General features: G+C 66.1%; 49 protein-coding genes (1 of these 49 only partly in view). 35 read left to right on the plus strand and 14 right to left on the minus strand.

Annotated features, from left to right (window positions below):
• The 3 genes from kduD to J7360_RS01820 form a co-directional block, all read left to right on the plus strand.
• Window positions 1-662, plus strand: a 662-nt coding sequence (gene kduD / locus J7360_RS01810; protein WP_101097699.1) for a 2-dehydro-3-deoxy-D-gluconate 5-dehydrogenase KduD, incomplete at its 5' end; no start/stop codon positions are given.
• 163 nt (window positions 663-825) lie between these two features.
• Window positions 826-1,482, plus strand: coding sequence for an RpiB/LacA/LacB family sugar-phosphate isomerase (locus J7360_RS01815; protein ID WP_003490465.1), 657 nt, complete (start codon window positions 826-828; stop codon window positions 1,480-1,482).
• Window positions 1,483-2,030: 548 nt separating this feature from the next.
• Window positions 2,031-3,143, plus strand: coding sequence for a GDSL-type esterase/lipase family protein (locus J7360_RS01820; protein WP_057659362.1), 1,113 nt, complete (start codon window positions 2,031-2,033; stop codon window positions 3,141-3,143).
• 216 nt (window positions 3,144-3,359) lie between these two features.
• Here J7360_RS01820 and J7360_RS01825 read toward each other — a convergent pair whose 3' ends face one another.
• Together J7360_RS01825 and phhA are read right to left on the minus strand one after the other, a co-directional pair.
• The gene (locus J7360_RS01825) at window positions 3,360-4,004 is read right to left on the minus strand and encodes a DUF4375 domain-containing protein (protein ID WP_007968126.1); all 645 of its coding nucleotides are present in this window, start codon (window positions 4,002-4,004) and stop codon (window positions 3,360-3,362) included.
• A 140-nt stretch (window positions 4,005-4,144) separates the two neighbouring features.
• The gene (phhA, locus tag J7360_RS01830; protein ID WP_007968125.1) at window positions 4,145-5,035 is read right to left on the minus strand and encodes a phenylalanine 4-monooxygenase; all 891 of its coding nucleotides are present in this window, start codon (window positions 5,033-5,035) and stop codon (window positions 4,145-4,147) included.
• A gap of 127 nt (window positions 5,036-5,162) precedes the next feature.
• Here phhA and J7360_RS01835 point away from each other — a divergent pair, with 127 nt between their 5' ends.
• Together J7360_RS01835 and J7360_RS01840 are read left to right on the plus strand one after the other, a co-directional pair.
• On the plus strand, window positions 5,163-5,645 hold the full coding sequence (locus tag J7360_RS01835) for an Lrp/AsnC family transcriptional regulator (RefSeq protein ID WP_033481374.1): 483 nt from the start codon (window positions 5,163-5,165) through the stop codon (window positions 5,643-5,645).
• A gap of 290 nt (window positions 5,646-5,935) precedes the next feature.
• Entirely contained in the window at window positions 5,936-8,143 is a 2,208-nt protein-coding gene (locus tag J7360_RS01840; protein ID WP_209033140.1) for a TonB-dependent siderophore receptor, read from the plus strand.
• Between the two features lie 406 nt (window positions 8,144-8,549).
• Here the strand turns inward: J7360_RS01840 and J7360_RS01845 are convergent, their stop codons facing one another.
• The 3 genes from J7360_RS01845 to J7360_RS01855 all read right to left on the minus strand — a co-directional run bounded on the left by J7360_RS01845 (window position 8,550) and on the right by J7360_RS01855 (window position 12,063).
• Complete coding sequence (locus tag J7360_RS01845) at window positions 8,550-9,587, minus strand: patatin-like phospholipase family protein (protein ID WP_057659358.1); 1,038 nt, start codon at window positions 9,585-9,587, stop codon at window positions 8,550-8,552.
• A gap of 426 nt (window positions 9,588-10,013) precedes the next feature.
• Window positions 10,014-11,021: a TIGR00266 family protein gene (locus tag J7360_RS01850; protein WP_057659357.1), complete on the minus strand. Its 1,008-nt coding sequence runs from the start codon at window positions 11,019-11,021 to the stop codon at window positions 10,014-10,016.
• 196 nt (window positions 11,022-11,217) lie between these two features.
• Window positions 11,218-12,063 carry an ATP-binding cassette domain-containing protein gene (locus J7360_RS01855; RefSeq protein WP_007974777.1) on the minus strand — a complete coding sequence of 282 codons (846 nt, stop codon included), beginning with the start codon at window positions 12,061-12,063 and terminating at the stop codon, window positions 11,218-11,220.
• A gap of 119 nt (window positions 12,064-12,182) precedes the next feature.
• Here J7360_RS01855 and J7360_RS01860 point away from each other — a divergent pair, with 119 nt between their 5' ends.
• The 4 genes from J7360_RS01860 to J7360_RS01875 are packed head-to-tail and all read left to right on the plus strand — an operon-like array spanning window position 12,183 to window position 16,055.
• On the plus strand, window positions 12,183-13,415 hold the full coding sequence (locus tag J7360_RS01860; RefSeq protein ID WP_172955762.1) for a fatty acid desaturase: 1,233 nt from the start codon (window positions 12,183-12,185) through the stop codon (window positions 13,413-13,415).
• Between the two features lie 37 nt (window positions 13,416-13,452).
• The gene (locus tag J7360_RS01865) at window positions 13,453-13,800 is read left to right on the plus strand and encodes an EF-hand domain-containing protein (protein WP_033481377.1); all 348 of its coding nucleotides are present in this window, start codon (window positions 13,453-13,455) and stop codon (window positions 13,798-13,800) included.
• Window positions 13,801-13,848: 48 nt separating this feature from the next.
• Window positions 13,849-14,586 carry an ATP-binding cassette domain-containing protein gene (locus tag J7360_RS01870; RefSeq protein ID WP_057659354.1) on the plus strand — a complete coding sequence of 246 codons (738 nt, stop codon included), beginning with the start codon at window positions 13,849-13,851 and terminating at the stop codon, window positions 14,584-14,586.
• Window positions 14,583-16,055, plus strand: a complete 1,473-nt coding sequence (locus J7360_RS01875) for a glycine betaine ABC transporter substrate-binding protein (RefSeq protein WP_022557827.1) — start codon at window positions 14,583-14,585, stop codon at window positions 16,053-16,055. The genes J7360_RS01870 and J7360_RS01875 overlap by 4 nt, the downstream gene beginning before the upstream one ends.
• 261 nt (window positions 16,056-16,316) lie before the next feature.
• Here J7360_RS01875 and J7360_RS01880 read toward each other — a convergent pair whose 3' ends face one another.
• Complete coding sequence (locus J7360_RS01880) at window positions 16,317-17,498, minus strand: aminotransferase class V-fold PLP-dependent enzyme (protein ID WP_209033142.1); 1,182 nt, start codon at window positions 17,496-17,498, stop codon at window positions 16,317-16,319.
• Between the two features lie 65 nt (window positions 17,499-17,563).
• Between J7360_RS01880 and egtB the strand changes: the two genes are divergently transcribed.
• The 3 genes from egtB to J7360_RS01895 are packed head-to-tail and all read left to right on the plus strand — an operon-like array spanning window position 17,564 to window position 20,121.
• Window positions 17,564-18,853 (plus strand): ergothioneine biosynthesis protein EgtB, encoded by a 1,290-nt coding sequence (gene egtB, locus J7360_RS01885; protein ID WP_057659351.1) that lies wholly within the window; start codon window positions 17,564-17,566, stop codon window positions 18,851-18,853.
• On the plus strand, window positions 18,850-19,836 hold the full coding sequence (gene egtD, locus J7360_RS01890) for an L-histidine N(alpha)-methyltransferase (protein WP_057659349.1): 987 nt from the start codon (window positions 18,850-18,852) through the stop codon (window positions 19,834-19,836). The genes egtB and egtD overlap by 4 nt, the downstream gene beginning before the upstream one ends.
• Before the next feature lie 15 nt (window positions 19,837-19,851).
• Window positions 19,852-20,121, plus strand: coding sequence for a DUF3253 domain-containing protein (locus J7360_RS01895; protein ID WP_033481376.1), 270 nt, complete (start codon window positions 19,852-19,854; stop codon window positions 20,119-20,121).
• A 97-nt stretch (window positions 20,122-20,218) separates the two neighbouring features.
• Here J7360_RS01895 and J7360_RS01900 read toward each other — a convergent pair whose 3' ends face one another.
• Window positions 20,219-23,962, minus strand: coding sequence for an indolepyruvate ferredoxin oxidoreductase family protein (locus J7360_RS01900; RefSeq protein WP_209033144.1), 3,744 nt, complete (start codon window positions 23,960-23,962; stop codon window positions 20,219-20,221).
• Window positions 23,963-24,121: 159 nt separating this feature from the next.
• On the opposite strand from J7360_RS01900, the gene J7360_RS01905 reads away from it, so the two are divergent.
• The 13 genes from J7360_RS01905 (at window position 24,122) to J7360_RS01965 (ending at window position 37,444) form a co-directional block, all read left to right on the plus strand.
• On the plus strand, window positions 24,122-24,757 hold the full coding sequence (locus tag J7360_RS01905; protein ID WP_057659345.1) for a hypothetical protein: 636 nt from the start codon (window positions 24,122-24,124) through the stop codon (window positions 24,755-24,757).
• Between the two features lie 681 nt (window positions 24,758-25,438).
• Window positions 25,439-26,356, plus strand: a complete 918-nt coding sequence (locus tag J7360_RS01910) for an AEC family transporter (RefSeq protein WP_057659344.1) — start codon at window positions 25,439-25,441, stop codon at window positions 26,354-26,356.
• 324 nt (window positions 26,357-26,680) lie between these two features.
• Entirely contained in the window at window positions 26,681-27,313 is a 633-nt protein-coding gene (locus J7360_RS01915) for a ParA family protein (RefSeq protein WP_003488448.1), read from the plus strand.
• Window positions 27,314-27,328: 15 nt separating this feature from the next.
• Complete coding sequence (locus J7360_RS01920) at window positions 27,329-27,805, plus strand: histidine phosphatase family protein (protein ID WP_057659342.1); 477 nt, start codon at window positions 27,329-27,331, stop codon at window positions 27,803-27,805.
• 3 nt (window positions 27,806-27,808) lie between these two features.
• Entirely contained in the window at window positions 27,809-28,381 is a 573-nt protein-coding gene (locus J7360_RS01925) for a YceI family protein (RefSeq protein WP_033481702.1), read from the plus strand.
• A complete protein-coding gene (locus tag J7360_RS01930) occupies window positions 28,378-30,396 on the plus strand; it encodes a phospholipase D family protein (RefSeq protein ID WP_033481704.1) in 2,019 nt (672 codons plus the stop codon). Before J7360_RS01925 ends, J7360_RS01930 begins: the two co-directional genes overlap by 4 nt.
• A 263-nt stretch (window positions 30,397-30,659) precedes the next feature.
• On the plus strand, window positions 30,660-31,088 hold the full coding sequence (locus J7360_RS01935) for a hotdog fold thioesterase (RefSeq protein WP_007968096.1): 429 nt from the start codon (window positions 30,660-30,662) through the stop codon (window positions 31,086-31,088).
• Between the two features lie 21 nt (window positions 31,089-31,109).
• Window positions 31,110-32,009: a lysophospholipid acyltransferase family protein gene (locus tag J7360_RS01940; RefSeq protein ID WP_007968095.1), complete on the plus strand. Its 900-nt coding sequence runs from the start codon at window positions 31,110-31,112 to the stop codon at window positions 32,007-32,009.
• Between the two features lie 59 nt (window positions 32,010-32,068).
• On the plus strand, window positions 32,069-33,058 hold the full coding sequence (locus tag J7360_RS01945; RefSeq protein ID WP_007968094.1) for an alpha/beta fold hydrolase: 990 nt from the start codon (window positions 32,069-32,071) through the stop codon (window positions 33,056-33,058).
• 20 nt (window positions 33,059-33,078) lie between these two features.
• Window positions 33,079-33,360 (plus strand): hypothetical protein, encoded by a 282-nt coding sequence (locus J7360_RS01950; RefSeq protein ID WP_057659340.1) that lies wholly within the window; start codon window positions 33,079-33,081, stop codon window positions 33,358-33,360.
• Between the two features lie 113 nt (window positions 33,361-33,473).
• Window positions 33,474-35,546 (plus strand): tetratricopeptide repeat protein, encoded by a 2,073-nt coding sequence (locus tag J7360_RS01955; RefSeq protein ID WP_209033145.1) that lies wholly within the window; start codon window positions 33,474-33,476, stop codon window positions 35,544-35,546.
• 192 nt (window positions 35,547-35,738) lie between these two features.
• Window positions 35,739-36,350: a YbhB/YbcL family Raf kinase inhibitor-like protein gene (locus J7360_RS01960; protein ID WP_017157349.1), complete on the plus strand. Its 612-nt coding sequence runs from the start codon at window positions 35,739-35,741 to the stop codon at window positions 36,348-36,350.
• A gap of 83 nt (window positions 36,351-36,433) precedes the next feature.
• On the plus strand, window positions 36,434-37,444 hold the full coding sequence (locus tag J7360_RS01965) for an NAD(P)-dependent alcohol dehydrogenase (RefSeq protein ID WP_057659335.1): 1,011 nt from the start codon (window positions 36,434-36,436) through the stop codon (window positions 37,442-37,444).
• Window positions 37,445-37,491: 47 nt separating this feature from the next.
• Here J7360_RS01965 and J7360_RS01970 read toward each other — a convergent pair whose 3' ends face one another.
• Together J7360_RS01970 and J7360_RS01975 are read right to left on the minus strand one after the other, a co-directional pair.
• Complete coding sequence (locus tag J7360_RS01970) at window positions 37,492-38,307, minus strand: META domain-containing protein (protein WP_057659333.1); 816 nt, start codon at window positions 38,305-38,307, stop codon at window positions 37,492-37,494.
• Between the two features lie 276 nt (window positions 38,308-38,583).
• On the minus strand, window positions 38,584-39,381 hold the full coding sequence (locus J7360_RS01975; RefSeq protein WP_007968085.1) for an undecaprenyl-diphosphate phosphatase: 798 nt from the start codon (window positions 39,379-39,381) through the stop codon (window positions 38,584-38,586).
• A gap of 221 nt (window positions 39,382-39,602) precedes the next feature.
• Between J7360_RS01975 and glnA the strand changes: the two genes are divergently transcribed.
• The 7 genes from glnA (at window position 39,603) to J7360_RS02010 (ending at window position 47,574) form a co-directional block, all read left to right on the plus strand.
• Window positions 39,603-41,012 (plus strand): type I glutamate--ammonia ligase, encoded by a 1,410-nt coding sequence (glnA, locus tag J7360_RS01980; RefSeq protein WP_003488480.1) that lies wholly within the window; start codon window positions 39,603-39,605, stop codon window positions 41,010-41,012.
• A gap of 276 nt (window positions 41,013-41,288) precedes the next feature.
• The gene (locus tag J7360_RS01985; RefSeq protein ID WP_002808480.1) at window positions 41,289-41,627 is read left to right on the plus strand and encodes a P-II family nitrogen regulator; all 339 of its coding nucleotides are present in this window, start codon (window positions 41,289-41,291) and stop codon (window positions 41,625-41,627) included.
• Between the two features lie 22 nt (window positions 41,628-41,649).
• Window positions 41,650-43,092, plus strand: a complete 1,443-nt coding sequence (locus J7360_RS01990) for an ammonium transporter (RefSeq protein WP_057659331.1) — start codon at window positions 41,650-41,652, stop codon at window positions 43,090-43,092.
• A 264-nt stretch (window positions 43,093-43,356) separates the two neighbouring features.
• On the plus strand, window positions 43,357-44,412 hold the full coding sequence (locus tag J7360_RS01995; protein ID WP_016850649.1) for an ATP-binding protein: 1,056 nt from the start codon (window positions 43,357-43,359) through the stop codon (window positions 44,410-44,412).
• Window positions 44,405-45,832: a nitrogen regulation protein NR(I) gene (gene ntrC, locus J7360_RS02000; protein ID WP_057659329.1), complete on the plus strand. Its 1,428-nt coding sequence runs from the start codon at window positions 44,405-44,407 to the stop codon at window positions 45,830-45,832. The genes J7360_RS01995 and ntrC overlap by 8 nt, the downstream gene beginning before the upstream one ends.
• Before the next feature lie 443 nt (window positions 45,833-46,275).
• Window positions 46,276-46,878 carry a superoxide dismutase family protein gene (locus J7360_RS02005; RefSeq protein ID WP_057659326.1) on the plus strand — a complete coding sequence of 201 codons (603 nt, stop codon included), beginning with the start codon at window positions 46,276-46,278 and terminating at the stop codon, window positions 46,876-46,878.
• Between the two features lie 48 nt (window positions 46,879-46,926).
• Entirely contained in the window at window positions 46,927-47,574 is a 648-nt protein-coding gene (locus J7360_RS02010) for a superoxide dismutase family protein (RefSeq protein WP_209033146.1), read from the plus strand.
• Window positions 47,575-47,704: 130 nt separating this feature from the next.
• Here J7360_RS02010 and xopAG read toward each other — a convergent pair whose 3' ends face one another.
• Both xopAG and J7360_RS02020 read right to left on the minus strand, forming a co-directional pair.
• Complete coding sequence (xopAG, locus tag J7360_RS21590; RefSeq protein ID WP_342343486.1) at window positions 47,705-49,303, minus strand: XopAG/AvrGf1 family type III secretion system effector; 1,599 nt, start codon at window positions 49,301-49,303, stop codon at window positions 47,705-47,707.
• 1,123 nt (window positions 49,304-50,426) lie between these two features.
• On the minus strand, window positions 50,427-51,311 hold the full coding sequence (locus J7360_RS02020; RefSeq protein ID WP_209033148.1) for a hypothetical protein: 885 nt from the start codon (window positions 51,309-51,311) through the stop codon (window positions 50,427-50,429).
• Window positions 51,312-51,399: 88 nt separating this feature from the next.
• On the opposite strand from J7360_RS02020, the gene J7360_RS02025 reads away from it, so the two are divergent.
• The gene (locus J7360_RS02025; protein WP_209033150.1) at window positions 51,400-52,695 is read left to right on the plus strand and encodes an acetyl-CoA C-acetyltransferase; all 1,296 of its coding nucleotides are present in this window, start codon (window positions 51,400-51,402) and stop codon (window positions 52,693-52,695) included.
• Between the two features lie 215 nt (window positions 52,696-52,910).
• Here the strand turns inward: J7360_RS02025 and J7360_RS02030 are convergent, their stop codons facing one another.
• From J7360_RS02030 to J7360_RS02040, 3 genes are all read right to left on the minus strand, one after another.
• Entirely contained in the window at window positions 52,911-54,176 is a 1,266-nt protein-coding gene (locus J7360_RS02030) for a heme biosynthesis HemY N-terminal domain-containing protein (RefSeq protein ID WP_057659316.1), read from the minus strand.
• Window positions 54,173-55,150, minus strand: coding sequence for a uroporphyrinogen-III C-methyltransferase (locus tag J7360_RS02035; RefSeq protein ID WP_209033152.1), 978 nt, complete (start codon window positions 55,148-55,150; stop codon window positions 54,173-54,175). Before J7360_RS02035 ends, J7360_RS02030 begins: the two co-directional genes overlap by 4 nt.
• Before the next feature lie 103 nt (window positions 55,151-55,253).
• Complete coding sequence (locus J7360_RS02040) at window positions 55,254-56,039, minus strand: uroporphyrinogen-III synthase (RefSeq protein WP_022557901.1); 786 nt, start codon at window positions 56,037-56,039, stop codon at window positions 55,254-55,256.
• A gap of 203 nt (window positions 56,040-56,242) precedes the next feature.
• On the opposite strand from J7360_RS02040, the gene J7360_RS02045 reads away from it, so the two are divergent.
• Both J7360_RS02045 and J7360_RS02050 read left to right on the plus strand, forming a co-directional pair.
• Window positions 56,243-57,052 (plus strand): glycosyltransferase family 25 protein, encoded by an 810-nt coding sequence (locus J7360_RS02045; RefSeq protein WP_057659311.1) that lies wholly within the window; start codon window positions 56,243-56,245, stop codon window positions 57,050-57,052.
• Between the two features lie 323 nt (window positions 57,053-57,375).
• A protein-coding gene (locus J7360_RS02050; protein WP_017156408.1) for a YiiD C-terminal domain-containing protein crosses the window boundary here: on the plus strand, window positions 57,376-57,671 show its 5' portion. It continues 175 nt past the right edge of the window; the window shows 296 of its 471 coding nt (coding positions 1-296); it begins with the start codon at window positions 57,376-57,378; its stop codon lies beyond the right edge, outside the window.

Raw genomic sequence — 57,671 nt, forward strand, 5'->3', positions numbered from 1 at the left:
CCGGTGCCGACATCGCTGCCGCCGGCATCCAGGCGCCCACCGAGACCGAAGCGAAGGTCAAGGCGCTGGGCCGCCGGTTCATCGCCATCGAAGCCAACCTGATCAGCATCGAGCCAGTGCAGCGCATCGTCGACGAGACCATCGCCGGCCTCGGCGGGCTGGATATCCTGGTCAACAACGCCGGCCTGATCCGTCGCACCGATGCGGTGGATTTCAGCGAGCAGGATTGGGACGACGTGCTCAACGTCAACCTGAAGTCGGCCTTCTTCATGGCGCAGGCCGCAGGCCGTCACTTCATCGCGCAGGGCCGCGGCAAGATCATCAACATCGCCTCGATGCTGTCGTTCCAGGGCGGTATCCGCGTGCCGTCCTACACCGCCAGCAAGTCGGGCATCGCCGGCATCACCCGCCTGCTCGCCAACGAATGGGCCAGCAAGGGCGTGACCACCAATGCCATCGCACCGGGCTACATGGCCACCGACAACACTGCGCAGCTGCGTGCCGACGAAGACCGCAACAAGGCCATCCTGGACCGCATCCCGGCCGCGCGCTGGGGCGTGCCGGCCGACCTGGGCGGCACCGCGGTGTTCCTGGCCAGCAGCGCCTCGGACTACGTCAACGGCGCGATCATCCCGGTCGACGGCGGCTGGCTGGCACGCTGAGAAAAAACGCGCGCGGTTGCCTTCTCCCTCCGGGAGAAGGTGCCCGAAGGGCGGATGAGGGGCGGCATGCACGTGCACAACCCAGACACGCATGAAGTCCGCCACCCAAGCGCACCCATTCACCACATTCCAAACAACTTCCCCAACCCATCGGAGCATTCCCATGAAAATCGCACTCATGAATGAGTTTAGTCAGGCCGCCAAGAACCCGGTGATCCTGCAGCAACTCAACGACGTCGCCGGCGAGCAGGGCCATAGCGTCTTCAACGTCGGCATGGACGGCGACAACGACCACCGCCTGACCTACATCCACTTGGGCATCGTCGCCAGCCTGCTGCTGAACTCCAAGGCCGTGGACTTCGTCGTCGCCGGCTGCGGCACCGGCCAGGGCGCGATGATGTCGCTCAACGCGCACCCGGGCGTGTTCTGCGGCTATTGCATCGAGCCGACCGACGCCTACCTGTTCGCCCAGGTCAACAACGGCAATGCGCTGTCGCTGGCGTTTGCCAAGGGCTACGGCTGGGGTGCGGAAATCAACGTGCGTTACATCTTCGAAAAGGCCTTCAGCGGCGAGCGCGGCATGGGCTACCCGGCCGAGCGTCGCGAATCGCAACAGGCCAATGCCGGCATCCTGACCCAGCTCAAGCAGGCCACCGCCAAGTCGTACCTGGACGGCCTGCGCGCCATCGACCCGGAGCTGATCAAGCAGGCGATCGGCGGCGAGCGCTTCCAGCAGTGCTTCTTCGACAACGCGCAGGATGCAGAAATCCGCAACTTCGTCGCCGGCGTGCTGGGCAAGACCGAAGCCGCTGCTGCCTGAGTAAAGCCACAAGCGCATGCCTGATCCTGTCTAGGAGCAGGCATACGCCAGCATCGCGATGCAGTAGATCTTGTCTGAGCATCATGTATCGCGATGCCGCGGGCCCTTGATGGAAAAAGGCGTTTCATCAGGTGCATTACTTGATCTGGCGACGTTGACGTTTGACGCTCTGTTGCTGATGTGCGGGTTCGCTCACGCAGGCAACAAGCTCGCACCCATGTAGTCCCTCTCCTGCGGGGCGAAAAGGCGGCGCCTGCCTTCGGGCGCCCATGCCGCAAGGCGTGGGCCGCGGCGCGGAGCAGGGGGTGGGGTGAGGGTACGGCGGACGACAGCTCACCCAGGCAGCAAGGCGCACGCGCCGAACCATTGGACGAACCGCCACACCGTTGCATCGCTCACCAACCGCATCAACGCGTCACTCTGCCGAGCCCGATGAGCGCGCGAAGCGCAATTGCGTCGCCCAAGGCCACCCATGCGCTCCACGCGTCAGCACCGTATTGCAAACCGCAACAACGCCAGCAACAGCACGCTCACTCAGCGGAGCCCCCATGCATCGACTGCTCATCGCCATGCTGTTGCTCTGCACCGGCATCGCCCATGCCGCGCCACAGCGCATCTTCATCGCCGGAGATTCCACCGCCGCCGAATACGGTGCCGAGCGCGCCCCGCAGGCCGGTTGGGGCCAACTGCTGCAGGACTGGTTCGACCCGGCGCAGTGGCAGGTGCACAACCACGCCAAGGGCGGGCGCAGCACGCGCAGTTTCATCGCCGAAGGGCGCCTGGATGCCATCGCAAGAGAATTGCAACGCGGCGATGTGTTGCTGATCCAGTTCGGCCACAACGATGCCAAACGCGAAGACCCCACGCGCTACACCGATCCGACGACCGACTACGTGCAGTTCCTGCGCCGCTACATCGCCGCTGCGCGCGACAAGGGCGCCACACCGATCCTGATCACGCCGGCTGCGCGCCTGCTCTACGACTTCGGCGCGCTGCTCGACACCCATGGCCGCTACACCCTGGCCATGCAGCAACTTGCCGCGCAGGAACACGTGGGCCTGATCGATCTCAACGCCAGTTCCAGCGACTGGATCCGCGCGCTTGGCGAGCAGGCCGCCAAACCGTATTTCCTGTTCGTGCCCGAACAGGGCAAGGCCGACGGCACCCACTTCAGCCGCGCCGGCGCGACCGCCATCGCCTGCCTGGTGGTGCAGGGTTGGGTACAGCTGCAGCCGGCGCTCAAGTCGCAGCTGCAGCGCGATGCCGACTGCGGTGCTGCGCCCGACACCGCCACGCAACGTGCTGCACAACCACATCCGTCGTTGATCGCACACGAACGCGATCTCGCGCGTCGCCAGCCTGGCCCGCACGGTGGCGCTGGCCCGACCACGGCCTATCCGTTTTTCGCAGACGCGCCGGATCTGACGTTCGTGTTGCGCAAGCGGGTGCTGCACAAAGGCGCCGGCATCGGCCTGCATCTGCACGACAAGGACGAGATCTACTACATCGTCAGCGGGCGTGGCTTATACGCGCTGGACGGCAAGCAATACCAGGTCGCTGCCGGCGATGCGTTGTTGACGCGGCCGGGCAGCACGCACGCCTTGCAGCAAACCGGCGAAGAGCCGCTGGTGCTGTTGCTGGCGTACACCGCGTCCAAGTGACCCTCGCGCCCCAGACGGCGCAGCTGCAACGAGGCCCTGCGTTTTGCATACAGGCTGCGCTGTCACCAGGCATGGCCGGCGTGCGAGTCGCCTGCCTCCACGTGCAAATGGCCGCGGCAGCGAATCGGCGGCAGGAGACAGCCGATCCTGCCGGCACACGCGCCGTATCAGTGGTCTTCGCGGCGCGGATCCAACGATGCAGGCGTTCCAGCACCGTCAGGCCTTATCCACCCCGTAGTGTGTCAGCCCCAGGCGCGCCAGTTCGGCCGAGCGGCGGTAGTAGACCTCTTCCCAACCATCCACGCGCTGGCGGTCGGTGTCGTTCATGGCGTCGAGAATGTCTTCGATGCTGAGCAGATTCGGATCTTCTTCCAGGCGCTCGAATACCGCGCCCAGGCCCTCGATGGCTTGGCGCGCTTGCACCGCGCCCATGGCGGCCAGCCCCCGCACTGCATCGCTGCGGGTCGCCGCATCCCAACGGTCGAAATAGCGCGCGTAGCCGCTCTCGTTCATGTCCGCATCCAGCCGCGCCAGCGCGATGAGTTCGCGCTCGCCTGGCGACAGCGCATCCATGCGCCCACGCAACTGGGTGAGCTTGGCCTGCGCACGGGCAGCGCGGCGGCGCCACAGCAACTCAGGCATGTTGAGCAGGCCCTCCGGGGTGGGGGGCGCCACCGCGGGCCAGTTCACCCCGAAGCCGTCTTCGGTGATCTGCCATTGCGCGCGTTGCGGCGGCGATGCCTTGAGCAGGAGCCGGTGCGCCTGGATGGGCTCGTCGATGCGGATGCCGTTGGCCAGGGTGAACAGCAGGCGGGTGTCGTCCAGCTCCAAGCGCCGGATGCGCAGATGCGTCAGGTCCATTGAGCGAAGGCGATGTGAGGAGGTTTGACCTTAGTGCGCGTTGGCGGTGGTGTCGAGTCGGTGCAGGTCACATCGCGGCATCTTGACCGGGCCGCACTGCGGCGCGCCGCGGTCGGCGCCGGGTTAGCGCAGCAGTGACCTCACACGTCGCCGTCGCGGCTCCAACCCTCGCCGCTGCCGCGTTGGATCACCCGATCGCCCGGCAGCACATCACCCGCCGGCACCTGCGGCTGTTGTGCAAGCTCGGCATAAATCGGGGTGAAGTCCGGCGCAGTGGCCTGCATCAATTGCGCAAAGCTGTCGATGACGAAGTAGGTCTTCTGAAAGCTGTCGATGCGGTAGCGCGTGCGCATGATGCGTTGCAGGTCGAACCCAATGCGGTTGGGTGCCGGCGATTCCAGCGAATACAGCGATTCGCCCTTGGACGACACGATGCCGGCACCGTAGATGCGCAGGCCCTGCGGCGTGTCGATCAGGCCGAATTCCACCGTGTACCAATACAGCCGCGTGAGATTCTGCAGCGCGTCCGGGCCGATGCCGTGCGCCTTGACCCCGCCGCGGCCATAGGCCTGCATGAAGTCGGCAAACAGCGGGTTCATCAACAACGGCACATGCCCGAACAGGTCATGGAACAGATCGGGCTCGGCGATGTAATCGATTTGATCGGGCCGGCGGATCCACCAGGTCACCGGGAAGCGCTTGTTGGCCAGGTGATCGAAGAAATCCAGCTCCGGCAGCAGGCCCTGCACGCCGACCAAGGTCCAGCCGGTAGCTGCCTGCAGCACGCGATTGAGCGCATCGAAGCGCGGGATGTGCGTCTGGCCCATGCCCATCGCGTCCTGCGCCTGCAGGAACTCCTCGCAGGCGCGGCCGACCAGCAGCTCGCGCTGGCGCCGGTACAAGGTGCCCCAGGTGGCGTGATCGTCGGCGCTGTAGCCGTCCCACGGCTGCTCCACCACCGCAGTGGTGTAGACCGGCACATAGCCCTTGTCGGTGAGCTGGTTTTCGACGCGTTGCGGGGCGGTAGTCATGCAGCGGCACTTCCCGGTGATCAGCCTTCACCTTAGCTGGATGTTGGCGCAACGGGATTGCAAATATTGCGCAGCGCAGGCCGAATGGCGCAAGATTCGTGCGTCATGTTCTGCTGCTGCGCAACATATGGATCAGCCTGTCGCCCTGGACCGCACCGATTTGCGCTTGCTCGCGTTACTGCAGACCCAGGGGCGCAGCAGCAATGCCGAGCTGGCCGCGCAGGTCAATCTGTCGGCGTCTGCGTGCCTGCGCCGCACGCAGCGCCTGGAGGCCGCCGGCATCATCGCCGGCTACGGCGCGCGGCTGGATGCGCGCGCGCTGGGGCTGGGCTTGCAGGCGTTCGTGCGTGTGCAGCTGGAGCAGCACGGGCAAGCCGACATCGAGCATTTCGCCGAGGGCGTGCGCGGCTGGGATGAGGTGGTGGCGTGTTGGGCGCTGACCGGCGACATGGATTACCTGTTGCAGGTGCAAGTGCGCGACCTGGAACACTTCTCGCGGTTTCTGCTCGATCGCCTGCTCAATGCCACCGGCGTCTCAGATGTGAATTCCAGCTTCGTGCTGCGCACGGTGAAGGCGCCGGAAGGTCTGCCGCTGTCGCATCTGGCCTGACGTGCAGATCAGCAATATGCCTTAGGGCAGGGTGCCGCTCGCACGGTGCAGCCGGCAAGGCGCACTGGCGTGCCGTCGCTTCCCAGGCGACGCAGGAAACGTGCCGCTTGCCACATAAACGATAACGATTTACATTTACCTCACATCTTGGCCGCGTCCGGCCATGTCGTTCGTGTCGCATCGCCAGCCCACGCAGGGTCAGCCAGCCGGTTCGAGTGGACGCCCGCGTGTGCCTTGCCTTTCCCTGTTGCGTGACGCGCTGCGTCCGCAACGATCGACGAGAACGCCCCATGTCTGCTGCCATCGCTCCCCTTGGCCTGTTGTCTGCCGCGCTGCTGTGCGCACTGTCGACCTTGGCCCCCGCCGCGCATGCCGCCGAGGCCGCCGAGGCCGCCGATGCGACCAATGCCACGACGCTCGACCAGGTCAGCGTCAACGGCACGGTGAGTCGCGCGCAACCGGCCACCACCACGCGGCTGCCGCTGACCCTGCAGGAAACGCCGCAGTCGGTGAGCGTGATCGGGTTGCAGCGCCTGGAAGAGCAATCGCTGTTCAGCATCGACGATGTGATGCGTCATGTCACCGGCGTCAACGTATCGTTCTACGACACCCAGCGGCCGTTGTATTTCGCACGCGGTTTCCAGATCACCGACTTCCAGGTCGACGGCCTGCCCACCTACAGCGGCGCCACCAATCAGGAATACGACACGGTCTTCTACGACCGCATCGAAGTGATCCGCGGCGCCAATGGCCTGCTCACCGGCGCGGGCATTCCTTCGGCCACGGTGAACCTGTTGCGCAAGCGCCCTGGCAAGGATTTCGATGCCTCGTTCGGCGTGAGTGCGGGCACCTGGGATTTCCGCCGCATGCAGGCCGACGTCAATGCGCCGCTGACCGAAGACGGACGCTTTCGCAGCCGCGTGGTGGCCGCCTGGCAGGATCGCGATTACTACTACGACCGCTACCACGACAACAAGATGTCGGGCATGGCGGTGCTGGAAGGCGACCTGACCGAGAGCAGCACGCTGACCGTCGGCTACCAGCGCCAGGACAACACCCCGGTCGGTTCGACCTGGGGCACGGTGCCGTTCTTCGCGGCCGACGGCTCCTTCGCCAACCTGTCGCGCTCGACCAACATGGCGCCGGAATGGACGCGCTGGCAACGCGAAACCAGCACTGCGTTCGCCAACCTGGAACAACGCTTCGGGCAGGACTGGTTGCTGCGCGTCAACACCGCCCACACCAAGGGCGCCGTGCAGAGCCTGCGCGTCTACGGCACCGGTTACCCGGCCGCCGATGGCAGCGGCGTGTTTTTGCGCGCCAACGCTAGCGAAACGCAGGACACGCGCGATAGCGTGGACGTGTATCTGTCCGGCGGATTCGCCTTGTTCGGCCGCCAGCACGATGTGGTGATCGGCGGCAGCTGGCAGGACCTGCAATCGACCACCTATACCGTGGCGCAGACCTATCCCGCCGACTGGGCCACCTGCGGCGCCGAACGTTGCTATTTCATTCCCAACATCCGCAGCTGGAACGGCGACGCGTCCGAGGTGACCTATGCGCGTACCGGCGCGCGTCGCCAGGCACGCACCACCCAGCGCGGCGTGTATGCATCCACGCGCTTCCGCCTGGCCGACCCGCTGTCGTTGATTGCGGGCGCGCGGCTGAGCTCCTGGGAGACCCGCACCCAGGCGTTCGATGCCAGCGGCAGCTACACCGGCACCAGCGGCCGTTATGAAGTCAGCGACGAAGTCACCCCATACGTCGGCCTGGTGTACGACATCGTGCCGGATGTGTCGGTCTACGCCAGCTACACCGAAATCTTCAACCCGCAGAACTACCGCGACAAGGACAACAACCTGCTCGCACCGGTGGAAGGGTCCAACCTGGAAGCCGGCATCAAGGCGCAGTTGTTCGATGGCCATGCGATGGCCACCGCCGCCGTGTTCGAAGCCAAGCAGGACAACTATGCGGTGCGCGACATGACCCAGCCGGAAGCTTCGCTGCCCGATGGCAGTTCGGCCTACATCGGCGTGGACGGCACCAAGAGCCGTGGCTGGGAAGTGGACGTCAATGGCGAAGTGCGACCCGGTTGGACCGTCAACGCCGGCTATACCCACGTCAAGGTGACGCGCGCGCCCACCGATGCGATCTACGCCAACCTGCCCGAAGATTATCTGCAGCTCTCCACCCAGTGGCGCCTGCCGGGGACGTGGGACCGGTTGAGCATCGGCGGCGGCGTGAGCTGGCAGAGCGCGGTGCGCGGCTTCAATATCGCACGCCCCACCGGCGACGGCACTGGCGCTACCACGCCGGTCACCGTGGTGCAGAACCCGTACGCGCTGGTGCATTTCAACGCCAACTACCGCATCAGCGACCAATGGACCGCCACGCTGGCGGTCCGTAACGCATTCGACAAGACCTACTGGGCGAATCTGGATTATCAGAACTACGGCGAACCGCGCTTTGTCAGCGTGTCGCTACGTTGGCGGTATTGAGGCATTGCCGATGAAGTTCGGGCTTGAGACGTTGCCCATCAGGTCCAGGCGTTGCTACCGGTAAGGCCTCGCGGCCAGGGCCGCTCCTACAAGAGCGGTGCTGGCCGTGCCGACGTCGCCGAGACACCCAAAGACCCCCGTCCCGGTAGCAGCGGCCCCGGCCGCGACCCCATCCCGACACGTCTCAGCGCACCCGAAAGAACCGCCATGCCATCGTAGGAGCGGGCCAGGCCGCGACCTTGTCCGGCCACCCTCAGTGCTTCAACACAAGGCATCAACAACGCAGTCGCCCTACGCGTCTGGTTTGAATGCGCGCGTCTGGCAACGGGCGCCCACGCCCGCTCAGCTCCGCATGACCTCGCGCGGCACCCGCATCAACTGCGCATCGCCTCGCACCGCAGCCGCATCACGGTGCTACGCAGGCCTCGTCCTTGCCGCGCAATTTTTCCCAACGCGAGCGTTGTTCCAGGCAGCGCTCATACGCCTGTTGCCTGGCCGCTTTGGCCTGATCGGCGGCGGTGCGTGTCGCGCTGCTGCGCGCGGCCTGCAGTTGCGCAATCTTGGCGCGAATCTGCGGCATCACCGCCATTGCGGCGCGCTCGCCTTCGAGGATCGCCGCACCACGCTGGTTGAAATCGGCCGAGCCGATATCGTTGACCTTGGGGCGAACGACCACGTCGGCACGTTTGAGTTCGGCCTCGCCCAGGCGCTGGCCCATGATCGAGATCGACTGGTTCACCGTGCCCAGCAGGTCCCCCGGGTTCTGGCCGCTGGCCTTGCTGGAAATATCCACGGCCACCACGAATTCGGCACCCAGCTGGCGTGCCGCATCCACCGGCACCGGGCTGACCACGCCGCCATCGACGAAGTGGTACTTACCGATGGTCACCGGCTCGAACACGCCGGGAATGCTGCTGGACGCGCGCAATGCTTGGCCGGCATTGCCGCGCACGAACACGGTGCGTTCGCCATCTTCCAGACGCGTGGCGACTGCCGCGAACGGCTTGCGCAGTTTTTCGATCGGTTTGCCGCCCAGCTGTTCGTTGACGTAGTCCTGCAGTTTCTGGCCTTGCACCAGGCCACCGGAAAACAGCCGCACATCGCGGATGCTGGTCTGGTCGAGCGCAACGGCCTTTTCCTGCATTTGGAACGCATCCATGCCGCTGGCATACAGCGCGCCCACCACGCTGCCGGCGCTGGTACCGGAGACCACCACCGGTGCGAAGCCGTTGGCCTCGAGCATCTTGATCACCCCGATATGCGCAAAGCCCTTGGCCGCACCGCCACCGAGCGCGACGCCGATCTTGATGGGCTTGGGGGCTTCGGCCGAAGGTGCCTGCACCACCGGCGCCGGTGTCGCCGGGCGCGGCTCGCCCCCGCAGGCGCTGAGCAGACCGAGCATGGACAACAGGGCGAGCGAGCGGGGGCAGCGGAGCGCGATCATGGCGAAAACGTCGATGGGAAAGGCGAGGGAGAATACACGCGCCCTGCCACTGCTGCTGCGGTGGTAGTGGCGTGAGTGGAGCTCATTCAGGACAGCATCGTTTGCAGGCGTTGCACTGCCTTGTCCCGGCGGGAGAAGGGCGAGCCGGTTTATTCGTGCGATGACCGCAGCCACCTGCATGCAGCACAGAACCATCGCTCTCTCCCCGCGGGTCGAGAAGGCACTGCTTGCGCACCATGGCGCGCAAGCCTTGGAGCGCTCACGCCGCAAGCGCGGGCCGGGGCGCGGAGCGGGGGTAAGGGTACCGAGCGAAGTCACCTGAGAATGAGACCGCAGCAGGCTTCGCCCGTCCCCTCATCCGGCGCTACGCGCCGCTTTCTCCCGGTGGGCGAAGGCGGCCTGCACACCCGCCTGCCGCGTCACCACTCAGAACCGGTTATCGCCATCCAGCAAACGGCCCAGGCCGCCCAGCACCGAGCCCTCGCCGCGTTGTTGGCCACCGGCTTGCGGGGCGGCCTGCAGCATGCGGCCGGCCATGCGCGAGAACGGCAGCGATTGCAGCCAGACCTTGCCCGGGCCGGTGAGGGTGGCCAGGAACACGCCCTCGCCGCCGAAGAACATGCTCTTCAGGCCGGCGACGCGGCGCACGTCCATGTCCACGCCGGCGTGATAGGCGACCACGCAGCCGGTGTCCACATCGATGCGCTCGCCCGGCCCCAGCTCGTGCTCGACGACCGTGCCGCCGGCATGCACGAACACCCAGCCGTCGCCTTCGAGTTTCTGCATGATGAAGCCCTCGCCGCCGAACAGGCCGGTGAGGATCTTGCGCTGGAACGCGATGCCCAGCGACACCCCGCGCGCGCCGGCCAAGAAGCTGTCTTTCTGGCAGATCAACTGGCCGCCATGCTCGGACAGACGCAGCGCCAGCACCGTGCCCGGGTAGGGCGCGGCGAAGGCGACCTTGGCCTTGCCGCTGCCGGCGTGGGTGAACACGGTGGTGAATATGCTTTCGCCGGTGACCACGCGTTTGCCGGCCGACAGCAGCTTGCCCATCAGCCCGCCGCCACTTTGACCGGCATGCGAGCCGTCGCCGAACACGGTGTCCATCTGCACCGCCGCGTCCTTGTACATCAGCGCACCGGCCTCGGCGATGGCGCTTTCGCCTGGGTCCAGCTCGACTTCGACAAACTGCATGTCGTTGCCGACGATGCGGTAGTCGATCTCATCCGCGCGTCCGCTCATGCCGCTCAACGGCGGCGGTGCGCTAACGCCGCCCTGCAGTTCGGCCAGCTGACGGGCCGGCGTCCAGCCATCGAGCCCGTCGCGCCAGGCCAGCGCATCGGGATGACGCTGCGCATGCGCGCGTGCGCTGGCATCGTCGAGCGGGCCGAGACGGTCGGCCTGTCCGGGATTATGGAAATACCACTGGGCCATCGGGACGACTCCTGTCTGTGTGTGCGGCGAGTCTAAGCGCAACCGCCGCGGCGGCGTCCCGTGTCCAAGGTCATGTCTGCAGCGCGTGGTTGTGACGCGGTTGCGGCCGTCCGGAGCGCTTCGCCATCGCGATGTCGAGCATCGTCGGCAGCGCGTGCACGGACACGGCCTGCACGGGCTGCGGGTGGGGTGGCGGTTACTCGCCCACCGTCGCCCAACAGCGCTCGCCATCGCGCTGCACCCGCACCGGGCCGTCGAACACGGCCGACAGGCTGGCATCGGTGAGTAGCGCCTCGCGCGTGCCGTCGGCCACCACCTTGCCGGCGCGCAGCAGGATCACCCGTTCGATCTCCGGCACGATTTCTTCGATGTGATGGGTCACCAGCACCAGGGTGATGCCTTGCCGGGCGAGGTGCCGCATCGTCTCCAGCAGGTGCTGGCGCGCCACCAGATCCAACCCGGTGGACGGCTCGTCCAGCAGTAGCGCCTGCGGGCGATTGACCAGCGCACGCGCAATCAGCACCCGTCGGGTTTCGCCGGCCGACAACTCGGCAAATTGCCGGTCCACCAGCGGCAATGCGCGCGCCAGCGCCAGCGCTTCGCGCGCACGCGCACGCATGTCGTCGCTGATCTCGCGATGCGGCGGGACCACGTAGCTGGCGAAGAATCCGGATAGCACCGCGCTTTCCACATCCAGTCCAGGCATGTCGGCCAGATTGACGCTCAGATCGCCGGTGACGATGCCCAATTGCGAGCGCAGGCGATCCACCTGCCAGCGCGTGTGTCCCAGCACCTTCACTGCGGGCTGGCCGTCGGCGCGCGCCAGCGGGTACAGCTCGCGCGTGATCAATTTGATGAAGGACGATTTGCCGCAGCCGTTGGGGCCCAGGATCGCGGTGTGCTGCCCCAGCGCGATGCGCAGGCTCAGCGCATGCAGTACCCGGACCTGGCCGCGCATCACACTGGCCTGGTCGAGTTCGATCAGTGGGGCGGCGTTGGCAACAGCGGTGGAATCGGCAGCATTTTCGGTGGCAACAGTCATACGGGTGACAGCAGACGGAAGTGGGGAAGGGGGTCTGAACCGCTTTAGAAATGTAGGTGCAACCCTACGCATCCGAAGGGTGAAGTTTGCCGCGATCGCCCCCATCATGTCTGCATCAAATGGAGAGCGCTGCTGTGGAGATGCCGATGTTGTCCGATCCGATCATCGACGTTCTGACCTCCGGCGTGGCAGGGCTGGGCGTGTGGGGCATGCTGGCGGTGCTGCTGGTCTTCACCCAGCTCACCATCTTTGCGGTGACCTTGTACCTGCATCGCAGCCAGGCGCATCGCGGTGTGGATTTCCATCCGGTCATCGCGCATTTCTTTCGCTTCTGGACCTGGTTGACCACCTCGATGATCACCCGCGAATGGGTGGCGATCCATCGCAAGCATCACGCCAAGGTCGAGACCGAAGAAGACCCCCACAGTCCGCAGACCAGGGGCATCGCGCAGGTGTTCTGGCGCGGCGTGGAGTTGTACCGCGAGGCCCGGACGCAGCGCGCCGATATCGAGCAGTACGGCAAGGGAGCGCCTAGCGACTGGATCGAGCGGCATCTGTACACGCCGCATGCCAATGCCGGCCCGGTTGCGTTGCTGGTCATCAATTCCGTGTTGTTCGGATTGCCGGGGATTGCGTTGTGGGCGATCCAGATGGCGTGGATTCCGTTCTGGGCTGCCGGTGTGGTCAATGGCCTGGGCCACTGGTGGGGCTATCGCAATTTCGAGTCGGCCGACACCTCCACCAACCTCACGCCGTGGGCGCTGTGGATCGGTGGCGAAGAATTGCATAACAACCATCATGCCTTCCCGAGCTCTGCACGGTTTTCGATGCGGCGGTGGGAACTGGATATCGGTTGGGTCGCGATTCGCGGGTTGCAGGCGTTGGGCCTTGCCAAGGTATTGCGGGTGGCACCGTCGCTGGATATCCGCCCCAATATCGCCGTGCCCGATGCCGACACGCTCAAGGCGCTGCTCTCGCACCGGTTCCAGGCCATGACCGACTACCAGCGCAATGTGCTCAAGCCGGCATTGCGCGAAGAGGCAGCCGCCACCGGCGCCAAACTGCGCGAGTTGCTGCCGCGTCGCCTGCGCAAGGGTCTGGTCGACGACGGGCGCTGGCTCAAGCCGGACGCGCGTGCGCAGTTGCAGGCATGGGTGGCGCAGCGTCCGCGCATGCGCACGCTGGTGGAGTATCGTGCGCGGCTGACCGCGGTGCTGGAAGCGCGCAGCCACGATGCGTCCGAACGGCTCCGGCAATTGCAGCAGTGGTGCCATGAGGCCGAGGCCAGCGGCAACGCGGCCTTGCAGGCCTATGCGGCGCGGCTCAAGGGGTATGCGCTGAGTGGTGCGTAAAGCGGGCGCCAGGCGCGCTGTGGTGCGTGTGCACCGGGTGCGTGGTGTGATCGTGCGAACCTTAGTGATCGTGGGGTTGGCCGCTCTGCCGGCGGTCGCTGCGCAGGCCCAGGTCCAGGACAGCCAGCAATATCTGCAGCGCATGGATGCCGATGGCGATGGGCGGGTGAGCCTGGACGAATATCTGGCCTGGATGAGCTACGCCTTCGACCAACGCGATACCGACCACGATGGCGTGCTGCAAGGCGATGAACTGCCGGGCCGCCGCGGAAAGCCGATCACGCGCGCGGCGCATCGCGCCACCCTGATCGCGCGCTTCGCCCGGCAGGATGCCGATGGCGACGGCTACCTGAGCGCACGCGAATTGCTCGCGCCGCCGCGCTGATGCGCGCCTTCGCGCGCGTCTGACGCTGCGTTCGGCAAGCTCGGCCGCATGTTCACTCTCGACAAGGTCAGCCGCCGCTACGGCCAGGCCATCGCGCTCGATGCTGTCTCGCTGACGTTCGCCAGCGGCATCACGACCGCATTGATCGGCCCCAGCGGCGCCGGCAAATCCACCGTGCTGCGCATGCTGGTCGGGCTGGAGTGGCCGGACAGCGGCACGGTCGCCTTCGATGGCACGCCGTTGCAGCGCGCCAACCTGCAGGCGCAACGGCAACGCATCGGTTATGTCATCCAGGAGGGCGGCTTGTTTCCGCATCTGGATGCGCGCAGCAACGTGACCTTGCTGGCACAGACGCTGGGCTGGACGCGGGAGCGCATCGATGCGCGTCTGGATGCCTTGTGCGCTTTGTGCCAGTTGCCGACGGAGTTGCTGACGCGCTACCCGGCCGAACTCTCCGGCGGCCAGCGCCAGCGCGTCGGCCTGATTCGTGCACTGATGCTCGACCCGCCGGCCTTGTTGCTGGACGAACCGCTCGGCGCGCTCGATCCCATCGTGCGCTACGACCTGCAGGCGCAGATGCGCGAACTGTTCGCCCAGTTGGGCAAGACCGTGGTGCTGGTCACCCACGATGTGGCCGAAGCCGCCTATCTGGCCGACAACCTGGTGCTGATGCGTGCCGGCCGCATCGTGCAGCAAGGCCGTGCGCGCGATCTGCTGGAGCAGCCGGCCGATGCCTTCGTGCAGCGCTTTCTCACCGCCCAGCGCAGCATCGGCGACGCCGCATGATGGCGCGTGCGTTCATCGCCGTGGTGTTGCTGATCTGCGGTGTCGGCGCGCAGGCCGCGCAGGTCACCATTGGTTCGAAGAACTTTACCGAAGCGGTAATCCTGGGCGAAATCGCCACCGCTGCCGGCAAGCGCGATGGTGTAGACGTGCAGCACCGTGCACAACTCGGTGGCACGCGCATCCTGTGGCGCGCGCTGGAGACCGGGCAGATCGACGCGTATGCCGAATACACCGGTACGCTGGCGCAGGAGCTGCTGCAATTGCCCAACGCCAGCCAGGCCGAGCTGCGCGCCGCACTGGATGCACGCGGGCTGGCGATGACCGATTCGCTGGGTTTCCAGAACACCTATGCCTTCGGGATGAAGCGCGAACGTGCGCAGGCATTGGGCATCGTCTCGTTGTCGGATCTTGCACGACATCCCACCCTCAAGATCGGTCTGAGCAACGAGTTCATGCAGCGGGCCGATGGCTGGCCCGGCGTGCGCGCGGCGTACGCATTGCCGCAGGCTGCAACCGGGCTGGATCACGACCTGGCCTATCGCGCGCTGCAGAGCGGGGCGATCGAGGTCACCGATCTGTACAGCACCGATGCGGAGATTCCGTACTACCAGTTGCAGGTGCTGCGCGACGACCGCCGCTATTTCCCGGATTACCAGGCGATTTTTGTATATCGCAAGGATCTGGCGCAACGCTCGCCGGTGATGCTGCAGGCATTGCGGGGGCTGCAAGGACGCATCGACGAGACGACCATGCAGCGGCTCAATGCACAGGTCAAACTGGAGCGGCAGTCCGAAGCGGCGGTTGCCGCGCACTGGTTGGGCGTCACGCCGGCCTCTGAAACGGACTCGCGTTTGACGCGCCTGCTGCAGCATACGCGCGAGCATCTGGCGCTGGTTGGTATTTCGCTGGGGTTTGCGTTGCTGCTTGCATTGCCGCTGGGCGTGCTGGCGGCGCGGCGTCCGCGCCTGGGACAGGTGGTGCTGTCGTTGACCGGCGTGCTGCAGACGCTGCCGTCGCTGGCCGTGTTCGTCTTCATGATTCCGTTGTTCGGCATCGGCGCCAAGCCGGCGATTGCCGCGTTGTTTCTGTATAGCCTGCTGCCGATCGTGCGCAACACCCACGCAGGGCTGAGCTCGATCCCACGCGAACTGCGCCAGACTGCGCATGCCATCGGATTGCCCGCGTGGACACGCCTGTGGCGTGTGGAACTGCCGCTGGCACGCCGCACGATCGTGGCCGGCATCCAGACCGCGGCGGTGATCAATGTCGGCACCGCCACGCTGGGTGCGCTGATCGGTGCAGGCGGCTACGGCCAACCGATCCTCACCGGTATCCGCCTGGACGATCTCGGTCTGATTCTGGAGGGCGCCATTCCCGCCGCCGTGCTTGCGCTGCTGGTGCAGGCACTGTTCGAAGGAGTGGAGCGCTGGGCAACGCCGCGCGGGTTGCGGATCAGCCAGCGGCAGTGACATGCGGCCCGCCTCGGCAGCAGCGGCTTTTGCATTGCGGCGTGACCGGGAGTGTCCTGTCGTCGGCAAACCTGCCCCGACACCGACTGCGTCAGTTCAATCGCTGAAGACCGCGCGCCGCCGCTTTGCTGCCGCTGATCCTTGCGCCAATTGTCATGCGTAGAGCGCACTGGCCTGCGATGAGGCCTTACCGGTGCTACTGACCACGCGCAGGCCTGCATCGCTGCAGATGCCGGGCCTTGGATGCCGGCGTGCGCCGCCTCACCTATCGGGCAGCGCTGCAACGACCTGTGACAACGCGTGGTCGGCGACGCTCAAATGCGGTGCGATGCGCAGACGTCCATGCCGACGCGTGCAGATCACACCACTGGCGCTGGGCGCCGTTGCCACCGCGTCCAACGCTGCTGCCGGCGGCTGCAGTGCGGTGAGATGCGGCGCATGTCCAGGCGTGCACCAGCTGCCCAAGCCGCGCGCCTGCAGGGCGGCGTCCCACTGCGCGGTCAACTCGCCCAACGCGGCTGCGATACGCGCCGGCTGCCACGCATCGATCTGCTGCAATGCCGCCGTGGCCATTGCGATCCGCAGCGGATCGACAACCCCGCCCGCATCGAATCGCCGTGCACCGCCGCGATACCGCGGCGCGCTGGCCGCCGGAAATTCCCAACTGCTGCCCGCATCGCGGCCGATCCAGTGTTCTTCGATCGGCAGCCCGTCTGTGCGCCACTGCGGTGCCACCCACAGCCACGCCAATCCCATCGGCCCGAGCAACCATTTGTGCCCGACGCTGACCACGAAATCGGGTCGCCAGCGGGCCAGATCGGGGGGCAACACCCCCAGGCTCTGGCTCAGGTCCAGCACCAGGGCAGCCCCGCGTGCATGCACGGCGGCACTGATGCGGTCCAGGTCCAGCATTCGCCCGTCCAGCCAGTACGCATGCGGCAAGCTCGCAATCCGGAGCGCAGGCGTCTCGGCAATGGCCTGCAGCACTGCATCGGTCAAGCTGCCGCCAGCGGCCGTGGACACCGCTACAAGCCGCGCGCCGGCCTCTGCGCAGCGGCGCTGCCAGATCAACAGATTGGAAGGGAATTGCCCTTCCAGCACCAGCACTGCGTGGCCGGGTTGCACGGGCAGATTGCGTGCGGCCGTGGCCAGGCCGTGCGCGGCCGACGGCACCATGGCCACCGCATCGGCATCGCCGTCCAATAGCGCGGCCGCAAGCCCGCGCAATGCTTCGATCTGCTGCAACCACGCATCGAACGGCAACTGCCATGGTGCGGCCATTGCGTCGACCGCCTGGTGCGCCACCGTCTGCATGACGCGCAACAACGGCCCACGCGACGCCGCATCCAGATAGATGACCCCGGAAGGCAGCGCAAATGCCTGCTGACGCTGGGCCCAATCGAGGGGCGCAGCAAGCGTACTGGACAGAAACGGCGATGACATGCCCACAGCTTACCGCTGGCTGCCACGTTGCCGACACAGCACGTTCACGGGCGCTACCCAAGCATATGGCGATGTCTGCACCCTCTCCTCTGCTGGGCCACCTCCAGCAACAGCAGTTGACGCTGCTGGAACGCTACGCGCAGACCCGCGCGCTGAGCGATCATCTCGCGGCACCCTTGAGCGCCGAAGACGCGATGGTGCAGAGCATGCCGGATGCGAGCCCGAGCAAATGGCATCTGGCGCACACCACCTGGTTCTTCGAACGCTTCGTGCTGCAGGCCGATCCGGCGTACCGCGTGTTCGACCCGGCCTGGGATTTTCTGTTCAACAGCTACTATCAGAGCGTGGGGCCGATGCATGCGCGGGCGCGCCGCGGCGTGTTGTCGCGCCCTTCGTTGCAGCAGGTGCGCGACTACCGTGCTGCGGTCGATATGCAGATGCAGCAGCGCTTGCGCGACGGCCTGCTGGATGCGCAGGCTTGCACCATCGTGCAGCTCGGTATCCAGCACGAGCAGCAACACCAGGAGTTGCTGCTGACCGATATCAAGCATGCGCTGTGGAGCAACCCATTGCAGCCGGCCTACCGTGACCGGCCCACGCCGCCTGCGGCCGTCGCCAGCCCGCTGCGCTGGCATGCGCGCGATGAGCAGATCGTCCAGATCGGCGCCGCCGCCTGGCCACAGGCCGACAGCTTCGCCTACGACAACGAATCGCCACGCCATCGCGTGCTGGTCGGTGCGCATGCGCTGGCCAGCCGTGTGGTCACCAACGCCGAGTTCCAGCAATTCATCGATGCCGGCGGCTACCGCAGTGCTGGTGCCTGGCTCAGCGATGGCTGGGCAATGGTGCGGGCACAAGGCTGGCAACAGCCGCTGTACTGGGATGAAGAGGGCCGCGAGTTCACGCTGGACGGTTGGCACACGCGCGATCCACATGCGCCGGTCTGCCACCTGAGCCTGTTCGAAGCCGATGCGTTCGCACGCTGGGCTGGCGCGCGCCTTCCCACCGAAGCCGAGTGGGAGCAGGCTGCGACCGGCGTGCCGGTACAGGGCAATTTCGTCGACACCGATGCGTTGCATCCGCGAGGCGCCGAAGCAGTGGACACCGGTATGCAGCAGCTGTTCGGCGATGTCTGGGAGTGGACCGGCAGCGCGTACCTGCCGTATCCAGGCTTTATGCCGTGGCCCGGATCGCTGGGCGAATACAACGGTAAATTCATGAATGCACAATGGGTCTTGCGTGGTGGCAGCTGTGCCAGCCCGGCCAGCCATCTGCGTGCCAGTTACCGCAACTTTTTCCCCTCCGATGCGCGTTGGCAATTTGCCGGCGTGCGCCTTGCCAAGGATCTGCCTTGAACGTCGCCGCCCATGCCATGCAACGCGCGCACGCCGCGCTGACCGACCTGCGCCCGCAGCCGGATGACATCACCGCCGATGCACTGGCGGGGTTGTCGCAAACGCCCAAGACGCTGCCGTCGAAATATTTCTACGATGCGCGCGGCTCGCAACTTTTCGAAGCCATTACGCAGCAGCCGGAGTACTACCTCACCAGTACCGAACTGAGTTTGCTGGAAGCCAGCATGGGCTCGATCGCACAGGCGATCGGCGCTGGCGTACACGTGGTCGAATACGGCAGCGGCAGCGGGCGCAAGACCGAATTGCTGCTGCAGGGCCTGCGCGATGTGGTGGCCTACACGCCGCTGGAAATCTCGCGTACTGCGTTGCTGGAAAGCACCGCGCGGCTGTCTCAGCAATTCCCGCAGGTCCAGATGCTGCCGGTGTGCACCGACTTCACCAAGCCGCTGCGCCTGCCCGATGCGCAGCGCCCGGCGCGACGGCACGTGGTGTTCTTTCCCGGCTCGACGCTCGGCAATTTCGCCGATGCGGCCGCGATCGAACTGCTGGATGCGATGCGCCAGACCATGGGCAGCGACGGTTGCGCCCTGATCGGTCTCGATCTGGACAAGGACGCCGGACTGATCGAAGCGGCCTACAACGACGCAGCCGGCGTTACCGCCGAGTTCACTCTGAACCTGTTGGCGCGGCTCAATCGCGAGATCGGGAGCGATTTCGATCTGGACGGCTTTCGTCACCACGCGGTGTATGTCCGTGAGCGCGGCCGCATCGAAACCTTCCTGATCAGCCAGCGCGCGCAGCGCGTGCGGGTCGGCGGCAAGGACGTCGCGTTTGCCGAAGGCGAAGCGATGCAGGTCGAATACAGCTGCAAGTACACCGACGCGCGCTTTGCCGAACTGGCTGCCGCAGCCGGGCTCAAGGTCACCCACGGCTGGAACGATGCCAAGGATTGGTTCGGCCTGCGCCTGCTGCGCCCACTGTGATCGCGCGGGGCAGGCGTGCAATCGCCCGATGATGCGCAGGTTGCCGCGTTGATCCGGCGCTTGCTTGCGCAACGTCGGCCCGGGCAATCGATTTGTCCCTCGGAAGTGGCGCGCGCGTTGAGCGATGACGCGGCGGTGTGGCGCAACCTGATGCCCCAGGTGCGTGCGGTGGCCGCAGCTGCTGCAGGCAGAGGCCTGGTACGGATCACCCAGCAGGGTCGAACTGTGGACCCTGCCACTGCACGCGGACCGATTCGCCTGATGCGTGGTTCGCATTTCGACTGACGTCGCATTGATTGGATACGCCAGCTGCCGCATGTAACTGGATTAAACCGAATGTCGTCGAGCGACTACATCGAAAAGATGTCATCGTTCGGCGACGTCAAGCCGCCTGCACCACATGCAACGCCTTGGGATTGCGCCACTGCGACAGCAGCACAGCTTCGCGCGCCTTGGCTTCCTGCAGATGCGCATGCTTGACGTGGCCATAGCCGCGAATGTGCTCCGGAATGCTGGCGATCTGCGCGGCCAACCCCACGTTATCGGCGTCCAGCCGTTCCAGCAGCATGTCCACGGTTGCGCTGTAGTCGGCAATCAGCTGACGCTCGCCACGCCGTTCTTGGCTGTAGCCAAAGACGTCGAGCTTGCCGCCTCGCAGGAACTTCAACCGCGCCAGCAGCTTGAAGGCGGTGAACATCCACGGCCCGTACTCGCGTTTGATCAGGTTGCCGTGCGCGTCTTTCTTTGCCAGCAATGGCGGCGCCAGATGGAAGCGCAGCGTGTAGTCGCCTTCGAACTGTTGTTGCAACCGGCGCTGGAAATCGCCACGCGTATACAGCCGCGCCACCTCGTATTCGTCCTTGTAGGCCATCAACTTGAAGGCGTAACGGGCCACCGCCTCGGTCAACGCGTTGCTGCCGGGGGCGCGCTGCAGCTCGTGTGCGCGTACGCGCTCGACCAGGCTGCGATAACGTTGCGCGTAGGCGGTATCCTGGTAGTCGGCCAGGAATGCGACGCGACGCGCGATGGCCTCGTCCAGCGAGTGCGCCAACTGCTCGTCGTCCAGCGGCGCGGCCGGCGCAGCGACCTCGCCATGCAGCGTGCTGCCATCGGTCTGTGCCAGCGCACGCGGTGCGCTCTGGCCGCTGAGATCGTGCTCTTCCCAGCTGCCTGGTCCGCGTGCATGCGGTGTATCGCCATGCAGATGTGCAGGCGCGTCGGCACCGGCCAGACCCGCAGCGCGTTGCACCGCCGGCAGATCGATCGCCGCCAGGCGCCCCCAGGCGAACGCCTGCTGATTCATCGCAACGGCTGCACCATTGAGTTCGATCGCGCGCATCAGCGCCGCATGCGACAACGGTACCAACCCGTGCTGCCATGCGTAGCCGAGCACGAACAGATTGCTGGCGATGGCGTCGCCCAGCAATGCCGTTGCCAGCTGCGTGGCATCCAGCAATAACGGCTCCTGGCCACCGAGCGCGGTGCGCACACCGGCAATGATCTCGGCAGCGGGAAACTGCAGGTCCGGTTGCGTGGTGAACGTGCCCGGCATTGCTTCATAGGTGTTGAGTACCACCTGCGTACGCCCGTCGCGCACCTTGGACAACGCCCAGTAATCGTTGACCACCACCATGTCGCAGCCCAGTACCAGGTCTGCTTCGCCTGCCGCGATGCGCACGGCATGGATGACGGCGGGCTGGCGTGCGATGCGGATATGCGTGGTCACCGCGCCGCCCTTTTGCGCCAGGCCGGTCTGGTCCAGCACCGTGGCGCCCTTGCCTTCCAGATGCCCGGCCATGCCGAGCAGCGCGCCGATGGTCACCACACCGGTGCCGCCGACGCCGGTAATCAGGATATTCCAGGGCCGTTCCAGCGCGGTGCGCTTGGCCGGCTCGGGAAGCGCGTCCAGCAGCGCGCTGGCGTCGCGCCGCTTGCCCTTGCGCGGCGCACCGCCATGCACGGTGACAAAGCTCGGGCAGAAGCCGGAGACGCAGGAATAATCCTTGTTGCAGTTGGACTGGTCGATCTGGCGCTTGCGCCCGAATTCGGTTTCCTTCGGCAAGACCGACACGCAAAAACTTTTCTCGCCACAATCGCCGCAGCCTTCGCACACCAGCGAATTGATCATCACCCGCTTGGGCGGATCGATCAGTTTGCCGCGCTTGCGACGGCGACGCTTTTCGGTCGCGCAGGTCTGGTCGAAGATCAGGATCGATACGCCTTTGACGGTACGCAGATGCTGCTGCACTGCCTCCAGCTCGCCACGATCGTGAAACGCGACTTCGGCGGGGAACAGCTCGCGTCGCCGCGTCCACTTGCCGATGTCGTCGCTGACCACTGCAATCTCATGAATGCCTTCGGCGCGCAGCTGGTGGGCGATGTCCGGCACGGTGAGCGTGCCGTCCACCGGCTGCCCGCCGGTCATCGCCACCGCATCGTTGTAGAGAATCTTGTAGGTGATGTTGACGCCGGTGGCGACCGACTGCCGGATCGCCAGCGAGCCGCTATGGAAATACGTGCCATCGCCCAGGTTCTGGAACACGTGCGGGGTGTCGGTAAACGGTGCCTGCCCCGACCACGTCACCCCTTCGCCGCCCATGTGGGTGAAGGTGTCGGTGGCGCGGTTCATCCAGGTCACCATGTAGTGGCACCCGATGCCGCCCAGCGCGCGCGAGCCTTCCGGCACGGCGGTGGAGGTGTTGTGCGGGCAGCCGGAGCAGTAATGCGGCACGCGCGGGAATTGCGCACGCGGCAAGGCCATTTCCGCTTCCTTGGCATCCATCCAGCGCAGGCGCTGCTGGATCGAATCGGTATTGATCGTGCTCGATTGCAGCAGGCGCAGGATGCGCCTGCCGATCACCGCCGCGATGGTGGCCGGCGTCAGTTCGCCGGTGGATGGCAGGATCCACGCGCCCTGCTCATCGTACTTGCCGACGATGCTCGGCCGCGCACCGGCACTGGCCGGCCAGTTGTAGAACAGCTCCTTCATCTGGCGCTCGATGAAGGCTTTTTTCTCTTCCACCACCACGATGTCTTCCAGACCCTGCGCAAACGCGCTGATGCCCACCGGTTCCAGCGGCCAGGTCATGCCGACCTTGTAGACCCGGATGCCGATCTGCGCGCAGGCCTGCGCGTCCAGGCCCAGATATTCCAGCGCCTGCAACACATCCAGGTAGCTCTTGCCGGTGGTGACGATGCCCAAGCGTGCGTGCGGTGAATCCAGCACCACCTTGTCGATGTGGTTTGCGCGCGCAAAGGCCTGCGCGGCGGCAATCGCATAGCGATGCAGGCGCATCTCCTGATCCACCGGAGGGTCCGGCCAGCGGATGCTCAAACCGCCCGCCGGCAGCGCGAAATCCTCCGGCAGCACGATGGTGCGGGCGAACGGGTCCACGTTCACCGAGGCGGACGATTCCACCGTTTCGGCAATCGTCTTGAAGCCGATCCAGCGCCCGGTGTACCGGCTCATCGCCCAGCCCAGCAGGCCCATGTCCAGGATGTCCTGTACTCCGGCCGGGTTGAGGATAGGCATCATCGCGCTGACGAATTCGTCTTCGGACCCGTGCGGCAGGGTCGAACTGCGGCAGGCATGGTCGTCGGCGGCCAGCGCCAGCACGCCGCCAAACGGCGAGGTGCCGGCGGCGTTGCCGTGCTTGAACACGTCGCCGCTGCGGTCCACGCCCGGCCCTTTGCCGTACCACATGCCGTAGACGCCCTGCACTTTCGCGCCGGGGAACAGGTTGGTCTGCTGGGTGCCCCACACCATGGTGGCGGCAAGGTCCTCGTTCAGGCCCGGAGTGAAGGTGACCTTGGCCGCGTCCAGATGTTTGCGCGCCCGCCACAGTTCCAGGTCCAGACCGCCTAGCGGACTGCCGCGGTAGCCGCTGATGAAGCCGGCGGTCTCCAGCCCGGCGGCGTCATCGCGCAGGCGCTGCAGCAGCGGCAGCCGCACCAGCGCCTGCACACCGGACAGGTAGATGCGCCCATCGGTGCGCGTGTACTTGTGGTCCAGCGTGTAGTCCGTATCCACCCCGCCGAGCTCCGGCGTGTTGGCAGAGTCGGGGGAAGAAAGCGCAGCAGTACTGGTCATGGCGTGCCCGAAAAGGGTGGCTGGGCCCCGGTGCATGTCATCTGAAACTATTTGACGCACCCGACGGATTCCAAAACGGCGGTGCAAAGTGTAACAGTCAGCTTTCACGCACCTGTCCCTGTGCGGATGCGCAGCCGACGCGCTGCGGGTAGGATGGGGATGGGAAGGGGTCGTTTGCTGTCAGGGGAAAACACAGTGAAAAGGAAATACGCGTGGGCCGCTCTGGCCCTGCTCGGAGGGGTGTGGTCGTTGACGCAGGCGCAGAGCTTGCCCAAGCCCAAGGAGTTCTATTTCGACGAAGACCGCGGTACCACCAAGGCCGTGGTGGCCGTACAAGGCCAGGGCGATGCAGTCGTCGACCGGCTGGCGGCGATGGTGCAGCGTGACGCGCGCGCGGCCGATCCACGCGCGCAGTTGGCGGCGCTGGCCTACGCCGGTGGGCGCGCCCAGCTGGGCGATGAGTTGTATCAGGGCGCGCTGGCGCTGGTCTCCAACGGCAGCCAGCAGTACCGGGCCATCACCTGGAACTATGGGTGGGACCTGCTGCGTGCCGACCAGCCCGACAAGGCGCTGCAGCAATGGGCCACCCTGGCCAATGGCCGTCCGGCCACGCCGGAATGGCTGCCAACCACGGCTGCACTGGCGCTCTGGCGCGCCGGGCGCAAGCAGGAGGCAGTCGAGTGGTATGCAGCAGCCGTGCGCACCTGGCCGGACCGTTGGAGCAGCCCCGCCAACTACGCCAGCCTGTTGCCGGAATGGCGCGAAGCAGAGCGCGCCAGCCTGGCCGAGGTCTTTGCGGCCTGGCAGGCCAACCCGCCAGCGTTTCCGTAAGTGCCTCGCCGCGCTGCGGGGAGTTCCTGCGGCGCGGATGGTGCAGCGGGCTGATGCTGTGCTAGGCATTTTTTGCCGATCAACCTGGTCTCTATCTGGTGCGTCGGCGTGCCGCTTACTTGAAACAAGACGCATAGCGCCGATTCCGCCATCTCGGTGAAATCCGACCGGATCTGTGCGCCTGAGTGGAGCGATGGCTGGGCGCTTTGCTTTCCGACCTTGCGAGGTCGATGCGGGAGAAGCAAAGCGCTGGTCTGCGGCCTGGCAGCAGGGTCTTGCCCGCCCACCAATCGCAGTGCACACGCCGCAAGGACGTCCTTGCCGGCTCTTGCGCGCATCCGTGTCGCCCAAGAGCCGCGACGGTGGGCGGGCAAGGACCAGTTGAGATGGTCGATGCGCAGAGCTTAAAAATACGGCCAGTCCACTGGCTGGTGCGGCGTCCTTAGCTCTTCAATGAAGTCACCAACGAACTGTCCAGTGCGGTGTCCCGCAATCGGCGAGGGCGCCGCGTTTTCGATACGCTGGCTTCAGCTTTGGGAAACAGTGCGGTAGTTGGAGCTCCGCGGTGACCGGAGCTTGGCGGCGTGCACCGTGCACCCCAGCCAGGCTAACGCATCCAACGATGCGCGCACCGCGCGCTATGCGATCCTGTGCATCGCTTTCCAACGGACACGATCGCATATGGCGGTGGATGCATTTGCCTTGATTCTGGCCATGTTGGGGCTGGGCCTGCTGTTCGCCCGCCTGCGGGTGTTGCCGGACAACAGCGCCGATGTGCTCAACCGCATCGTGCTGTACATCTGCCTGCCGGCGTCGGTGCTGACCTATGTCCCGCGCCTGCATCTGGACGCTTCGCTCGGTGGGGTGATCGCCACGCCATGGCTGCTGACCGCCATCATCGTGCCGCTGCTGTGGGGCTGCAGCCGCCTGTTGCGCTTGGGCCGCGCCGAATACGCCGCGCTGCTGATGTGTGTGGTGTTTACCAATTCCAGCTTTATCGGCTTTCCGATGGTGCGCGCGCTGATCGGCGATCACGCGCTGCCGTATGCGGTGGTCTACGACCAGTTCGGCACCTTCGTGTTGCTGTCCACGTTCGGGCTGTATGTGCTGGCCCGGTACAGCGGCGATACCCCGCCGACCGCACGGCTGATCGTGATGCGCGTGCTGCAGTTCCCGCCATTGTGGGCGCTGCTGTTCGCCTTGACCCTGATGCCCGAGCAGCAGCCGGTCTGGATTGGCTCGGGCCTGAAGAACCTGGCCGATGCGATGTTGCCGCTGGTGATGCTGTCGGTGGGCTTTTCGCTGCAGCTGCGCCTGCCTGCCGACGAACTCAGGCCCTTGGCCGTCGGCCTGGTGTTCAAGCTGCTGCTGATGCCGGTCCTGGCCTTGCCGTTGTCCTGGGTGCTGGGCCTGCATGGGCAGATGCTGCAGACCAATGTGCTCGAATCGGCCATGCCCACCATGATCACCGCCGCCGCGCTGGCCATCTCGCACCGGCTGGCGCCACGCCTGGCTGCGGCGATGGTCGGCTACAGCATCCTGCTGTCGCTACTGACGCTGCCTGCGTGGGCCTGGCTGCTGGCGCAGCTGGTGGCGTAAGGCCGTAACGCTCCCAACAGCCAGAACGCGGTGGTGCCGTACGCACGTGCTTGTTCGAGCTGCGGTAAACCAGGACCTGCAACATCGGTGCCATGCTGCATTGCGACGCCGCGGCCGAGCGATGCGCGCGGAAGATCCTTGCGCCGTGCCAGGCTCCCATCGTTTCGTTGCCACGCACCGCTGCGGCGCAGGGCCTCGCGCTCATCGGCTGAAGGTCTGCGCTGTCGTTGCCTGCCCCCGCAGCAGTGCGTTTAACGCGTTTCGACTACTTCCTCACCTTGCCGCGGTGTACGCTGCCGGCTTGCTCCCGGAAGCGAGGCGTGCATGAAGACAGTCCTGGTGGCCGCCTCCAAAGGCGGCGTCGGCAAGACCACGATCGCCACCAATCTGGCCGCACATGCGGCGTTGCAAGGCCAGCGCACCGTGCTGGCAGATGCCGATCCGCAAGGCTCGTCCACCCGCTGGGCAGAGCGCCGCGCCAGCCTGGAAAGTGCCGTCTTGCCGATCGATGCCACCAAGCGCCGCAGCTGGCAGAGTGCGGTGCCGGACGGCACCGATACCCTGATCGTCGATGCGCCGGCCGGCGCCATGGCCGAGGACCTGAGCGGATTTCTCGACCACGTCGATGCCATCGTGGTACCGGTGCTGTCCTCGGCGCTGGATATCGAAGCGGTGGTCGGCTTTCTCAACACGCTGGCCAAGGTGCCGCGCGTGCATCAGCGCAAACTGCCGGTGGGCCTGGTGCTCAATCGTGCCCGCCCCTGGACCCAGACTTCGCAACAGGCCGCCGACATGATCGGCAGCTGGCCGTATCCGCTGGTGACCCAACTGCGCGACACCCAGGCCTATGTGGTGATGGCCGGGCTGGGACGTAGCTTGTTCGACTACCGCTCGGCGCAGGTGCGCGACCATCAACAGGACTGGGAGCCGCTGTTCAAGTGGCTCAGGAAGTCCTAGAACCGGAAAGTTCCTATGCGCGAATTGATCTTGTTGCGACACGCCCACGCCGAACCGGCCGATACCGGCCAAGCCGATTTCGATCGCCCGCTGTCGCCGCACGGCATCGCCGAGGCCGAAGCGGCCGGGCGTTGGTTGCGCGAGCAGCGGCTGGTGCCCGACCGGGTGCTGTGCTCACCGGCCCGCCGCGCCCGCGAAACCCTGGAGGCGGTGCTCGAGCTCACCGGCTACATCGAACAACGGCTGGACGAACGTATCTATGAGGCCACGCCCGGCACCCTGGCCAGCCTGGTGGACGAACATCGCGAGGCCGAGCGCCTGCTGCTGGTGGGCCACAACCCTGGCCTGGAACGGCTGGCCGCGCTGATGCACAGCGGCCAGACCGGCGATTACCGCGGCATGCCCACCGCCTCGATCGCGTTGCTGGCCTTGCCGCTGGACGCCACCACCGAGCCGGGCATCGCCCGCCTGACCGCCTTCTGGTGGCCTTGATCCGTGTCATCGTCGCTGCGCTGGTACGCCTGGCTGGCGCTCTGGGTCGTATTTCCCTGCATGGCGCAGCAGAAGGTGCAGTCCATCGACCCGGCGCAATCGCGCTTCGGGTTCGAGATCAAGACCCGCTTCGGGACGAAGATCGAGGGGTTTTTCCCGCGTTTTCGCGGTGACGTAGTGACGTTGGCCGATGGGCGTCAGCAGGTGCGTTTCCGGCTGGACGCCACTCAGGTGGAGATCCCCGGCAAGGACCGGTACACCAGCTGGATGCGCGGCGAGGATTTTTTCGACGTTGCGCAGTACCCGGTCGTCGAATTCGAGTCGCTGCCGTATGTCGACGCAGTCGTGAAGCAGGGTGGCGACATCGTCGGCAACCTGACCATCCGCGGAATCACGCATCTGGAAACGCTGCATGTGGTGCCGGCTGAATGCACGCGGCCGGGCTATGATTGCGACGTGATCAGTCGAGGGACGGTCCTGCGTGGACGTTACGGAATGAATGCGTGGCAGATGGCCCTGGGCGACAGGGTGACGTTCATTCTGCGTGGGCGCCTGCAGGAGGCACGGCGCCCGTGACGTATCTGTTGAGGGTTTGCGTGCTGGCAACGTTGTTGCTCGGCACCGGATGCGCCAGTCTGTCACAAACCGAACGCAACCGTGCCGCAGGTGTCGCCGCTGCGGCACGCAGCACGGCGGTCAATTGCACCCAGGCCAATCGCTGCGCGCAACCCTCGCCATTGCGCGCGCTGGGCGGCGAGGCGATCACCGCCTCCACACCAGTGGCGCCGCGGCATTACGCCACCATCGTCGACCATGGCGAAGAATCGCTGGTGGCCCGGCTCAACCTGATCCGCAGCGCCACCCGCAGCATCGATCTGCAGACCTACATTTTCGATAAGGACGACAGCGCGCGCATGGTGCTGGACGCACTGGTGGACGCCGCCCAGCGTGGGGTCAAGGTGCGCATCCTGATCGATCAATTGTCGGCGATCGCCGATCTGCAGATTCTCGGTGCGCTCGCCAGCAGCCATGAAAACCTGCAGCTGCGCATCTACAACCCCACCTTCGGCAAGGTCAAACTCAATTACTTCGATTATGCCGGCAGCGTGCTGTGTTGCTTCCGCCGCTTCAACCAGCGCATGCACAACAAGCTGCTGGTGGTGGACGACGTGCTGGGCGTGGTCGGTGGGCGCAATTACCAGGACGACTATTACGACTGGGACAGCGAGTACAACTTCCGCGACCGCGACGTGATTCTGGCCGGGCCGGAAGTGCGCGCCATGGCCGCCAATTTCGATGCGTTCTGGCGTGCCCGGCGCAGCGTACCGGCCGAGCGTCTGAACGATGTCGGGCGCCTGCTGCTGGAGCAGGGCGTGCCGACGATGCCGCCGGCCGAATTCCGCCGGCCCGACCGGGTGGCGCGGGTAGACCGCGAAGCGCGCGACCCGCAATTCGTGCGCGACGCCTTCGTGACCCCGGCCATGCCGGTGCAGCGTGTGCTGTACGTGGCCGATCTGCCGCAAAAACACCGCCGGGAACATGCGGCCAAGGCAGTGTCCACGGCGCCGGAACTGGATGGCCTGATTGCCGGCGCGCAGCAGGAAGTGCTGCTGCAGACCCCCTACTTGGTGTTGTCCGACCAGGCGCAGGCGATCTTCCGCACGTTGCGCAAACACCCGCAGCCGCCGCGCATCGTGGTGTCGACCAATAGCCTGGCCGCCACCGACAACCCCATCGTGTATGCGCTGTCGTACAAGTTCAAACGCCGCAACCTGCGCGAGCTGGGCTTCAATGTGTACGAGTTCAAGCCGTTTCCGCTCGATGCCCCGGTGGATTACGCCAACCTGGTGCCGGACCCGCTCAACCCCGCCTCCGACGTCAATCAGGACAGCCGCAACAATCGCCTGATCGGCGGCAGCGCAGCGGGCAATGCGATGCGCGGCAGCAGCGGCCCGGAGGGCAGCGCCAGCGCGAGCGCCGGCAACGTGCTGCGCGGCAGTGGTGGCGGCCGTGCGCCGGGTGGGAGCGAGGTCGATCGGCGCGTGCTGCGGACCGAAACGCGGCCCTCGTTCCTGGGCACGCGCGCGGTCAACAAGCCGCTGCCGGTGACCCGCGCCGGTGCGCGCATGGGCTTGCATGCCAAGTCGTTGGTGGTGGATCGCCGCATCGGCGTGATCGGTACGCACAACTTCGACCCGCGCAGCGAGAACTACAACACCGAAGCGGCCGTGGTGATCGACGATGCGCGCTTTGCGCAGGCGCTGGCTGCCAGCATCGAACGCGACATCGCTCCGGAAAATGCGTGGACGGTGGCGCCGCGCGAAAAGCCGCCGGTGCTGAGCGGGTTGAACTACAGCGTGGGCAAGGTCTCCGAAGCCTTGCCGGTGCTGGATTTCTGGCCATGGCGCTACGCCACCAACTACCAGTTCCAGCCCGGCCCGGATTGTCCGTTTCCGCTCAAGCGGCAGGACCCGCAGTTCCGCCAGTGCTATGTGGCGGTGGGCGATTTCCCGGAGGTCAATGTCGGCCCGAAGTGGCTGCTGGTGCGCATGCTGACCGCTTTCGGCGCCGGGCTGGTACCGATTCTCTGATCGGCTGGCGTGCCAGGCAGGTCGCAGCAGCGAGTGCCTGAGCGTGCAGCACGTTGTGGTTGGATGGACGCAGTTTGGCTGCGGATCGGCTCCTGGACACCGGAAATCGCCGAAGCAGCTGCAGTTGCCACCGGCAAGTGTCGCGCAACGCATCGGCGCCGCCAACGAATGCTGTCAGGCGCCGGCACCACTCCCCAGTTGCATCGCACCCCAGGCGCCTGGATGCTCTTGCTCTTGCGCTTCCCATTCTCCACTCCCAGCCCATGACCTTCCGCGAACCCGTCGATCTAGCCGCCCTCAATGCCGCCAGCCGCGATACCTTGATCGAGCATCTGGGCATCGTCTTCACCGAGGCCGGTGACGATTGGCTGCGCGCCACCATGCCGGTGGATGCGCGTACCAGGCAGCCCTATGGCCTGCTGCACGGTGGCGCCTCGGTGGTGCTGGCCGAAACGGTGGGCAGCAGCGCCGGCAACCTGTGCGTGGATATGGCGACCCAGATCTGCGTGGGCCTGGAGATCAATGCCAATCACCTGCGCGCTGCCACCCAGGGGCTGGTGACCGGCACTGCGCGGGCAGTACATGTGGGGCGTAGCACGCATGTCTGGGACATCACCATCGAAAACCCGGCCGGCAAACGCGTCTGTGTGTCGCGATTGACCCTGGCAGTGGTCCCACGCAGCAATGGCTGAGCTCGTCCGGCAGCGGCATGCATGGAACAGCGTCATCCGCTGCCGGCACTGCGCGGCGGCCACGCTGCTGTCACAATGGTTGCGCCTCCTTCCCCCGTTACCGGTTCCGTTCGTCGAATGAGCGAGTCATCCCTGGACGCCACGCGCGACGCTGGCGGCGCGTTGCGTTGGTTCCGGTATCTCTACCGGGTGCCACTGTTATTGCTGCATCTGTGTCTCGGCCTGCCGGTCACCATGCTGTGCGTGGTGGTACCGGCGCTGGCGCGGATCCGCATCGGGCACGACGACACCCTGGAGGAGCGGATGATCCGCTGGTGGCAGGGCACCCTCATGCGCGTGTTCGGCTTCCGGCTACGCCGTTTCGGGACGCCGCTACCGGGCGCGACCCTGTTCGTGGCCAACCACGTCAGCTGGGTGGATATCTCCATCCTGCACAGCCAGCGGGTGATGGGGTTCGTGGCCAAGCGCGAAATTGCCGGCTGGCCGCTGGTGGGCTGGCTGGCGACCAAGGGCCAGACCATCTTCCACCAGCGCGGCAATACCGAATCGCTGGGCGGGGTGCTGCAGGAAATGCTGCTGCGCCTGCAAAGCGGCAAGCCGGTGGGGGTCTTCCCGGAAGGACGTACCCGTGGCGGTACCGAAGTGGGCCCGTTCCATGCGCGCATCTTCCAGGCAGCGGTGGAAGCCGGCGTGCCGGTACAGCCGGTGGCGCTGCGGTACGGGTTGCGCGGCAACGCGCAGGCGGTGGTGGCCTTCGGTGAGCGCGAGAGTTTCTTCGCCAATATCGTGCGCCTGCTGGGCGAGCCGTCGCGGTTGGCCGAAGTGCATTTTCTCGAGCCGATTCGCGCGCTGGACATCGAAGGCCGTCGTCGCATGGCCGAGACCTCGCGCCAACGGATCGTCGCAGCGATGGAGTCCTAGCCGACGATGCGCGCGCGCCTCTCCCCTGCGGCCAGCCGCAACGCCGGTGCGATACGCGCATGAACGCCTCCGACTACTTGCCGCCGCGCTGGCTGCGCAATCCGCACGTGCAATCGGTGCTGGGCAGCAGCGCCCTGCGGCGCATCCGCAGCCGTCAGTTGCTGGCCGCCAGCGGCGCGGTCACCAGCGAACATATCCTCGATGGCGGCGACGGTGTGCGCCTGCAGGGCTGGATGAGCGTCCCGCCCGGCGATGCGCCGCCACGCGGCACCGTGCTGTTGCTGCATGGCTGGGAGGGCAGCGCCGATTCCAATTACATGCGCCTGACCGCCGCGCGCCTGCTCGGTCTGGGCTACCAGGTGTTCCGGCTGAACTTCCGCGACCACGGCGGTACCCACCATCTCAATGTGGACCTGTTCCACTCCGACCGCATCGAAGAAGTGGTCAATGCCGCAGGCGATCTGTGGCGGCGTTTTCCTGCGCCGCAATTGCTGGCTGCAGGGTATTCGCTGGGCGGCAATTTCGCGCTGCGGCTGGCGCTGCGTGCGCCCGCCGCCGGCCTGCCGCTGGCGCGCGTGGCGGCGGTGTGCCCGCTGCTGGACCCGGCCGCCACCATGACCCGGCTGGAAAAGGGCCCGCAGTTCTACGATTGGTACTTCCGCCGTAAATGGCGCGAATCGCTGCTGCGCAAGCGCAAGCTGTTCCCCGAGCAGCACGGGTACGACGACGCCACCCTGGCGCTGGACATGCGCGGGCTGATGGCCTGGCTGGCGGTGAAACACACCGGGCATGGCTCGCTGGAAGCATACTTCGACAGCTATTCGATTGCCGGCCAACGCCTGGCCGACCTGCAGGTGCCGGTCGACATCCTGATGGCCGAAGACGACCCGGTGATTCCGTTCGAAGATTTCGCCGCCTGGCAGTTGCCGGCGCATGCGCAGCTGGAAATCGCGCGCTGGGGCGGGCATTGCGGCTTTCTGGAAAACGCCCGCGGCGATGGCTTTGCCGAACGCTGGGTGGCCGAGCGGCTGACCACGGCGCGCGAATGACGCTGAGGCGACATCCGTCCATGGATGCAGTGATCGCCGTTTTGCCAGTGGGCGTCGGTTGCGTGATGGTCTACTTCAGCGCGATCAGCCTCTACACCTATCTGCAGACCGGGGAGATCCTGTTCCGCTCACGCGCAGGATCGGTTTCCGTGGGCGCCCATGCTGCGCTGTGGCATCTGGCCCAGTTGGTGTTTGGGGCGCTGTGCGTGGCCTATGGCGCGAGCGTGCTGCGTCGGAAGTTGGCACGCGTTTCAACCTCTGGCCGGGGGCGAACGAGCGATGTGGGTTCGCACCGCCGATAACGCCCAGCTTGCACACGGCGCCGGCACAGCGCCAGACGGCAGCGTCCGTTGCACATGCAAGCGCCCCAGCGCGCATCGTTACAATAGCGGTTTGTCCAGGACCCGCCGCCGCCATGCAAGACGCCATTCTTCAAGCCCTGCGCCGCAATGCGGCCGACGATGCGGTGGCGCTGGCCCGCGAGTGGGTCACCAACGCGCCCGACCACGCCGCCGCCCACCGCTGGCTGGCGCTTGCGCTGCAGCAGCAAGGGCAGCCGGCGCTGGCGCTGGACAGCATCGATACCGCGCTGACGCTGGCGCCCGAAGATGCCGACCTGCATCTGCTGCGCGCCGGCGCATTGCTGGCCACGCGCGATCTGTCCGCCGCCGATGCCGCGCTGTCGCGCAGTACCGCGCTGGATCCCAATCAGTTCAATGCCTACGTCATGCAGGCGCATCTGGCGGTGGCACGCGGCGATCTGGACGAGGCCGAGCGGCTGAGCCGCACTGCCGCGCGCCTGGCGCCAGAACATCCGCAATTGCTGGCGGTCGATGGCGTGGTGGAAATGCGCCGCGGCCAGGACGACCGCGCGCTGTCGCTGCTCACCCGCGCCGCCGAGCAGCTGCCGGACGATGCCCGCGTGCTGTTTTCGCTGGGCTTTGCGTATCTGCAGAAAGAGCATTTTGCGTTCGCCGAGCGTGCCTTCGAGCGCGTGATCGAGCTCAATCCCCCCGGCACCGCGCTGCGCGCCTTCATTGCCCAACTGGCGCAGCGCCAGGGCCGCCTGGACGACGCAGTGGCGGCGATGCAGGGCGTGCTCGACCAGCCCGGCGGCGATCTGCCGGCCATGCGCCGGCTCGCCGGCGAAATGGAGCTGCAGGCCGGTCGCCCCGATCAGGCCGCCGCGCACCTGCGCCTGGCACTGGCGCACTGGCCGGCCGACCGCCGCACGCTGCACGCGCTGCTCACCGCCTGGGAGCGGCTGGGCGCGGTGGACGATGCGCGCGACACCCTGGATGCGGCACTGGCCACCTCGGCCACTGCGCACGACCTGTGGCTGGCCCGCCTGGCGGTCGAGCCGGTCGGTGGGCCGCAGGCGCAGGCAGTGATCGAGCGCTGGCTGCTGGCCATGCCCGAACACCTGCCGGCCCTGGAAGCGCTGATGCGCGTGCACGACATGCAGGGCCAGGCCGACGCAGCGGAGATGGTGGCGCGTCAGATCGTGGCGGTGGAGCCGGGCCGCATCAGCGGCGAGCAGCGCATTGTCGAAGCCTTGCTGCAACGCGACCCACCGGCGGCGATCGCCTGCGTCGAATCGTTGATCGAATCGCTGCCTGCACCGCAGCAGACCGTGCTGCGGCCATGGTTGGGCAATGTGCAGGACCGCGCCGGCCAGCCCGATGCCGCCGTGGGTACCTGGATGCAGTTCCATCGCGAACAGGCCCAGCATCGGCTGCCGTTGCCGCCGCAGGCAGCCAAGCAGCCGACGCAGTGGCCTGCGCTGGGCAGCATTCCCGACAGCGTCACCGCGCGCCCGCTGTTCGTGTGGGGCACGCCCGGCTCGCATGTCGAACGCCTGGTCGCGGTGATGGGCGCGGCCACCCCACTGGTGCGTGGCGACCGCTATGGCACCACGCCGCCATCGGATGCGCTGCAGAGCTACCGCACCCTCGAACAGTTGGCTTCCGGCGAATTGGCACCGACGGCGCTGGTGGAAGGCTGGAAGGCGCAACTGCCGCGCCGCGGCATCGACGACGGCAATGTCATCGACTGGCTGCTGTGGTGGGACAACACTCTGCTGACCGCGCTGCGCCCGCATCTGCCCGAGGGCCGGCTGGCGATCGCGCTGCGCGACCCGCGCGACATGTTGCTGGACTGGCTTTCGGCCGGTGCGTCGGCGCCGCTGGCGCTGCAATCGCCGCAGCAGGCCACCGACTGGTTGTTGATCGCGCTGGAACAGCTGGCCACGCTGCACGAGCGCGACCTGTACCCCCACCGCATCATCCGGCTGGACGGGATCGAAAACGACCCGCAGGGAATTTCGACGGCCCTGGAGCAGGCGTTCGGACTGAGCTTCCCGCTGGTCGAACCGCGCGGCCCGGCGCGGTTGGCCTCCGGCCGCTGGCGCGATTACCGCGACGTGCTCGGCGCGCACTTCGATCTGCTCACCCTGATCGCGGTGCGCTTCGGCTACCCGCAGGACTGAGGCGCCATCAACGCGGTCGTGCCCACGGCAGGTGGGCGTGGCCGCCGCCTCGCGCTGCTGCAGTGCATGCAGGCGCGGTATGAGCGTGGCGGTAAACCCGGCCGAGCGCATCAGAAGGTTCCATGGCCACTTCTTCCGCTGCGGCGCAAAGCCAGGCACCCTGATCCGTATCGCTTCTCTCGGAGACCCGCCATGCGTCTGACCAGCAACAGCATCGAAAACGGCACGCCCATCGCGGTGGAATTTGCCGCCGGCACGCCGGAGGGCTTTGCGCCCAACCGCAATCCGCACCTGGCCTGGCGCGAGGTGCCGGCCGGCACACAGTCGTTTGCGCTGCTGTGCCTGGACCCGGACGTGCCGACCGTGCCCGAGACCGTCGGCCGCGACGACCTGCAGATTCCCGTCGAGCAGCCACGCACCGATTTTGTGCATTGGGCCATGGCCGATATCCCCGCCGATGTGCATGAGATCGCGGCGGGCAGCTGCAGCGACGGCTTCGTGGTCAAGGGCAAGCAGCAGCCCCCCGGCCCGGCCGGTGCCCGGCAGGGGCTGAATTCCTACACCCAGTGGTTCGCCGGCAATGCCGACATGGCCGGCGACTACCGCGGCTACGACGGCCCGTACCCGCCGTTCAACGACCTGCGCGTGCACCGGTATTTCTTCCGCGTGTTCGCGCTGGACGTGGCCAAACTCAGCCTGCCCGACAGCTTCTCCGCCGCCGATGTGCTGTCGGCGATGCAGGGTCATGTGCTGGCCGAAGCGGCGTTGCACGGTACCTACACCTTGAACCCGTCGCTGCGCTGAGCGATCGCGCCGATGGCGGCGGTCGCTCCATCCCCCATGACGCCAGCCACGTTCGGCCGGCGTCGCAGCACAGGCAATCCCCCTTGAACGCATTCCAGATTGGCAATCAAACCGGCCTCGAGAGCCTGGTTGCGGTCGAGATGCCCGAACCAGTTGCAGGGGCTGGTGAGGTCATCGTCGCTCCGCGACTGGTCGGGCTGATCAACCGCGACCTGCAGATCCTGAAGGGCACCTACGGCGGCAAGCTTGCGCCCGCGCGCGTTCCGGTTGCCGAGGGTGTGGGCATCGTGACCTGCGTCGGCGCAGGCGTCAGCCAGGTCGCGCCTGGCGACCGTGTCGTCAGTGGGCACTTTCCCACCTGGCTGGATGGCAGGTTCGATGCCGAGATGTTCGCCCACGACCTGGGCGTGACCCACGACGGCTGGCTGGCCGAAAAGGTGTCGCTGCCTGCCAGTGCCCTGATCAAGGTGCCTGCGTCGCTGGAGGACGAAGATGTCGCTGCGCTGGCATCGGCTGCGGTGACCGCCTGGCACGCGCTGGTGGAAGTGGCCAGGATCAAGGCCGGCGACCTGGTGCTGTGCCTGGGAACCGGTGGCGTCTCGATGGCTGCGCTCCAACTGGCCAAGCTCCACGGTGCCCGCGTCGCCATCACCTCGTCCAGCGACGACAAGCTCGAGCTCGCACGCCGCCTGGGCGCCGACATCACCGTCAACTACCGCACCCACCCCGACTGGGCCGAGGCGGTGATGCAGCTGTCCGGCGGCGGCGCGGACGTCGTCATCGAGACGGGCGGGCAGGACACCTTGGGCCAGTCGATCAAGGTGGCGGCCGCGAATGCGACCATCGTGGTGATCGGCGTGACCCCCGGCGCGGCCTCGCCGATTCCCGACTACGTGGCGTTGATCCGCAAGAACGTGACCATTCGCGGGATCGCCAACGGAAGCCGGGCGATGTTCGTGGACCTGCTGCAGGCGATCGAGCAGCACCGCATCAAAACCCTGCACAGCAAGACGTTCCGGTTCGACCAGGCGCCCCAGGCCTTGGACTATTTCGCCAAGGCGCAACACGTGGGCAAGGTCCTCATCCGGTTCTGATGCGGGTAGCGGCGTCGCAGGGTGCGCGGCCCAATGCTGCAGCCGCGCTAGCTGCCGGCCTCGATCATCTGGTCGAGCACGTACACCGGTTTGGTACCAGGCTCGCTGCCGGCCGGGTAGCGGGTCACGCGTAGCAGGGTGCGTATGCCGTCTTCATGGTCGAAACCCTCGATCGTGCCCTCGTAGGGCTGCCATGATGTTGCGGCCTGTACGGTGGCAGGTGCGTCCGGGTCGTGCTCGCGCACTTGCAGGCAGCGCCGCGCGGGGTCGGAAACGCAGGGCATGGTCTCTGCGGCGACTTCGATCAACAGCGTCTGCCCCGGCCCGCCATAACCGGTGTCCGCAGTGGGCGTGCCGCCGAAGATCAGCACGGTGCCGTCGCTGCGGGTCAGGGTCAGGCGGGGCGCGGCTGCTGCGTTGTCCATGATCACTGCGAAGCGCCCGGACAACAGGTCGCTGGCCGCGCGCTCCTGCGCCATCCGGCGTGCATCGGCGCACATTCGCTTGCTCGAGACCACCCGGCCAATCTGCACGTGCGCCTCGGCCACGCGGTAGGTGGCGCCCAGCGCGTTGCAGGTCTGGCTGACCTGGATGCGCTGATCGCTGAAATCCAGTTGCACTGGCGGCACGCCGTCGACGAACAGGCTGCGCAAGGCCGTGCCATGCGCATCGCTGGCCCGCTGCAGGTGCCAGTGCTGCGCGCGCAGGGCGGCGCGTAACGGGACATTGTCCGTGTCAGAGGGAGCGGCGACCGGCGCCCGCGCAGCAGCGTGGCTGGAGCCGGGCGGCTCCGGCGATGCACCCGACCCGCAGGCCGTCACGCCCGCCGCCAGCAATGCTGGGGCCAAGAACACGGCACGCATGCGCAGCTCCCGGTGATCGATGCGTCAGTGATACCGCCAGCGTGCGCCCGCGGCAATGACCGGCGTCACGACGTGGACGCCCCGGAGCGCCAACCAACGACCGCGCGCACTGCCAGGCGGGCGCGGGCGCTGCCCGGAATCGGCTGCTGTCGCCGGTCAGCTGCAGTGCCCAGCGTGCCGTCCACAATCTCTCGGGGGCGGCGCTTTGCGTTCCTGGCGCCTGGCCCGCATGGCGCAACCATCGCGACCTGCAGGCCAGGTAGGGGCGGTCGGGTGTCAGCCCGCAGCCGCCGGCAGCCACAGCAGCAGGGCGGCGCCCAGCAGCATGCGGTACACCGCAAACACCGTGAAACGGTGCTTTTTGATATAGCCCAGCAGCCACTTCACCACCACAAAGCCGGTGATGGTCGCCGCCACGAAGGCCACGGCCACATCGGTCCAGTTTTCGGTGCCGAAACCGCCTTCCTTGTACATCTCCAGCAGCGCGTAACCGCTGGCCGCGAACATGGTCGGAATGCCCACCATGAACACGAAATCCGCCGCTGCCGAGCGCTTGCTCAGGCCCAGCAGCATCGCGATGAAGATCGTCGAGGCCGAGCGCGACGTACCGGGAAAAACACCGGCCACGACCTGCGCCAGGCCCACTGCGATGGCCACCTTCCAGGTCACCACATCGCGCTCGGGCAGCTTGCCGGCGAAGTGTTCGGCCACCAGCATCCACACCCCGCCGATCAGCAACGCCCAGGCGACCGGTTGGAGCGTTTCGGGCAATTGCCAGCCGGCCTTGCGCACGATCAGCCCGACCACCGCGGTGACCAGGAAGGCCACGCCCACCTTGAGCACGTAGTCGCGGTTGGCGCGCTCGCCCAGGCCGGTGGCCAGGCTCCACAGGCGCTGCCGCAGCGCCAGGCAAATGGCCAGGATCGCGCCGGCCTGGATGACGATATTGAAGAAGTCAGAACGGCGTCCGAGCCATTGTTCGGCGATCAGCAGGTGGCCGGTGCTGGAGATCGGCAGAAATTCGGTGAGGCCTTCGAGAATGCCCAACAGCAGGGCGGAAATCAGATCGGACATCGGACTGGGCAGGGGTGAGGGAGGCGCCAGGATAGTGCATTGCGGCATGCACCACATCGGTGCTCCGCGTTTCCATCTTTGCACCTGAATAGTGCGATACGGCTTTTACGGTCGCGAGCGATGTAAGCAAAATCAAGGGCTTGTGAAGCACCAAGGCTTGGCACGGTCCCTGCTGTAGTACCGCCCACGAGCCACTTAACTCCTGCCTGAGGTTTCTTCCGATGTCCGTGGAAAATGTTGAAAAGCTGATCAAGGACAACAAGGTCGAGTTCGTCGACCTGCGCTTCGTCGATATGCGTGGTGTACAGCAGCACATCACCTTTCCGGTCAATATCATCGAGCCGGCGCTGTTTGAAGAAGGCAAGATGTTCGACGGCAGTTCGATCGCGGGCTGGAAGGGCATCAACGAGTCGGACATGGTGTTGCTGCCGGACGCCGGCACCGCGTATCTGGATCCGTTCTTCGCCGATCCGACCATCGTGCTGACCTGCGACATCCTCGACCCGGCCACCATGCAGAGCTATGAGCGCGATCCGCGCGGCATCGCCAAGCGCGCCGAGGCCTATCTGAAATCCTCCGGCACCGCCGACCAGGCGTTCTTCGGCCCGGAGCCGGAATTCTTCATCTTCGATTCGGTGCGCTTTGCCAACGACATGGGCCACACCTTCTTCCAGGTGGGTTCGGAAGAAGCGGCCTGGAACACCGGCGAAAAGTACGACGGCGGCAACAGCGGTTACCGCCCGGGCGTGAAGGGCGGCTACTTCCCGGTTCCGCCGACCGACAGCCTGCACGACCTGCGTGCGGAAATGATCAAGACGCTGGAACAGGTCGGCATCGAAACCGAAGTGCACCACCACGAAGTGGCCACCGCCGGCCAGTGCGAGATCGGCACCAAGTTCAGCTCGCTGGTGCAGAAGGCCGACGAACTGCTGACGATGAAATACATCATCAAGAACGTCGCCTACCGCAACGGCAAGACTGCCACCTTCATGCCCAAGCCCATCGTGGGCGACAACGGCTCGGGCATGCACGTGCACCAGTCGCTGGCCAAGGGCGGCGTCAACCTGTTCACCGGCGACGGCTACGGCGGCCTGTCGCAGCTGGCGCTGTGGTATATCGGCGGCATCTTCAAGCATGCCCGCGCGATCAACGCCTTCGCCAACTCCGGCACCAACAGCTACAAGCGTCTGGTCCCGGGCTTCGAGGCGCCGGTGATGCTGGCCTATTCGGCGCGTAACCGTTCGGCGTCGTGCCGCATTCCCTGGGTCACCAACCCCAAGGCGCGCCGCATCGAAATGCGCTTCCCCGATCCGTTGCAGTCCGGCTATCTGACCTTCACCGCGCTGATGATGGCCGGCCTGGACGGCATCAAGAACCAGATCGACCCGGGCGCACCGAGCGACAAGGACCTGTACGACCTGCCGCCGGAAGAAGAGAAGCTGATTCCGCAGGTCTGCTCCAGCCTGGACCAGGCCCTGGAAGCGCTGGACAAGGACCGCGAGTTCCTCAAGGCCGGCGGCGTGATGAGCGACGACTTCATCGACGGCTACATCGCGCTGAAGATGCAGGAAGTCACCAAGTTCCGTGCTGCGACCCACCCGCTGGAGTACCAGCTGTACTACGGCAACTGAGTTCCACCGCGGTGATGGCGGAGGCCCCCCTCCCACCTCCGCCATCGCCGCACACTTGTTCGAGCGATCCGTGGCCCCGGCCATGGATCGCAGGGGTAATGAGAGAGCACATCGTTCGCGGCGCGCGGGCCTGACCTCTCCCACGAGGCGGATGCATGACATCTGCCGGGGTCCGCGCAATCGCGAACGATCGGATGCCGGGGTAGGCATCCAGGTGAATGACACCGCCGGGCGGCGCAATGCCGGCCGGTTCTTTCCACCATTCGGGGTATGCGCATGAAATTGATCACCGCCATCATCCGGCCGTTCAAGCTCGACGAGGTCCGCGAGGCCTTGTCTGCAGCAGGCGTGTCGGGCATCACCGTGACCGAGGTCAAGGGCTTCGGGCGTCAGAAAGGCCACACCGAGCTGTACCGCGGCGCCGAGTACGTCGTCGACTTCCTGCCCAAGATCAAGATCGAAACGGTGGTCACCGACGACCGCCTGGACGCGGTGGTCGAAGCGATCCAGAACGCCGCCGGCACCGGCAAGATCGGCGACGGCAAGATCTTCGTGACCGCGATCGAGCAGGTGGTGCGCATCCGCACCGGCGAGATCGGCGCCGATGCGCTCTGACCCCACCAGCCCCGGAGTTCGTATGAAGACAGCTCTCTTTGCCGGGTGGAAAGCCCGGTTCTACAGCGTGTGCATGCTGATGCTGTTCAGCGCGCTGATGGTGGGCGGCATGGGCAGTGCGCATGCGCAGTCCACGCCGCAGGTCACCCCGCTGCCGACCGAGCCGGTCACCACCGAACCGCTGCCGTCGGCGCAGCCGGCCGCCCCGCCGGCCGCCGCCGCCGAAGCCGCACCGGTGGTGGAAAAGGGCGATGTCGCCTGGATGCTGACCTCCACCCTGCTGGTGCTGATGATGGTGGTGCCGGGCCTGGCGCTGTTCTACGGCGGCATGGTGCGCGCCAAGAACGTGTTGTCGGTGCTGATCCAGGTCGCCACAGTCTTTTCGCTGCTGACCATCCTGTGGGTGTTGTATGGCTATAGCCTGGCGTTCTCCGGCGAAGGCGCGTGGATCGGCAACCTGGACAAGGCGCTGCTCAAGGGCGTCACCATCGAAACCCTGGCGGCCACCTTCACCAAGGGCGTGAGCCTGCCGGAATACGTGTTCGTCGCGTTCCAGGCGACCTTCGCCGGCATCACCGGTGCGCTGATCGTGGGCGCCTTTGCCGAACGCGCCAAGTTCGCCGCGGTACTGCTGTTCTCGGTGATCTGGTTCACCTTCGGCTACCTGCCGCTGGCGCACATGGTCTGGGCCACCGGCGGGTACCTGTTCGGACTGGGCGCGCTGGATTTTGCCGGCGGCACCGTGGTGCATATCAATGCCGGTGTTGCCGGCCTGGTCGGCGCCTATTTCGTCGGCAAGCGCGCCGGGTTGGGGCGTGAGGCGATCAAGCCGCACAACGTGACCCTGACCTTCGTCGGCGCCTCGCTGCTGTGGGTGGGCTGGTTCGGCTTCAACGCCGGTTCCAACCTGGAAGCCAATGCCGGTGCGGCGCTGGCCTTCCTCAACACCTTGCTGGCCACCGCCGCCGCCATCCTGGGCTGGTCGCTGACCGAGAAGATCATCAAGGGCAAGTCGTCCGCGCTGGGCGTGGCCTCGGGCATGGTGGCCGGCCTGGTCGGTATCACCCCGGCCTGCGGCACCGTGGGTCCGTTCGGTGCGATCGTGATTGGCCTTGCCGCCGGCGTGCTGTGCGTGTGGGGCGTCACCGGTCTGAAGCGCCTGCTGGGCGCCGACGACAGTCTGGACGTGTTCGGCGTGCATGGCCTGGGCGGCATCATCGGCGCGATCCTCACCGGCGTGTTCTCGGCGGCCTCGTTGGGCGGCCAGAAGGGCGGCGATTACGACATCGTGCACCAGGTCGGCATCCAGGCGCTGGGCGTCGGGATCACGGTCGGCTGGATCGGCGTGGTGTCGGTGGTGGGCTTTCTCGTCGCCAAGCTGGTGTTCGGCCTGCGCGTCAGCGAAGAAGCCGAGCGCGAGGGCCTGGACATCACCTCGCACGGCGAAGCCGCGTACGAGTCCTGAGCATGCACACCCGCGGCCGCGCTGCCGCGGGTGGCGCCACGACCCGGCCGGGATCGCCCAGCCGGGTCCGTTTTTTCCCGCCGCCCGTTGGGCGCGGAACCACTGCCGAGGTGCCTGCATGACCAGCCCCACGCCCATGACTGCCGGCGCGGATGCACGCTGGATCGGTGCGACCCGCCGCCGTCCGGCCTACATGGTGTCTCCGTACGCTTCGCTTCGCGCGACATCGATGCATGGCGCTGCCGTTTGCACTAAATTGGTGCAATGGTGACGTCCTCTTCCATGCCATCGCTGGACAGCCTGGGCACACCGGTCGCCTGGGCCGACCGCGAGGGCCGCGTGCTGGGGGTTAACCCGGCGTTTGCCCGCTGGCTCGGGGTCAGCGCACGGCGGTTGGTCGAACAGCCCCTGGCCGCGCTGGAAGTGCAGGGCGACGCGCTGGCGCGCTTTCTGCTCAACGACGAGCGCGACGTCTTGCGTCTGCACCGGCTGGCGCTGGGCCTGCCCAACGACGCGCCGCGCTTTGCCGAGGGCTGGCTGTCGCGGCTGGACGATGGCGGCTGGCTGCTGGAAACCCACCCGGTCGACGAATTCCCCGCGCTCGATCCCACCCACGCCCTGCCCAACGCCTTGAGCGCTGCGCTCAAGGGGCTGGCGCACGAGCTGCGTAACCCGCTGGCCGGGCTCAAGGGCGCCGCGCAGTTGCTGGCGCGCCGCGCGGCCGGGCGCGATGAAGACGAACGCGAACTGATCGAGCTGATCGGCACCGAGATCGAGCGCCTCAACACCCTGCTCGAACGGCTGCTCTCGCCCACTCCGGCGCGCCCGCACGATCGCCTCAACATTCATGTGGTGCTCGAACGGGTGTTACGCCTGGCCGAAGCCGAAGGCGGCTGGTCGGTGCAGGTGCAGCGCGATTACGACCCCAGCATTCCGGACATTCTGGGCGATGGCGACCGTTTGACCCAGGCGGTCTGGAACCTGGTGCGCAACGCCTTCCAGGCCGGCGCCACGCGCGTGACGCTGCGCACCCGCGTGGAGCACGGCCAGCGCATCCGCGACCGCGTGCATGCGATGTCGCTGCGGCTGGAGATCATCGACGACGGCGGCGGCGTGCCGGAAGAACTGGCCGAGCACCTGTTTCTGCCATTGGTCAGCGGCCGTGCCGAAGGCAGCGGGCTGGGCCTGGCGCTGGCCCAGCAGGTCTCGCGCGAACACCACGGCACGCTGACCTATCGCTCGCGTCCGGGCCATACCGTTTTCACCCTGCTGCTGCCCGAGCTGGCCGGCGATCACGACAAGGAGCATCCACATGGCTGAGGCCGCCGGCGTATCCCACATCTGGGTGGTCGACGACGACCGGTCGGTCCGGTTCGTGCTGTCCACCGCCTTGCGCGATGCAGGCTACGCCGTGGACGGCTTCGACAGCGCCGCGGCCGCGCTGCAGGCGCTGGCCATGCGGCCCATGCCGGATCTGCTGTTTACCGACGTGCGCATGCCCGGCGAAGACGGCCTGACCCTGCTCGACAAACTCAAATCCAAGCACCCGCAGTTGCCGGTGATCGTGATGTCGGCCTACACCGATGTTGCCAGCACCGCTGGCGCCTTCCGCGGTGGCGCGCACGAGTTCCTGTCCAAGCCGTTCGACCTGGACGATGCGGTGGCACTGGCCGCGCGCGCATTGCCGGACGCCGATGCCGGCGTCGAAGAGATCCTCGCCACGCGGCTGGCCGAAGGCTCGGCCTCGTTGATCGGCGACACGCCCGCGATGCAGGCCTTGTTCCGCGCGATCGGCCGCCTGGCGCAGGCGCCGCTGTCGGTGCTGATCAATGGCGAAACCGGTACCGGCAAGGAGTTGGTGGCGCGCGCGCTGCACAACGAATCCCCGCGTGCGCGCAAACCCTTCGTCGCGCTCAACACCGCCGCCATCCCGGCCGAATTGCTGGAAAGCGAGTTGTTCGGCCACGAAACCGGCGCGTTTACCGGGGCGACCAAACGGCATATCGGCCGCTTCGAACAGGCCGATGGCGGCACGCTGTTTCTGGACGAAATCGGCGACATGCCATTGCCGCTGCAGACCCGGCTGCTGCGCGTGTTGGCAGAGAACGAATTCTTCCGCGTCGGTGGGCGCGAATTGATCCGCGTCGATGTGCGCGTGATCGCCGCCACCCACCAGGACCTGGAAGCGCTGGTCGAACAAGGCCGCTTCCGCGCCGATCTGCTGCACCGCCTGGATGTGGTGCGCCTGCAATTGCCGCCGCTGCGCGAACGGCGCGGCGACATCGCGCAACTGGCCGAAAATTTCCTGGCCATGGCCGGGCGCAAGCTCGACATGCTGCCCAAGCGGCTCTCGTCGGCCGCGCTGGAAGACCTGCGCCAGTACGACTGGCCGGGCAATGTGCGCGAACTGGAAAACGTGTGCTGGCGCCTGGCGGCGCTGGCGACGTCGGACATCATCGACGTGGTCGACGTGGACGCCGCACTGGCGCGCGGCGGCCGTCGTCACCGCAGCGGTCGCAGCGACGGGCAGTGGGACGACATGCTTTCCAGCTGGGCCGCGCAACGCCTGAGCGAAGGTGCCCAGGGCCTGCACGCCGAAGCGCGCGAGCGCCTGGACAGAACCTTGCTGGAAGCGGCGCTGCAACTCACCCAGGGCCGCCGTGCCGAAGCCGCCGCCCGCCTGGGACTGGGCCGCAACACCGTCACCCGCAAGCTGGGGCCGGGCCGCAAGCGCCGCTGATCAGCCCGCACGCGGAGGTGAGCCCTCTCCCACCTGCGTGAGAGGGCGTGAGGGGCACCTGCAAAAAGCCGGACTACGCGCAGGTGTTTGAGCCACACAGCGAAACAGGCGAGCTTGACGAGCATCGCGGCACGCGTGCATGAACTCTTCGTTGTTTGCTCGCACGCGCCACTGCCTCGAGTCAGGCGGCGCGCGACGCCGCCATCCGTCCTTCGAGCAGCTTCCCTCGCACGCGGGAGAAGGCAAGACGGTCGGGCAGGGCGGGCATCGCGCTTTGCAGTCGAGTTCCTCTCCCGGCTGCGGGACAGGGGCGGTGCGAGCACGTTTGCGCATCTCCGGCCAGCGACACCTAGCCCGTAAACTCGTGGGCTGTCCCAAGTGCATTTCATGACACGTGAACATGCACCCGCATAGGTTTCCAGCCTGATCAGGAGAACTGCTCGATGCGTTACCGGTCGCCCACGATCGTTGCCCTCACCGCGCTGGCGCTGGCCGCCTGCAGCAGCACGCCGCCGCCGCCCAAGGCGCCTCCGCCGCCAGCAGCGCGGGTAGTGCCTGCGCGCCCGGTGCAGCAAGCCGAGGCGGCGCTGGCATCTGCCTCGGGCAGCCTGGTCAGCGGTCGGGTAGTGCTGGTGCCGGCGCTGCAAGGCATTCGCCTCACCGGCACCATCGGCGGCTTGCGTCCGGGCGCCGTGTCCGGATTCCATGTGCACGAACGCGGCGATTGCAGCGCAGCCGACGCCAGCAGCGCCGGCGCGCATTTCAACCCGGCCGGTTCGCCGCACGGGCGTGCCGGTGGCGGCGCGCATCATCTGGGCGACATGGACAATCTGCGTGCAGACGCCGAAGGCGTGGCGCATCTGGACATGATTCTGTCCGGCATCAGTCTGGGCGATGGCGCCCCGACCGACGTGATCGGCAAGTCGCTGATCGTGCATGCCGACCCCGACGACTATCGCAGCCAGCCCAGCGGCAATGCCGGTGCGCGCCTGGCCTGTGGCGTCATTCGCGTCACCCAATGGGGCACGCCCCCTTCGCAGCCCTGAGTCGGGGCATCAACGGCTGCAGTTGCGGCCTTTCTTCAGGAGTACTCCATGCGCATTGTTCCGACCACCTTGTTTCTGGCCACCGCCCTGGTGCTGACTGCGTGCAAGCGCGATGAACCAGCGCCGGCCGAGCCGGCACCCGCACCGCAGGCCAGCACGCCGGCCGCAGCGGCGCACGGTGGCGAACACGCCGCCTCCATGGTCACCGAAGCGGCAGCCACCACCACCGCGACCGCCGAGCTCAAGCCGACCAAGGGCAATGACGTCAAAGGCACGGTGACGTTCAAGACCGTCGACGGCTCGCTGCGCGTCACCGGCCAGCTCAGCGGCCTCAAGCCCAATACCGAGCATGGCTTCCATATCCACGAAAAGGGCGATTGCAGCGCACCGGACGGCAGCAGCGCCGGCGGCCATTTCAACCCGTCCCAGTCCGATCACGGCAATATCAGCGCCGACCCGCACCACGGCGGCGACATGCCCAACATCACCGCCGACGCGCAGGGTAACGCCACCATCGACGGCCCGGTCTCCAGCAACGTCAATCTGGGCAAGGCCGACCAGTTCGATATCGCCGGCCACGCGGTGATCGTGCATGCCGACGCAGACGACTACAAAACCCAGCCCACCGGCAACGCGGGCGGCCGCCTGGCCTGCGGCGTGATCACCACCGACAACGCGCAGGCGGCGACCAAGTAAGCGCGCTGCGTTGCGCCATGGTCCAGGCTGCGGCGCAACGCTTCAATCGCAGATCAAATTTGTTGAATGCTCACCCGGCGCTGAGTCACGTCAGCGCGATGAGGTAAGGCAGGGGGGCGATTAACTCGCCCTAGTCGCTGCTGGTCATCGACTTTCCTGCATAGAATGCCTGTGCAGCATCCTTGCAAATCTGCTCATAGAATGCATCGGCGTCTTCGGTGGTGTAGCCGGCACCCACGAAGCATCCGCGTGCGATTTCATGAAGCGAGTGCCGGATGCTGCTGGCATCGTCGTATACAGCATTGAGGCAGGCAACCACGACACCGACATCCTCTTTCGAAAGGCGCGGCTCTCCGCTCATCAAGCGTGCATGGTTGATGCATGCAACGGCATTTGCACTAGTGAACGAGTCGCCCAGGCCAGAGCAGTCTTCAAAGCCGGTGCCTTCTGCGTTGAGTTTGAAGTGCGCGATCGGCAGGCCTTCCATGTTCTTCTGCTTAGCCATTTTCATGAAGTCTGCAAGCGTTTCAGGTTGATCCTGCAGACGTCTTGACTGAATCTTCGTTTCCAGCTTTTGCAGTAACGGTCCGGCGATGCTGGTATTTCTTTTCAGGACACTGATGGAGGGATCTTCGAACATCAGGGTCGCATCGATCCTGTCGGTTTGCTCTTGCGATAGCAGTCCGTTGGCGATCAGGGTCTTCATGATGATTTTCTCCGGGTGACCCCAATGCTCGTCGGCTGCATAGACTTGCCGGAAATTCAATATTGCCTGGCCGGCGGCGTGCTGTGCTTGCTTACCAAGCTTGTCAGTGTCCTCCAGTGCCCGTTCAAACGATTGCATGCACTGCTTCAGGGACAGTGCCTTGTCGCTCTGTGAGGCCTGTTTGAAGTGCTGCATGCCGCGGTTGATGAAGGGCCGGGTGATCGAGCGTGAGGTATATCCACTTGCTCCGGTTTGGACGTTGGGCACGCCAACCAACGAGTACTTGTTTTTCCTGTCGTACAGCTCGCTCTTGCTCAGGTCCGGATCCGCTGGCATTTGCTCAGGTGCATACTTGGTAATGCACTCCCGCTTGATCCGCTCCCCCTTGAGGCAAGCGAAGTTGGTGAGAAGCGATTCCCGCGCGGCTTGGCTGTCGAAAAGATGACCGACATAGACCTTGGTCGCCGCGCGGTAATCGGTCATGGTGGCGAACTGGTTGGAACCGCACGTTCTGATCGGTACAAAGGGGCGGCTATGGGATGCACGCTCCTCCTCAGTGGCACTGTGGTACCGGGCGTAATACGTCTCGGCCTTTGCGCATCCTTTATCCAAACGATCATTACTGGTAAAGCCGCCTTTGCCATCGACCAGCGATGTCGTGGACAGAAAGAAATTGTCTGCAACATAGCCAGCACCGGCGATGCCCAGGGCGTACTTGGCCGCCCGAGATGCCCATTGTCCGCCCCGGCCCCCGTTGTTTTGGCGTGCGCCTTCTTTTTCGCCGGACTTCCTCTGCGCTCCTTGCCTGGCGTTTCGCGCTGGCAAGGCTGCCAGCAAGCCTGCGGTCTCATTTTTGTGGAGCGATGTGGATGCCGACGCAGAGGGGGGCTGCGTTGACGCTGCATCATGGGCAAGAAACCGTTGAATGGCAGTCAATGGGAGTTGGGCTTTGGTGCGCATGGATGTATCTCTCAAGTGCAGGACAGAAACCGGCGACGCCGCCGAATGCATGCTCGGAGCCATCGGAGCTTGTTGACTAGGCGAAGTGCTGATGGACGAATGGAATAGGGCCTATGAAAAGCATGGCCGCGCGTTACCGACGACATATCGATCGACTCTGCGGGTATCACATGGAAGATTGCTATCAGTCCGCGGTGAGGCTGTGTTGACTGTGCGTGCCTGAGCTGGCGGCACTCATCGACCGTGGTGAGTCACCAGCGATCCGGAGCGACAAGCCATCGGGATGACAAGAACGTAAATGTACATATAACGCCGTGTATTCCACTGCTACCGGATTAACGACCTATTTTCCTGAAGGCCTGAGCTGTCTGCATCTCGAATGCGAAAAAGCGATGTCACAAACGAGTGGCTGTGCGAAAGCTCGGCGATCGCACCAGGCGGACCGATGCATTTCGGTTTGGTGTAAGCGTGTCCGCATCACGTTGACTCGGGAAGGCTTGAATAATTACAACTCCCATCAGACGCTTGCAAAAAAGACACACTGAGCCGAATCGGAAGATGGCGATGCAGCTTTCTTTGGAGGCGCGGAGTACACCATGCGCGCACGCGGCGCGAGGTGTTCTTGGCACAGATGGATCAGGTTGTGACATGGCAGGCCCTTCCTGGCGCTGATCGCGCCGTATCAGCCGACGTTGGTGCAGTCGGGGGAGAGCCGTATGGGATGAAGACGACGCTGCGTCTCGTTAGCAAGCCCCGGAACAGCACCCGCCTGAGCGGTGTCCATTCCGAACGGCATGTAACCGACCACAGCGCGGTTCTCTACGCCGTCTACGCCCGGATGCCCGACCGAGTGCAAAACGCCTGATACGGCAAGTCGAAAAGCACGAACGTCAACGATGCACAGGCCTAGGTGATCCGACCGGAGCCAGCGGTGGTCAGTCGATGAGATGCTGGCAGGGGCCGCAGAAAGACAGGTGCCTACCGCCACCGGGAGGTAGATGCGGGTTTTGGCTGCAACGCCGCGGGCCTACAGGTGCGCTTCACATGCCGGCGATGTTTCGGTGCCCACGCCAGCGGATAAGCGCGCTGCCTGTCGTCATACGGCGGAACTATGCCGTCGCGTGACGGTAGAAGCGGTGCTGCCGCCAGGCGCGACCGTGCAGGTCGGGCAGGCAGTGCGCATTGGTTAGGCCGCCAGCGCCTGCCGCGGATCCTGGCCCGGCTCGATATGCACGTAAAGCACAGGTAGCCCGTGCGCTTCCAGCACCGCGGCCATCTGCCGCTGGCGTGCCAGATAGTGCTCGTACACCCCGCGCAGGCGTTCGCAGTCTTCGCGGTCGTGCGCGTAGTAATCGCACCAGCCTGCCGGGTCGAACAGGGCGATGCGCACTTCGCCTTCGGTGTAGCGCAATACCGGTTCGGGGGGCTGCTCCAGCCATTCTTCGGTGTGCGGTGCCAGCAGTGCGGCTTCGATCAGCGGCCACAGCGGCGCCAGGCCCTGATTGTCGTACTGCATCGACATCATCGCCGCCAGATCGTTGGCGGTGAGATACCGCGCATGCTCGATGCGGGCGCCGAAGCTTTCCTGCGCCAGCAACGCGGTATCGGCCTGCGCCATGCCTTGGGCCAGTAGCACCTCTTCCATCGCATCGGCCACGGTGGCAACCGTCTGCGGGTCGCCGGAAAGCACGAACGGCAGCACGCGCAACCCACCGCCGACCAGTTGCGAATCGGCCTGGAACGGCAGCGGAATCTCGCCTTGCGCGTCGGCACCGAAGGCCAGCACCCGCGGGCCCTGGTCGCGCCCTGGCGCACGCGCCTGCAGCTCTTCCAGGCGCCGGTGCAGCGGCCAGCCCGGTCGCAGTACCTCGGCCGGATCGAAATGCGCCAATGCCACGCTCAATTCCAGATCGCGGACTTCCGGGATCCATTGCGCCAGGTCGCGGCCGATGCGTTCGGCCAGCATGCCGGCCTGCGCCGGCACCAAGGCGCCGCGCTCGGGGGCGCTTCCGCCGGTCAATTCCAGCGCCAGCACACCCATGGCGGTGACGCTTTGTTCGGTCTTGCTCATGATTCGCGGTTGGCCCATCACGGGGTCGAAGCTACACTGCGGCCATTATGCCTGCCGGCCCTGTGCAGGCCATGTCCCCGAGTCCTCCATGCCAGGTCAACCGATGCCCGCAGCCCGTCCCGTCGCCATTCTGGGCGGCGTTCGTATCCCGTTCTGTCGTCAGAACACCGCGTATGCGGATGTGGGCAACCTGGGCATGTCGGTGCGCACGCTGGGCGCGTTGGTCGAGCGCTTCGGGTTGCATGGGCAGCAGTTGGGCGAAGTGGCGATGGGCGCGGTGATCAAGCACTCCGCGGACTGGAACCTGGCGCGGGAGGCGGCGCTGTCGTCGGGTCTGTCGCCGCTGACGCCGGGCATCACCCTGCAGCGCGCCTGCGGCACCAGCCTGGATTCGGTCATCACCATCGCCAACAAGATCGCGCTGGGGCAGATTGACTCGGGCATCGGCGGCGGCTCTGACACCACCTCCGAAGTGCCGATCGTGTACGGCAAGAAGTTGCGCGCCCGGCTGCTGGCCGCCAATCGCGCCAAGGCCACCGGCGACAAGCTCAGGGCGCTGCTGCGCGGCTTCAAGCTGGCCGAGCTCAAGCCCGAATTCCCCGGCGTGGCCGAGCCGCGCACCGGCAAGAGCATGGGCGACCATTGCGAAGACATGGCCAAGGAATGGAACATCTCGCGCGATTCGCAGGACGAATGGTCGGTGGCCTCGCACCACAAGCTGGCCGCTGCCTATGAGCGCGGCTTCTTCGACAGCCTGATCGCGCCATTCCGCGGCGTCTCGCGCGACAACATCCTGCGCGCCGACACCTCGCTGGAAAAACTCGTGACCTTGCGCCCGGCATTCGACAAGACATCCGGCCGCGGCACGCTCACCGCCGCCAACTCCACCCCGCTCACCGATGGCGCCGCCGCGGTGCTGCTCTCCAGCGAAGCCTGGGCGCTGGCGCATGGCCACACGCCGATGGCCTACCTGCGCGATGCGCAGGTGGCGGCAGTGGATTTCGTGCATGGCGAAGGCCTGCTGATGGCGCCCACCATCGCGGTGCCGCAGATGCTGGCGCGCCAGGGCCTGACCCTGCAGGACTTCGATATCTACGAAATCCACGAGGCCTTCGCCGCGCAGGTGCTGTGCACGCTGCGCGCCTGGGAAAGCGAGGATTACTGCCGCAATCGCCTCGGGCTGGATGCGCCGCTGGGTCGCATCGATCCGGACAAGATCAATCCGCTGGGCTCGTCGCTGGCCACCGGCCATCCATTCGCCGCCACTGGCGCACGCGTGGTGGCCACCGCTGCCAAACAGCTGGAAGAACGCGGCGGCGGTCGTGCATTGATTTCGATCTGCACCGCCGGCGGCATGGGCGTGGTGGCCATCGTCGAGCGCTGATGCCGCTGCGCGGTACGGGATTGGGCATGGGTGACCCGGGATTCGCAGGCGCAGTCGCCGCCGTTGCGAATCCTTTCTCCTTCATACCATCGCTGCGCGTGGCAACAGCGCACCGTCAACTTCTTCGATGAAGTAGATGCCCACTTGGCGAGCATTCGCCGTGTTCTTGGGAGTGCAATCGGCGGTACGCACATCGCATACCGCCGCTGTCTCCACTACAGGATGCGATCGTCCGCTGCGTGCGGATCGATTGGCGCGGGGTCGTACGTGGTCACTACCGGCCCGCGCAACGACTGCTGTGGCATGACGTCCTGCACCGGTTCGCCGCGTGCGGCGCGCAAGGCATTGGCATAGCAATGCTGTGCCGACAGCAGGTCGCCGGAGGCGGCAAAACCGTGTCCCAGTTCTTCCCAGGCCTCGCTGCCGGCGCCGCCTGCGATGGCACGATGCAGGAATTCCTCGGCCTGCGACCACTGCTGTTGGTGACGCGCGAGCCGCGCCAGTGTCAGCAACAGCCCTGGGCTGTCGGGATATTGGGTAAGCCAGCGCTGCGCGCTGGCGCGGCGCGAATCGTATTTTTCCAGCGGCAGCACGCCGTACAGGCGCACCAGCGATTCGTCCCATTGCGCGTCCAGCGCCTGCTCCAGGCTGTGCACGGCGGCATCGTCCCAATGCAGCACCGCCGCACGTTGCGCATAGGCGCCCACCACTGCCGGCGTGGTGCGTAATGCTTTGGGCAACGCTTCCCAGCGCTCGGCCAGTGCATTGGCATCGCTGGCCTGCAACAGGGTCTGCTCGGCCAGCGTCGCTTCCAGCGTGCTGTAGGCATCGGGCGCCAAGACCGCCTGCTGACGCAGCGCACCGAGCTGGCCATAGGCTTCGTCGGCGCGACCGATCTGTGCCAGGGCGTGGGTGCGCAACAGCAGGCCGCGTGCCGGCAACGGCTGCGCGTTGGCGCTATCCAGTGCATTGATTGCCTCGACCGGGCGCTGGCGCGCCAGGTGCCGCTCGCCTTGCAACAGCGCATATCCTGTCGGGTCGCGCTCGGCCAGTTGCTTTGCAAGCGCCGTGGCCGCCGCATCGTCGCCGCGCGCATCGGCCACGCGCACCGCGCTGGCCAGGGCAATGCCGCTGACCTCGGCGTCTTCGCTGGCACTGACCAGCAGCCGCTCGGCGCGTTGCCATTGGCCATGATCGGCAGCGCGCAGACCTTCGATCAAACGCGCACGGCCCTTGTTGCGGCGGTACTTGCCCCACACGCGGAACGGCAGGCTGATCAACGTCCATAGCAGCCACAGCACCAGCAAGGCGATCAGCAGGATCAGCAGCGCCTGCGGCATGGCGGCGTGATAGTCGTTACCCCCCACGCTGACAACGACGTTGCCCAGGTCGTAACTGTTCTGGTGCGATAGCCACTGTGCGCCGAGCACGCCAAGCGCCACGGCAACCAGCAGAATCAAGACGGTACGCAACACTTTCATTGGGTGGATCTCCCTTCACGCATGGCCTGCAGTTGCAGCAGGGTGGTGCCCAGTTCCGGCAGGCGCGGACGCAGTGGCGCTTGTTGCAGGCTGCGCAAGCGCGCACGCAGCTGACGACGTTGCGGCGAATCCGGCCAGAGCCGGGTGGTCCAGGTCTCCACGCGGCGCAGCGATTGCGTAAAACCGGCGGCATCGCCACGTTCCGCGGCCGCGCGGGCCAGGCTGATTTCGATCTGCACTGCATCGCGCGCAGCATGCCGGTCGCCGCCGGTAAGCAAGGCGTCGCCGCGGCTGGGGCGGATGTCCACCAGCGGCGCCAGCGCCTTTTGCCACCACGGTTGCGCCGCGTCGCTGGCCTGCGCGGTCTGTTCCGGCAGGCGCTGCAACTCGGCGGCCAAGGCGTCTAGATTCTTGCCGGCCTCCGCCTGCGGGCCATCCCCGAGACGCTCCAGCGCATCGCGTTCCTGCACCAATGCCTGACGCAGATTGAGGTAGCCGGGGTCGTCGATGCCGTTGAGTGCGCCGTTGGCCAGCGCATAGGCGCGCCGCGCGCCATCGGCATCGCCGGCGATGCTCAGACGCTGCTGGCCAAGCCGCAGCAGCAGCTCCACTTCATCCAGGCGCAGCGCCTGTGCGCCATGACGGTTGGGGTCGGCCAGCTTTTGCACGCTGTCTTCGAGCAATGCGCTGCGCTGACTCAGGCCCAGCATCTCGTCGCGCAGGACGCGGTTGGTGGCCGCCGCGTCCTGCAGACGCTCGTTGGCCAGGCGCTGATCGCGGCGCAGCGTCTCCAGCATTTGCTGGGTGCCGTCCCACCGCTGCTGCTGCGCCTGCGTGGCCTGCAGCTGCGTGGCCTGATAGTTCTGCCACGCGCGCCAGCCCAGCAACAGCGCCACACCGACGGCCGCCACGGCCACGACAAGCAGCAGCCATGCCAAGGGAAAGCGTCGCGCAGGAGCGGGCATTTCGGTCATTCGGACATCCTCGGGCAGTCACGACCGGCGCAGGCGCCGCAGTCATCGCACACAGCATGGCGTGCAGCGCCGGACGGCGGCAAGCTGTGCTTGAGTTCGCAGTTCAGCAAGGTCGCGGTGGTGTCATGATCGCCGCCTCAGCAGCAGCAGCAGCGGCGAGCTGCAGCGGCAACGGGCCTTCTGCGCGCATGCCATGTACGAAGCCGGCTGCATGTGCGGCTCCGAGCATACGATCGCTGGAGGCCACTACCGGACGCTGTTGCCACGCAGCGACCAGTTCGGCAGGCAGCTGTCGCAGAACCAGCGTCAGCGCTTCGGCGCTGCTAAGCGCCAGCACGCTGCACGGCAGTGCAAGCGACAACGCCTGGATGGCCGAGGCGCGCAAGCGCAGCGGGACGCGTTGATAGACATCGGCACGCACGATGCGCGCGCCGCGCTGCTGCAGCGTTGGCGCCAGCATGCCGCGTCCGCCGGGGGCGGTGATCAGCCCGACGGCCTGTAGCGGCGCCTGCAGCAACGGCAGCGCAAGCAGGCCCTCGCTGTCCATGCGCGCCGGCCGCACGACGGTGTCGATGCCGCAGGCGTGCAATGCGCGCGCAGTGCCGTCGCCCACGCTGACCCAGTGCGCCTGCGGCGGGCGCTGCAGCGGCGCCAGACGATGCGCCGCCTGCACTGCCGCCGGGCTGGTGAAAATCGCAATCGGTGCTGCCAGCGCGTGCCGCAACGCGTCTCGCGCTTGTGCGGTGTCATGGGTCTGCAAGCGCCATGGCGACAGCGCAAGTACCCGTCCGCCATGCCGCGCAACTGCCCGCCGTAGCGGCGCATGTTCACCGCTGGGGCGCAGCGAGATCAGGGTCCAGGCAGCATCGGAATGGGCAAGGCCGGTCATGGCGTGATTATGCGAGAGCGCCGGTCACCTGCGGCGCAATGTCGCCGCATCCAGGGGTGCCAGTGCGAATCGGTGACGAAGTGCCGGCCGCCGGAGCGATGTTTTAGCACCCTGACTGGCGCCCTTCGACTCGATCCAGAACCTCTTGCAACCGTTGGGAATCCGGTCACGATCCTGGCCGACAACCGTGCTGGAGCGGCGAAGTGATCAAGTCCTACCTTATCAATATGCAGCGCAGCGGCGACCGGCTGCGGGCCATGTCGGCGCGCTTGGATGCGCTGGGCCTGCCGTTCGAGCGCATTGCTGCCATCGATGGCGCCACGTTGACGGACGAGCAGATCGCCGACTTCGTACGCGAGCGTCCACTGGAAGGGTCGGGCGATGCCTTCAGCACCGGCCCGCGCAAGTGGACAGCGTCCAATATCGGCTGCTTTCTCAGTCATCAGGCAGCGTGGCGCATTGCGGCCGATTCCGACGACGCCTATACGGCGATTTTCGAAGACGACATGCATCTGTCCGATGCGCTGCCGGCGCTGTTGCGCAGCACCGATTGGCTGCCCGGCGGCAACAGCATCGTGCGGCTGGAGCCGTCCTACAACCGCATCAAGCTCGATGCCAAAGTGGCGGATGTCGCCGGGCGCCAACTGCGCCTGGTGCGGCCATCGACGTATCAGCATTGCTGGCCGGTGTGCGCCGGCGCGCTGATCATCAGCAGGGATGCGGCGCGATTGCTGCTGGCTGCAAAGGCGCGCTGGCACACCATGGCCGATATCTTTTTGTTCGGGTGGAACGAGTCGCCAGTGGCGCACCAGCTGTCCACCTATCAACTCTCGCCGGCTGCGTGTATCCAGGACAAGTTCTTCCATGCAGCAGCGGAAAACATCGTGTTTACCAGCACGATCGATGCGCCGCTGACGCACGCGCAAAAGCAGCGCAGTACGCATTGGAAAACCAGGGCCACCGCGCTGTTGCGGGTGGCGCAGGGCTATCGCAAGGTGGTCTTTGCGCCGTAGCGCGGCAAACACACCGGCGCGCGCAGGTGTCGGTTCTGCCTGGCGGTCACGCGGTCGTTGGCTGGCGGTTTTATGCGTGGCGCGCTATCTGCAACGCCACCGGCAGGCATCGTGGCGGACACCGCTTGCTGACCGAGCGCGTGATCCGGGCTGGGCCAAGCGTCGATACGTTTGCTGCACGCAACCAGAGCGATGCCGGCCCGCACATCGCACGTGGCGATGACTACATTCACCATGCGGCACCGCATGTCATGCAGGTGCACAAGACGCTCGCAGAACATTGCGGCATGATGCCGCCCTTCGCCGTCTTCCAGCCTTTGCCGATGACTCCTTCGTGCACGCTCGCATCCGCCCTGCAGTCGCTGCAGCAGCAGTTCATCGCCATGCCGCCGGTCCTGTCGATGGGCATCGCTGTCGACGGTTTGCACGATGGTGCGTTGCGCCTGCGGGCGCCGCTGCAGGCCAACGTCAACGACAAGGCCAATGCATTCGGCGGCAGCCTGGCTTCGCTCATGACGCTGGCCAGCTGGGGGTGGCTGACCCTGCAGCTGCAATTGGCCGGGCACCACGCCGATGTCTACGTCGCCGACAGCCAGCTGCGCTATGTCGCGCCGGTGTA

Origin of the sequence: Xanthomonas sp. D-99 (assembly GCF_017746145.1) — a bacterium.
Lineage (GTDB): Bacteria > Pseudomonadota > Gammaproteobacteria > Xanthomonadales > Xanthomonadaceae > Xanthomonas > Xanthomonas cissicola.

Bases quoted from the DNA above. Each gene is read 5' to 3' on its own strand.
- ntrC (WP_057659329.1), top strand. From the start codon at position 44,405: ATGGCTGAGGCCGCCGGCGTATCCCACATCTGGGTGGTCGACGACGAC.
- J7360_RS01850 (WP_057659357.1), bottom strand. From the start codon at position 11,021: ATGGCCCAGTGGTATTTCCATAATCCCGGACAGGCCGACCGTCTCGGC.
- J7360_RS01960 (WP_017157349.1), top strand. From the start codon at position 35,739: ATGCGTCTGACCAGCAACAGCATCGAAAACGGCACGCCCATCGCGGTG.
- J7360_RS01845 (WP_057659358.1), bottom strand. From the start codon at position 9,587: ATGATCGCGCTCCGCTGCCCCCGCTCGCTCGCCCTGTTGTCCATGCTC.
- J7360_RS01835 (WP_033481374.1), top strand. From the start codon at position 5,163: ATGGATCAGCCTGTCGCCCTGGACCGCACCGATTTGCGCTTGCTCGCG.
- J7360_RS01970 (WP_057659333.1), bottom strand. From the start codon at position 38,307: ATGCGTGCCGTGTTCTTGGCCCCAGCATTGCTGGCGGCGGGCGTGACG.
- J7360_RS01975 (WP_007968085.1), bottom strand. From the start codon at position 39,381: ATGTCCGATCTGATTTCCGCCCTGCTGTTGGGCATTCTCGAAGGCCTC.
- J7360_RS01985 (WP_002808480.1), top strand. From the start codon at position 41,289: ATGAAATTGATCACCGCCATCATCCGGCCGTTCAAGCTCGACGAGGTC.
- J7360_RS01855 (WP_007974777.1), bottom strand. From the start codon at position 12,063: ATGACTGTTGCCACCGAAAATGCTGCCGATTCCACCGCTGTTGCCAAC.
- J7360_RS01945 (WP_007968094.1), top strand. From the start codon at position 32,069: ATGAACGCCTCCGACTACTTGCCGCCGCGCTGGCTGCGCAATCCGCAC.
- J7360_RS02040 (WP_022557901.1), bottom strand. From the start codon at position 56,039: ATGACCGGCCTTGCCCATTCCGATGCTGCCTGGACCCTGATCTCGCTG.
- J7360_RS01920 (WP_057659342.1), top strand. From the start codon at position 27,329: ATGCGCGAATTGATCTTGTTGCGACACGCCCACGCCGAACCGGCCGAT.
- xopAG (WP_342343486.1), bottom strand. From the start codon at position 49,303: ATGGCTCCGAGCATGCATTCGGCGGCGTCGCCGGTTTCTGTCCTGCAC.
- J7360_RS01900 (WP_209033144.1), bottom strand. From the start codon at position 23,962: ATGCACCGGGGCCCAGCCACCCTTTTCGGGCACGCCATGACCAGTACT.
- J7360_RS02020 (WP_209033148.1), bottom strand. From the start codon at position 51,311: ATGAGCAAGACCGAACAAAGCGTCACCGCCATGGGTGTGCTGGCGCTG.
- J7360_RS01940 (WP_007968095.1), top strand. From the start codon at position 31,110: ATGGAACAGCGTCATCCGCTGCCGGCACTGCGCGGCGGCCACGCTGCT.
- J7360_RS01860 (WP_172955762.1), top strand. From the start codon at position 12,183: ATGGAGAGCGCTGCTGTGGAGATGCCGATGTTGTCCGATCCGATCATC.
- J7360_RS02030 (WP_057659316.1), bottom strand. From the start codon at position 54,176: ATGAAAGTGTTGCGTACCGTCTTGATTCTGCTGGTTGCCGTGGCGCTT.
- J7360_RS01825 (WP_007968126.1), bottom strand. From the start codon at position 4,004: ATGGACCTGACGCATCTGCGCATCCGGCGCTTGGAGCTGGACGACACC.
- J7360_RS01870 (WP_057659354.1), top strand. From the start codon at position 13,849: ATGTTCACTCTCGACAAGGTCAGCCGCCGCTACGGCCAGGCCATCGCG.
- J7360_RS01820 (WP_057659362.1), top strand. From the start codon at position 2,031: ATGCATCGACTGCTCATCGCCATGCTGTTGCTCTGCACCGGCATCGCC.
- J7360_RS02010 (WP_209033146.1), top strand. From the start codon at position 46,927: ATGCGCATTGTTCCGACCACCTTGTTTCTGGCCACCGCCCTGGTGCTG.
- glnA (WP_003488480.1), top strand. From the start codon at position 39,603: ATGTCCGTGGAAAATGTTGAAAAGCTGATCAAGGACAACAAGGTCGAG.
- J7360_RS01935 (WP_007968096.1), top strand. From the start codon at position 30,660: ATGACCTTCCGCGAACCCGTCGATCTAGCCGCCCTCAATGCCGCCAGC.
- J7360_RS01950 (WP_057659340.1), top strand. From the start codon at position 33,079: ATGGATGCAGTGATCGCCGTTTTGCCAGTGGGCGTCGGTTGCGTGATG.
- J7360_RS02025 (WP_209033150.1), top strand. From the start codon at position 51,400: ATGCCAGGTCAACCGATGCCCGCAGCCCGTCCCGTCGCCATTCTGGGC.
- J7360_RS01910 (WP_057659344.1), top strand. From the start codon at position 25,439: ATGGCGGTGGATGCATTTGCCTTGATTCTGGCCATGTTGGGGCTGGGC.
- J7360_RS01815 (WP_003490465.1), top strand. From the start codon at position 826: ATGAAAATCGCACTCATGAATGAGTTTAGTCAGGCCGCCAAGAACCCG.
- egtB (WP_057659351.1), top strand. From the start codon at position 17,564: ATGGCGATGTCTGCACCCTCTCCTCTGCTGGGCCACCTCCAGCAACAG.
- J7360_RS01915 (WP_003488448.1), top strand. From the start codon at position 26,681: ATGAAGACAGTCCTGGTGGCCGCCTCCAAAGGCGGCGTCGGCAAGACC.
- J7360_RS01995 (WP_016850649.1), top strand. From the start codon at position 43,357: ATGGTGACGTCCTCTTCCATGCCATCGCTGGACAGCCTGGGCACACCG.
- J7360_RS02035 (WP_209033152.1), bottom strand. From the start codon at position 55,150: ATGACCGAAATGCCCGCTCCTGCGCGACGCTTTCCCTTGGCATGGCTG.
- J7360_RS02005 (WP_057659326.1), top strand. From the start codon at position 46,276: ATGCGTTACCGGTCGCCCACGATCGTTGCCCTCACCGCGCTGGCGCTG.
- phhA (WP_007968125.1), bottom strand. From the start codon at position 5,035: ATGACTACCGCCCCGCAACGCGTCGAAAACCAGCTCACCGACAAGGGC.
- J7360_RS01840 (WP_209033140.1), top strand. From the start codon at position 5,936: ATGTCTGCTGCCATCGCTCCCCTTGGCCTGTTGTCTGCCGCGCTGCTG.
- J7360_RS01875 (WP_022557827.1), top strand. From the start codon at position 14,583: ATGATGGCGCGTGCGTTCATCGCCGTGGTGTTGCTGATCTGCGGTGTC.
- J7360_RS01955 (WP_209033145.1), top strand. From the start codon at position 33,474: ATGCAAGACGCCATTCTTCAAGCCCTGCGCCGCAATGCGGCCGACGAT.
- J7360_RS01880 (WP_209033142.1), bottom strand. From the start codon at position 17,498: ATGTCATCGCCGTTTCTGTCCAGTACGCTTGCTGCGCCCCTCGATTGG.
- J7360_RS01990 (WP_057659331.1), top strand. From the start codon at position 41,650: ATGAAGACAGCTCTCTTTGCCGGGTGGAAAGCCCGGTTCTACAGCGTG.